We start from the raw sequence: 57,671 nt of genomic DNA, 5'->3' as shown, positions 1-57,671 counted from the left end.
AGGGTTCCAAACGCGACTTTTTCGCCGTGGTAGAGGTGATGACACTCTTCCAGCACGGTAAAGCCATTGTGGATAGCGTGAGCCGCTGCCAATCCCGCACTTTCAAAACCAATGCCACTGAGATAGGTATTGGCTTCCACAATATTTTCAACTGCTGGTGTACTGACGCCTGCTTCTACCGCCAGTTTTGCTTTGTAACCTTCCGCCAGCAAAGTTTCATAACACAGTTTTGCTAACGCCAAACCTGTGGTGGATGTCGCACCGCCGGCCATGGTTGGTTTGTGGGCTGTACTGTTGGCTCGTGCCTCAAAATAGGTGGCGAGTGCATCCCCCATACCTGCGACAAGCAGGCGAACTGGTGCTTTGGCAATGACATTAGTATCCATTAGCACGATATTTGGGTTTTGTGGATAGAACAGATAGCTGTCGAATTCACCGAGTTCAGTATAAAGAACAGAAAGGGCACTGGTCGGTGCATCGGTTGAAGCAAGGGTAGGAGAAATAATTACGGGTATTTGGGATTCGTATGCAACAGCCTTGGCAGTATCAATCGTTTTTCCTCCCCCGATCCCGATGACAGCCTGACATTGCTGTTCCAACAAAATGGCAGACAAGCGATAGATCTCATTACGGCTGCACTCACCATTGAAAAGTTCGAAATGGCTAGTCACTTCGTGTTCTTCTAAACTCTTGCTGACGGTATCTCCAATAAGGTTCATCACGAAATTATCGGCAATCACGAAGACGTGGTCGGCAAGCATTTTAGTGTATCGACCAATGTGAGATAACGCACCTGGCCCTTGGATATATTTGGATGGAGACTGGATCACTTTCAGCATAAGAAATATTCCTTCTTTACTGGAAACTAGGCATAGAGTGTCACAATACAGGTATAGGGCAGGTTACGAACTGCCCATCCACACTATACGGCAAAATAACAGAGAAGTTATGAGCAAAAGCAGGAAATGAGTGATTTGAGAGGAAATACTGGCGGAACAATTGACACCTGGCACCCTGATTAATTCAATCAGGGTGCCATTTTTTAGTTGGCCTTGACCAGAGTTTTAACTTCTGTTTGAGCGAAAAAATATTTCAGGATCAAATTTAACAGAATGCCATAAGCTGGCAGGAAGAACAGCATGCAAATAAACAGTTTGAAAGCATAATCCACTAACGCAATTTCTACCCAGTGGGTTGCCATAAATGCATCCGTGCTGCGGTAAAAGGCGATAAAGAAAAAGGCCAGTGTATCTAACATATTACCAAAAAACATGGCGGTAGCTGGCGCTATCCACCAGCGGCGTTTCTGGCGAAGACGATTGAAGACACCAACATCCAATATCTGACCGAGCACATAGGCCATAAAGCTAGCTGCGGCAATGCGGGCGACAAACACATTAAAGGTTCCCAATATACCGAATCCCTGCCAGGTTCCCTGGAAAAATAGAGCTGAAATCAGGTAAGAGATCAGCAATGCTGGCAGCATAACGGAAATAATGATCCGTCGAGCCAATGGCGCACCATAAATACGTACAGTCAGGTCAGTTGCCAAAAAGATAAAGGGAAATGTAAATGCTCCCCAAGTGGTGTGAAAACCAAAAATGGAGACGGGTAATTGCACCAGATAGTTACTGGAAGTAATGATCAAAATGTGAAAAAGCGAAAGCCAAATCAATGCAGTGGCTCGCTGTTGTGCAGTCAATTGCAGCATATTGTACCTTTTTGGTGAATGGGGTGAGGGAACCCAAAAAAATAATGTACCTGAGCTTAGGTTGCCGGATCATACGTTTATTACGTAATAAAAGTAAAGTACAGCAGTTGACGATATTTTGTAATATAATCCATTGCCATAGATTGTTTGAACCTACAGAGATTGTTATGTCCGATGTTTTTGCTAATCCTGACAAGACACTTGATACGTTGGGATTACGTTGTCCGGAACCAGTAATGATGGTGCGCAAGACAGTCCGTCATATGACTGCTGGTCAGACGTTGTTGATCATTGCGGATGATCCGGCAACAACCCGAGATATTCCAGGGTTCTGTCGCTTTATGGATCATGCGCTGATCGCCCAAGAAACAGCGCAAACTCCTTATCGATACCTGCTCAAAAAAAGCGAATATTCTGTTTAATTGAGAAAAGATTATATTATTAACTGGCAGAAAAAATGGACTGTGCTAGGCTCTAAATGTGGCATTTGGTCAATTATCACCTCGCTAGATGCCATATTTCTTTTTCCTTAATAGCAATCTTTTTAATTAATTATGATTTTGAAAAGGTGCAGAGTATTAACATGCACCTTTTCGATTTGTTATTTTCTTTTTAGGTTAATGTTCCATTTATTGCTACTGTGATTTGCTCCTAAGCAGCCGCACTGCATTTGCTGTTACCAAAGCCGTAGCTCCCGAATCGGCCAGGACTGCCATCCATAGCCCAGTAATACCCAATAGGCTCGTGATAAGAAATATCGCCTTCAATCCTAATGCAATGGTGATATTTTGACGGATGTTATAATGGGTTGTTCGAGACAAAGCGATAATTTCAGGTAAACCAGTCAGTCGATTATGCGTCAGAGCGGCATCGGCTGTTTCCAGCGCAACATCAGTACCACTGCCCATAGCAACACCAATACTGGCGGCTTTCATGGCTGGGGCATCATTGATGCCATCGCCGACCATCATGGTGCGGTGTTTTTGGTTCAATTCTGTGACCGCTTTCACTTTATCTTCAGGCAACAATCCTGCGCGATAATCAATGCCCAGCCGATTCGCAATAGCTGCTGCGGCACGGGGATTATCTCCTGTCAACATTATTGCCTCGACACCTTGTTTTTTCAGGGTACGGATAGCGTCTATGGCATCCTGACGTAAAGTATCTTGCATTGCTATCAGTCCCATAAATTGCCCATTCTGAGTGACAGCAACCGCTGTTTTTCCACTGTTTTCCAGTTCAGTGACTCTCTGTTTCCATTGTGCGGACAAGGTATTTTCCGACAATCTTCCAGGGGCTGCGACGAGAATTCTTTGCCCCGATAATTGCCCTTCCACCCCTATCCCAGCCAGTGCCTTGCGATGTTCAGCCTCAACAATTGTCACATTTTTGTTTTCTGCTGCATTCAGGATAGCTTTTGCCAGTGGGTGATGGGAGCCACTTTCTACGGCACCAGCCAGTGCCAGCAAGGTTTCTGCACTGATATTTTCCACCGGTTCAATTTCAGTAACCTGGGGTTTTCCTTCGGTCAAGGTTCCGGTTTTATCCAGTGCAATTGTGTGCACTGAACCAAGTTGTTCCAAGGCCGCTCCACCTTTGATTAGGGAACCACGACGGGTTGCAGCGGCCAGTGCGGAAGTAATTGCGGCAGGCGTCGAGATGACCAAGGCACAAGGACAACCAATTAACAACAGAGTCAGACCACGATAGATCCAAGTTTCCCATGAGCCGGCAAAAAACAGTGGTGGGATCAATACCATCAATGCTGAGAACAAGATAATCAGCGGAGTGTAGATGCGACTGAATCGGTCGATAAAACGCTCAATCGGCGCACGACGCTCTTCTGCTTCTTCAATCAGTTGCAGGATGCGGTCAATGGCACTATGACCAGGCTCAGAGATCACCTTCATCTGTACAGCGCTATCGACAGAAAGACAACCAGCGGCGACTTTCTCTCCTTGCTGCCGCTCAACTGGAATTGATTCACCGGTAAGGGCACTTTCATCAAAACTGGCAAATGAACTGAATAGTTCGGCATCGGTAGGTAAGCGAGCACCAGGGGCGATTTCAATGATATCCCCCGGACGCAGATCTGCTGCTGGCACGGTTTCCTTTTTTCCATCCTTAATTAGTAGGGCTTGTTCAGGAACTAATGCCATCAAGGCACTGACGCCACGACGTGCGCGTCCGGCGGCATAGGATTCCAGAATCTCCCCTAACTTGAACAGGAGAATAACCATTGCCGCTTCTGCGGTGGCATCAATAAATAAGGCACCAATGGCAGCAACACTCATCAAAGTTTCAATGGCGAAAGGTGTGCCAGAACGGATCAGCTTGATGGCTTTGGTTGCTACCGGATATAACCCAATTAGTGTAGTGATGATGAAAGCGATCTGCCCTGTGGGAGCACTGACTTTTGATATTCCCCAACTGACAAACATTAAGATGGCCAGAACCAAGATTGGGGAAAAAGTCTTCCAGTGATTGACCGCTGGAGGTAATTTAGATGCCGAACTTGCCTCCTTGATTTTAAAGCCAGCCTGTTTTACCGCTTGTTCAACAGCAGCACGAATATCAATATTAGCATCGACAACCAGTTTCTCTGTTGTAAACAACACCTTGACTTGCTTGGCTTCTGGCAGTTTTTTCACGGCATTTTCGATCTTTCCTGCACAGCTTGGGCAATCCATGCCTTGGATAGTCCAATTAAAACGCTGTCTCGCTGTTAATTCGGTGAGAGAGTTGTCCTGTATGGAATGTGCATGATCGTGTGAACAGTGTGTGCTGCTATTTTCATGGGAATGCGCTGTGCCAGTAGAGCAACAGGAATGGCTATGATTTGGCGCAGGAGAGTTATGCGAATGTTCGTGGCTGTGATCGTGATGTGAATGTCCTCCACTTACATTATTGGCGATATTCTGATGTTCATCTTTATGGAAAGATAAAGAATTGTGCTGTGATTGCTTATGTTTTTTGGACGTGGATAACATAGGCGACCCCTTAATTAGAGCTAATTTTAATCATTAACATTAACTCTACACTTTGGAGTAAACTCCAGAGTCAAATCCAATAAGAGGAATTCTTTTGATGATTTGTGCTATTTAAAATAGGTTCTCATTATCAATGTCCTTCCTCTTAATGTTATTTGCTCTTCAATCCCTTGGTTAGTAAGGGCAAGCTATCATAGGAATAGTGAACGAATAATCAAAAAGTGTCCGATAAAACCACAGGTAGCAACAATCGCTTTTGATAGTTTAAAAGGGAAACGATATTGAGCAATGATATTGATACTGTGTGCAAGGAGTAGCAGGATCGCGCCAGCGATGACAGAGAATCGGCTGTCGTTGCTGAGGGAAAAATATTGTTCTCCGGCAACCCAAACCATCAATAGTGCCATCACGAAGCTATCTACCACCCGCCAACGCATATTATCCAGACGAGTCCAGACTGTCAGTATGACCACAATGCCAATGACCAGCAGGATCAAAGGCAGCGGGAAGAAGAAACTGAAACTCATATGTAAGGCAAAACTAATGGTGTATAACAGGTAACTCAGGAACAACGCAATGAATGAGAACAGTAAATACTTACCAGGGAGCATGCGGAGCGCATCAGAGAGCAGGGCAGTAAGAAGGCCCGCAATGATAAGGTAACCTGAAACCTCAAGATTGGGTGCCTGGTAGGCCCATAATAATAGAAGCAGCATAGTGACGGGGCGGAAAACCCATTGCTGCCAGTTGGTGCCACGATAGGCGGCATCAATATATAACCACCCAGAGAAAAACACAGCAAGAAATGGCCAACTCATATTTTTCCTTTCCTTAAAGTTCAACGCCTGTTTTGTCAGGCAATTTTATTTATGAGAGGTTGGTACGAAGAGCATCTTGATTTATCGATATTAATTCGTTATTAACGAACAATTAACGTTTTATTATCAAAAGCAAAGAACGTCAATGAGTAATTACGTTAATTACTCATTGACGAAGGAAGAAAATAAGATGAGTCACTGAGTATGTGAAGTTATTTTCTCTCCCGTTGTTTCTCTTTTTGTTGTTTCTTCTGCCAAGCCAATAATTCAAAGACGCCGAAAAAGAAGATTTTGGTCTGGAGAAAACCAGACAGCTTTTGATCTTTAGGCTGAGAGTTTTTCAGCATCAGTAACTGAAAAGCATGCATGATTACCGTAAATACCATTGCAATATCCATAAAATATCTCAATGGCTTAGGGAATGGGTGAAACAAATTGAAGATCATGATACCCCAAACTAAGATCATGATCCCTCTTCCTAATTGAATAAACATCATCGACTCCAAAATCGTGTTTAAGCCGTTCCGACACCAGATTATTGGTGGCGAATATATAACCGATAAGCAACTTGTCCGGCGGTTTTTTCCCGATGCAGTTGCCAGTTTGGGGGAACTTCTGTCGCAGCAGATTCTGTTTCTGCCTCAACATAAATCCAGCTTTCTTTTGCTAGCCAGCCATTGGATTCCAATAAATTGATTGTTTCAGTCAACATCCCCTTGCGGAATGGAGGATCGAGGAAAACCACATCAAACGGTGTTCCGGTGCCGTTAAGGTATTGTAGTGCATTACTTTGCACCACATTGGCATTTTCAGCTTTTAGTAAGGCTAAGTTAGCCGATAGTTGTTTCGCTACATTGCGATCGTATTCAATTAAGGTAGCGTGACTTGCATAACGTGATAAAGCTTCTAACCCTAGTGCTCCGCTCCCTGAAAAACAATCCAGGCAACGAGCCCCTTGAATCCTTGGCATAAGCCAATTAAAAAGTGTCTCGCGGACACGATCTGTTGTTGGACGCAGGCCATCACTATCAGGAACCGGCAATTTTCTCCCGCGCCATTTTCCGCCAATAATGCGGATTTGTCCCAAAGACGCACGCTGTGGTTTTTTAGTCATAATTTACATAATTTAAATGTTTGTCATCCTACGCTGCTAAATAATATCTGGCGGAGACAAAAAGTGAGTGAAAACGAAGATATCCATTGATTAATTTACCACGAAATTCTCTATAGATATGTGTTGTGGTGTGATGAAAATGTTAGACTGGATTCATTACTGTTAGAACCTATCTCAGTAGATATAACAGCACATATCTAACTTAACCGCGAGGAGTATAGTGGCCGATGGCAAAAGAGAAAAAAAGAGGTTTCTTCTCTTGGTTTGGACTTGGTCGTCAAGATAAGAAACAGCAAGAGGAACAAGCTGAACAAGAAAGAGTAGCTGCGGAAGAAGCCGCTCGTCGTGCGGCAGAAGAAGCAGAACAGCAACGTTTGGCGGAAGAAGCCACCCATCGCGCGGCAGAAGAAGCGGAGCAGCAACGTTTGGCGGAAGAAGCTGCCCATCGTGCGGCAGAAGAAGCAGAACAGCAGCGTTTGGCGGAAGAAGCCGCTCATCGCGCGGCAGAAGAAGCGGAGCAGCAACGTTTGGCGGAAGAAGCCACCCATCGTGCGGCAGAAGAAGCAGAACAGCAGCGTTTGGCGGAAGAAGCCGCTCGTCGTGCGGCAGAAGAAGCAGAACAGCAACGTTTGGCGGAAGAAGCCGCCCATCGTGCGGCAGAAGAGGCGGAACAGCAGCGTTTGGCGGAGGAAACCGCTCGTCGCGCAGCAGAAGAAGCGGAGCAGCAACGTTTAGAGAAAGAAGCCGCTCGTCGTGCGGCAGAAGAAGCAGAACAGCAGCGTTTGGCGGAGGAAACCGCTCGTCGCGCAGCAGAAGAGGCGGAACAGCAGCGTTTGGCGGAAGAAGCCGTTCGTCGTGCGGCAGAAGAAGCAGAACAGCAGCGTTTGGCGGAGGAAGCCGCTCGTCGCGCAGCAGAAGAAGCAGAGCAACAACGTCTAGCAGAAGAATTAGCTCGTCAGGCAGAAGAACAGGTGTTACCTAAGGAACAAGAACGGCCAACCAAAGAAGGATTCTTTGCTCGTCTGAAACGCAGCTTAGTTAAAACTCGTCAAAATCTTGGTTCCGGCTTCTTGGGACTATTCCGCGGCAAGAAAATTGATGATGATCTGTTTGAAGAGCTGGAAGAGCAGTTACTGATTGCAGATGTGGGCGTTGAAACTACCCGTAAGATCATTACTAACCTGACAGACCATGCCAGCCGTAAAGAGTTGAAAGATGCGGAAGCGCTTTATTCTAAACTGAAAGAAGAGATGTCAGCCATTCTGGCGAAAGTTGATAAACCGCTAGAGATCGAAGGCAAATTACCTTATGTCATTCTGATGGTGGGAGTGAATGGTGTTGGTAAAACGACCACGATTGGAAAGTTAGCGCGCCAATATCACTCTCAAGGTAAATCCGTCATGTTGGCGGCTGGGGATACCTTCCGTGCAGCCGCAGTAGAGCAGTTACAGGTTTGGGGAGAACGCAACAAAATCCCTGTGATTTCCCAACATACGGGGGCAGATTCAGCGTCAGTGATTTTTGACGCCATCCAGTCAGCCAAGGCTAAAGGTATTGATGTCCTGATTGCAGATACCGCAGGGCGCTTGCAGAACAAATCTCACTTAATGGAAGAGCTGAAAAAAATCGTTCGAGTAATGAAAAAACTGGACGAAGATGCACCTCATGAAATTATGCTGACTCTGGACGCAAGCACAGGTCAAAATGCAGTAAGTCAGGCTAAACTATTCCATGAAGCTGTGGGTTTGACGGGTATTTCACTGACAAAACTGGATGGTACTGCGAAAGGCGGAGTTATCTTCGCGATTGCTGACCAATTTGAGATCCCAATCCGCTACATCGGTGTGGGTGAAGGCATTGAAGATCTCCGTCCATTTAAGGCAGATGATTTTATTGAGGCTCTTTTTGCCCGAGAGGATTAACTATCAATGATTCGCTTTGAACAGGTCAGTAAAGCCTATCTGGGAGGGCGGCAGGCGCTGCAAGGGGTGGATTTTCATCTACTTCCAGGAGAAATGGCATTTTTAACCGGTCACTCAGGGGCTGGTAAAAGTACACTTTTGAAACTTATCTGTGGTATCGAACGCCCCAGCGCAGGCCATATTTGGTTTTCTGGTCATGACATCAGCCGACTAAAATCCAGGGAAATTCCATTTCTACGCCGTCAGATCGGCATGATTTTTCAGGATCATCATCTGCTTTTGGATCGCACCGTATATGAAAACGTCGCTATGCCGCTGATCATCTCAGGAGCAAGTGCTGAAGACATTCGTCGACGGGTATCTGCGGCGTTGGATAAGGTCGGCTTACTGGACAAAGCGAAAAATTTCCCCATTCAGCTTTCTGGAGGAGAGCAACAGCGTGTAGGTATCGCCCGCGCAGTAGTAAATAAGCCAACAGTATTGTTGGCAGATGAGCCGACGGGAAATTTGGATGGGGCATTATCAGAGGGGATCATGCGTCTGTTTGAAGAATTTAACCGAGTTGGCGTAACGGTTCTGATGGCTACCCATGATACAGCCCTCATTGAACGAAGACATTATCGTATCTTGACCCTGAATCAGGGACGTATGCAAGGAGGACATCATGGCTAAGCATGTCCGTCATTCAGCGAAAAAAACACAGTCCCCAAAATCCAAGTCATTAAAAGGAGGATGGCGTGTACAGTGGCGTTATGCGTGGAAAAGTACTCTCTCCGATATGTTCCGCCAACCACTGGCAACGTTGCTGACTGTGATGGTGATAGCTATTTCGCTGACCTTGCCAAGTGTGTTTTATATCGTTTGGAAAAACGTCAATCAAGCAGTGATGCAATGGTATCCCATTCCACAACTCACGGTCTATTTGGATAAGTCACTAAATGACAATAGCGCCAAACAGGTAATTGATCAGTTGAAAGGCATGGATGGCGTAAAATCGGTAAATTACCTTTCCCGTGAAGAAGCCGTGAACGAATTCCGTGCATGGTCAGGTTTTGCCAGTGCATTGGATCTGCTGGAGGAAAACCCTCTGCCGGCAGTCGCTATAGTCTCTCCTAAATTGAATTTCCAAGACTCTCAGGCGCTAACAACGTTGCGAGATCAAGTTGCGCAGATTAAAGGCATTGAAGAAGTCAGGATGGATGATAGTTGGTTTGCCCGCTTGACCGCATTGGCTGACCTTGTTGGCAGAATTGCTGCCGTGATAGGTATCTTGATGGTAGTTGCGCTGCTTTTGGTCATTGGTAATAGTGTCCGGCTGAGCATCTTTAGCCGTCGTGAGACAATTAACGTCATGAAGCTGATTGGGGCAACGGATGGTTTTATTTTGCGTCCTTTCCTCAATGGTGGAGCCTTATTGGGGATTTTGGGGGCAATATTCTCTCTGATCCTTTCTTCTTTACTGGTGTGGAAACTTTCCAATGTAGTCACAGAAGTGGCAAGTATTTTCGGAACAAGCTTTATACTGCATGGTTTGGAGTTGGATGAATCGCTCTTATTAGTGCTTATTTCGGGTATGATTGGTTGGATTGCTGCGTGGTTTGCAACAATTCAGCATTTACGTCGTTTTAGGCCGGAATAAAGGTGTTTTCAGGGCTTGCAAATGAACTTTTGGGGTTAATTGTTGCCAAAGTCACAGTTATGGTTTTGTATTGACATTCACGCAACTGAGACGATTTGAATATGATCTCTACGGTGGTAAAATAAGCACACCTTCAGCTTGAATAAACCTTATTGTTTAACTCAGGCAAACCTGAAGGCCATCAATTTGGATCTAATTTTGAGAGAATTTGAATGACAAAAGAAATGCAAACTTTGGCATTAGTTCCACAAGGTAGTTTGGAAGGGTACATCCGTGCCTCCAATGCTTATCCTATGCTTTCTGCTGAGGAAGAGAAGGAACTGGCAGAAAGGCTGCATTACCAGGGAGATCTGGATGCAGCGAAAAAGCTGATTCTTTCTCACTTGCGCTTCGTTGTTCATGTTGCCCGCAGTTATGCCGGTTATGGTCTGCCGCAAGCGGATTTAATTCAGGAAGGTAATATCGGCCTGATGAAAGCGGTTCGTCGATTTAATCCAGAAGTAGGCGTACGTTTAGTTTCTTTTGCTGTTCACTGGATTAAGGCAGAAATCCATGAATATGTATTGCGTAATTGGCGTATTGTGAAAGTCGCAACGACAAAAGCTCAGCGTAAACTGTTCTTTAATTTGCGTAAGGCTAAACAACGTCTGGGGTGGTTCAATCAGGATGAAATTGAACTGGTTGCCAAAGAATTGGGCGTGACCAGTAAAGATGTCCGAGAGATGGAATCCCGTATGTCAGCGCAGGATATGGCATTTGATATGTCCTCTGATGATGACAATCATGATAGTCATCCAGTAGCTCCAGTGCTGTATTTGCAAGACAAGGCTTCTGACTTTGCCGATGGCATTGAAGAAGATAACTGGGAAACCCACGCTGCGGATAAACTTTCTGTGGCGATGGAAGGGTTGGACGAACGTAGCCAAGACATCATTCGTTCTCGTTGGTTGGATGATGACAATAAAACCACCTTGCAAGAATTGGCAGATAAATATGGTGTATCTGCTGAACGTGTTCGGCAGCTAGAAAAAAATGCCATGAAGAAATTACGACTGGCGATTGAAGCGTAATTTCTTAGTTGAGCAAAACTTGCTGGATTAAAAAGCGATAATTTATTTATCGCTTTTTTTATGTGCGCAAAATAAGCAGTAAAATAGTAATCAGCGTCAAAGAGCCGAGGAAATTCCATTATGAAAATTGTGATTGCCCCTGATTCATTTAAGGAAAGCTTGAGTGCCTTGCAGGTGGCGCAGGCAATAGAGCAGGGATTTAAGGAAATTTATCCACAAGCAGACTATATCAAGCTGCCCATGGCGGATGGCGGAGAAGGGACAGTAGAATCACTGGTGGCTGCAACTGGAGGAAAACGTATCGTGTGTACTGTCACTGATCCTTTGGGGCAACCTGTTAAGGCATTTTTTGGTCTGCTTGGCGATGGAAAAACCGCAGTGATTGAAATGGCTGCCGCCTCTGGTTTGCACTTGGTGCCAATGGAACAGCGTAATCCTTTGATAACGACGAGTTATGGAACGGGGGAATTGATTCTGGCTGCGCTGGAACAAGGGGTACACAAACTGATTTTAGGCATTGGAGGCAGTGCAACCAACGATGGTGGTGCAGGTATGATGCAGGCACTTGGTGCGAATTTATTAGATGGTGATAGTCGTATTTTGCCATTCGGCGGTGCGGCATTAACCCGACTAGAAGGTATTGACTTAACGAACCTTGATCCACGTCTCAGGCAAGTTGAACTTATCGTGGCTTGTGATGTAAATAATCCATTATGTGGTGAACAGGGAGCATCAGCGGTGTTCGGTCCACAAAAAGGCGCGACACCGGAGATGGTTAAATCGTTAGACTCTGCATTGCGTCATTATGGTATGAAAATAGAATCCCTTACGGGAAAAAGCGTGATTGATGCTGCTGGTGCTGGCGCGGCTGGAGGGATGGGCGCATCCTTATTGGGATGTCTGGGGGCAAGATTACAGTCAGGTATTGAAATTGTTATTGAAACCTTGAAACTAGAAGCAGCTATTCAGGGTGCGGATCTGGTCATTACGGGTGAGGGTCGTCTGGATAGCCAGACCATACACGGTAAAACTCCCATTGGTGTTGCCCGCGTTGCGAAAAAGTCTGGCATTCCCACCATTGCGTTAGTTGGGGGAATGAGCCGAGATTATCATGTTGTGCATCAACATGGGCTGGATGCGGTCTTTTCTATCATACCGGAAGCTTGTTCTCTTGCAGATGCCCTTGCCAATGGCGCCGATAATTTGCAGGTCACAGCACGGAATATTGCAGCAATTTGGGCTATTTCCCATTAACTGCTACATTGTTTTTTTAGCTTTTTTCATTTTGTAGTTTGCTTCCTTGTTTTATGGGCAGTTATCGCTGCTTACTGTGTCGTTGAACCATGATGACAGTGAAACCGATAGATACAGCAAATAACAATGCTCCCATTAAAAATACCCATTCATAGCGGTTATTGAATAACAAGAAACTACCAACCATTGGGCCAATAGCCATTCCCATAAATCGAATAAAATTATACAGTCCAATTACAGTTGCTCGTTCTTCTGCAAATGTTGCTAGCAGTAGAGCGGCATGTGTAGGTGTCGATATCCCCAGAGTAAAACCGTATAAAGCTATGACAATGATTAACGTAGGAATGCCGAATTGATATGTAATGGAAAACAACAGGACTAAAACCAGATTTAGCAAGCTGCTAACAATCAGGCCATTTATCTGGGATAACCGATGATGGAGTAAACGATAGCTATAGCTGCCAACAATCATTGCCAATGATATGGGAATGTACATCCAACCAATATCGGCAGGACTGAAATCATATTCATGATTTAAGATGATGGGTAAAAAAGTCAAAAAACAGAAATAACAATAGAACAGCATAAAACCAATACAGAAAACGGATTGTGCGATGCGATCTGACAAAATTTGACCGAATTGCAAGAACACCTTTTTGGCACTTGTTGGCTGTTTTGGCTTATTTTCTGGCTTGGTTTCGGGCAACCATAGCAAGTTGCTGATAAGTATTAGTCCACCGATAACAGCAATAAATTGGAAAATTGCAACATATCCGTTTAATTCGGCTAAATAGCCACCGAGCAATGGTCCCAAAGCAGGTGTCAGTGTTAACAACATCTGAGAAGTACTGATGGCTTTGGCACGATATTGCTCTTCATACAGATCGCCAATAATTGTTGCTGCAATAACAGGAATAGCGGCAATCCCAATAGCCTGAACTATTCGAAAGGCAATCAGCCAATAAATATCGGAAGCCATCGCACAACCAACAGAGCCAATAACGGCAATAGTCAGAGCAGGAAGTAAAATAGCTTTGCGGCCTTTACTGTCCGCTAATGGACCATACACGATTTGCATAATAGCTAAAACAAATGTAAATGCTGATACAGTCAGGTTTACTAGAGGCAGGGGCGCATTGAATAGTTCCTGTATGGTAGGAATAATAGGAGCATAGATATTTTGTGCGAGAGAGCCTAATAAGGAACTGAAGCATACTAGGTAGAAGATCACTTTTACATTATGAACTGAATTACATCTATTCATCTTTTTTCTCCATATTGTTTCCTGGGAAACAATTTTTGAGATTAATAAATGGGGAGATTTTGTAAAGATCTTTTTCTTCTTTTTTTGTTATGATGCCAAAAATATTTTCCTTGGAAATATTATTTTGGAAAAGTCGTAAATGAGTAGCAGTATAGTTCACCAACGTGAGATTCTTGCCGTAGTTAATCACTTGATACATCTAAGAGATGGTACTAAGGGAAGGAGTAATGAAAAGACACTCAGCGAATATGGGCTCAGTGGCTATTCATTGTCTGAATTACATGTGATCCAGTGTATAGGAAAATCGGTATTATTAAATATCACAAGTATCAGCCAAGCGCTGGGAATGACTAAGGGTGCAATCTCGAAGATCTGTGCAAAACTGCTTCAGCGCTCTATTGTTGAAAAACTGAAAATGGTAGATAACCAGAAAGAGACCTATTTCAGCCTCACTGACGAAGGGAAACAAATCTTTGCTACTCATGAAAAGCTACATCAGCAAGCAGAAGCAAGATGGTTGCAAATATTGGAAAATTATTCACCGGAAGAGTTGATAACCATTAAGCGATTTATTGCTGATATAGTTGACCACATTCGATAATGAAATGCCGCAATATAAATAGAGTCGTATGACAAGAGTCAGAAGCCTGAATGGGATAATTGAAACCAGTACACAACAGGCTCCTGACGGATTTATCTTGCCTCATTTAACAACCATCTTTGCCTATAATTGTCTCGGCAATGGGAATATATTGATCCGTAATTTTATTAACAGTATTGTCCTCTTTCTTGTCTGGTGTGCAATCTTCGAAAAACCATTCAATCGGCGTATTTAATATCCAGGAAATTTTAACAAGATGGGTGATGTTGATCCGATTCTTTCCCGTTTCGTAACGTGAAAGTTGCTGTTGGCTGAGTCCAATTCGCTTTGCTAATGCTGTAGCGGTAATACTCTGCTCTTTTCTTTTGTTCTGAATACGACTTCCGACTAATAGGTTTGCATCTTCCATATCTCATCCTTTTAAAATTAGTAAGTTATGGCGTCATCAAGGAAAGTTGTCGGAGCTTAAAATGAATTTGATTTCTGCTCCGCCAGTTGCTCGTAAAATAGAGCCTGCCTTGACGGATTCGCTGCCGTTCACGGTATGCCTATTGTTACCACCTGATTTGCCGTTTTTGTTTTCTGACATTCGTCTTATTTCTGTAATCCTTGTTTTTATGGCTACCTCTGCCTATTTTTTCGGTTGAGTTACCGATGCGGCTTAAACAGAGCTTCTATTCTCCTTGCATGAAAAATAACCAATATATTTCTAATTTCTATCTTATGGAATTTTGTGTATTTAAATTAATTTATCATGTTGATTTTTAATTGTTTTTAATTGATTAATTAATACAAATATGCAGAAATTAGTAAATTTTTATCTAACCTTGTATTTATTGATATATTCCATTCTTGTTGATGATTTTCCTACGGTTATAAACTGGACAAAATATACCAAACTGTAAACATAATCCTACATAATTTAACCTAAGTCAAATTTCATTACATACTACGAATTATTATAATTAAGTAATTATAATATATGATTTTTTTTTGTTATTCACACATTTTGTTACGTTACCATAATATTAATGGTGGAAAAATGTTACTTGATGTCATTCAAGTATCACCAAGTTGTCCAGAATTAATGTTTCAAAAGCATTACATATCCAAAATTTAATCCTACTTTATCCTATCCATATGGATTATAAATCTAAACTAGACAGTTTGGTATAAATTGTTTTGTTTTTTAATAAAATCTTATTAGTTTAACTTATGTAAAATTATTCTAATGTTTTGGTGGGTTGTTTCGGATGATCTACTATATTTTCATTAAAAATATTATTTACTATTACCTTTTCTACTAAATCGACTTTAAATTCATCTAAAAATGAAGTGCACTAGCATTTTTGACTTTTTTGAAAATGGCAGGAGTACTCTTACGAGATACTGAGTGATATTTATTATTTATATAATAAAAACAATAAGATATATATTTTCTTGGTAGGAGTTGTCTTACCAAGTTGTATTCTGTTTTTCTTTGGTGGTTTATCTATGGAAATAATGGCATTGAAGTGTTTTTTCGAGATATTTCATTAAGACTGGGAAAAACAACAATTATTGTACAAGATTCACAGCAGTGAGAAGTACCATTGTCGTTGGGAATGCGTTTATGAAACTGGGACAGAGGACATATTTATTAATCCAATTAAGCCAGTTGTTTTTCCAAGATGTTCTTGAGGAATTATCTGACTTCTGACGGTGTGAAAATAGACACTGAAAACACCGTCAAAAGCCATCAATAGCATGTAGCCAAAAAGGTACATCACATAATAGATAGAAAACGTCATTAACATGCCAGACAAAGCACTAACTACCAGAGCAGTACCATATATCAGATTAACCACCCACGTTAATCCACACAAATGCAGAAGTACTTTATTTTTCCAAAGGACTTTTGCTCCCTTCTTATTAGAATCCAATCAATGAATTGAAACTGAGTTTATCTTTGACACTGATATTACGTGATTTCAGAAAAAGATAATTAATCGCTGAAATAGTAAAAATTCCTCCTGCAACAACCAAAACAGCATTGATACCCCCATTAAAGAGAAATTGTTGCCGCAAGTGTTGGCCCTAAGACTTGAGTAATTTGGTCAACCCCTTGAACTATAGAAAGTGCTTTAGGTAATTCTTCCGATGGCATATTTCGAGGTAAGAGAGATTCTGTCGATATAAAATTAAGAACATAGGCAATGGAGAGCAAAGCCATCATTACCGCTAAAACAGGAAATGTGAGTTGTGGATAAAAAAATAGGATGCCAAATGCTATTAAAATTAATGATGTGTGTCCAATTTCAACACTGAAGAAAATAAATCCAGATAAAGGGAATAATTAGTAGAAAATCCTTGGTTAAAGCCATGAAACGATTCATTGGCTTCAAATAAGAAATTGAGCATATCTTGAACATCTATTCTCACGAACAAGTGATAACAGCTTCCAGCCCGCCAGTGTCTTCCATGAATATCAGAGATACATTGTACTTCTTCAGTAGCTTTGGAAATATTAGTATTTATTTGAAATTATTTAAATGAAATTATTATTTATTTGAAATGGTTTTATTTTGGAATTAACTATAATTAGCGTTTAGATTTACATTAGTTGTGTAATTTGATTATTATAAAATAAGTTGTTGAAGGCTATTTATAAACATAAAAAAACCACTTCAATCTGAAATAATTTCATACAAATACTAATACCAAATGGAAAAAATACAGCAAGGACTTAGCGCTCATGCCAGTAGATATATTCAATAGATCCATTTTTATTTAGTTATGGAATTCAGCGTAATAAAAAATTGATGTAGATCAAAAACGCGTATCTAAAAAACAGGGAAAAAATGGAATGCCTTCTTATGGTTCATCAAATGAATCATTTATTCCGTTGTCTGGGAAATTATTGTCACATCATTTTTGGCTGTGCGGTTATTAACCGGACTATGACATCCAGCGCCTGAGAAAAATATTGTCTGAGTATCTTTCGATGCTTGGCGTGCCCGTTGTTATTTCTCCTAAAAGTAAAAGAAAAATATTTGTGATGGTTGCTGGGAATAACAGTTTTCAAATATCCGATAGATTCGTTGAGGTAATAAGTAAATGAAAGACAGTATTACCAGCAAGGAAAATACCCTTAAAGTGGGGTTGCTGGAAACTTGGAACGCCACGGAAATCCCATATCCTGGCCATGTATGTATTCACCAGTTGTTTGAACAACAGACAGAGAAAACCCCGACTGCCGTTGCGTTAATCGCTGGGGATCAGACCCTGAGCTATGCGGAACTGAACGCCCGGGCCAACGGTTTGGCTTGTCAATTGATTGAACAGGGGATTTGTCTGGGTGACCATGTAGCGATCTTGTTAGAACGCTCAATTGAACTGGTGGTGGCTCAGTTAGCTATTCTTAAAGCGGGTGCGGTTTATGTCCCTATCGATCCCAACGTACCGGATGAACGGAAAAACTGGCTGATAAACGATTGTGCCGCCAAATTACTGTTGACTGAGATGCAGACGGAAATCCCGGCTGAATTGGTTGTCCCGCGGCTCCGTCTTACCTGCGAGACAGAACCGATCAGGGCAGAAGATCACCGTAATCTTGATTTATTGGGTGCCAGTGCTGGGCCTGCGTATATCATGTACACCTCCGGTTCGACGGGTATACCAAAAGGGGTTATCGTGCCTCATCGGGCTGTCGTCCGGTTGGTTGTCAATAATGGCTATGCTGATATCGAACCCAATGACCGGATTGCTTTCGCCGCTAATCCAGCTTTCGATGCCAGTACCTTCGAAGTTTGGGCGCCGCTGCTTAACGGTGCTGCGCTGGTAGTTATTGATCATACCACGTTGCTGACACCGCGGGATTTTGTCCAGGCATTACAGGCGCATTGCATTACGGTCCTGTGGATGAGTGTCGGGCTGTTTAACCGGCTGGCGGAGGAGCTATCTCCGGTGCTGCCTCAACTTAAAATGCTGCTGGTCGGGGGAGATGTCCTCGATCCGCATGTCATTGCTCAAGTACTGCGTAAGAACCCGCCACAAAAATTATTGAATGCCTATGGTCCGAGTGAGGGAACCACGTTTACCACGACCTACCCTATTCACGAATTAACATCGGGTACGACTTCTATTCCTATTGGGCGACCCATTGCCAACACCCGGATTTATTTACTGGATACTGATGGTCAACCGGTGCCATTGGGGATAACCGGTGAGATTTATATCGGGGGTGACGGAGTAGCTTGCGGTTATCTCAATCGCCCTGAATTGACCGCTGAACGCTTTCTCACAGATCCATTTAGCGATAAACCGAATGCGCGTATGTACCGCACCGGAGATTTAGCCCGCTATTTGCCGGACGGCAATCTAGAATTCCTGGGCCGTAACGATCAGCAGGTGAAAATCCGTGGTTTCAGGATTGAACCGGAGGAAATTGAGGCTCGATTGGTAGAATATCCGGCGATACGTGAAGCTGTGGTGCTGGCGTTAGGGGAGGGGCAGGACAAACAACTGGTTGCCTATGTGCTGACCCAAGAGAATGACGAATTGGCCGCTCGCCTACGTGAACACCTGAGTGCACGGTTGCCGGATTATATGATACCGGTGGCCTTTGTGCGTCTGGATGAATTTCCATTGACACCGAATGGTAAATTGGATCACAGGGCATTGCCGGCACCGGGGGAGAACGCCTTCGCTCGTCAGGTTTATGAAGCGCCGCTAGGAGAGAAAGAGATTGTTCTGGCAACCCTTTGGCGCGAATTACTGGGTATTGAGCGAATTAGCCGACATGACAGTTTCTTTGCGCTGGGCGGTCACTCTTTGCTCGGAGTACGGATGATTGAACGCCTGCACAATCTGGGATTGACACTGGCCGCCCGTAACCTGTTCCAGTGTCCGGTGCTGTCAGAATTGGCTCAGACATTGGAGCAACATCAGGCTGTAGTCGTACCGCCGAATGTCATTACCCCAGCGACCACCGTGCTGACACCCGCAATGTTGCCGCTAATTGATCTGACCCAGTCTGAGATTGACCACATTGTTGAACAGGTGCCGGGCGGGATCGCTAATGTTCAGGATATCTATGCCCTGTCGCCGTTGCAGGACGGTATCTTGTTCCATCATCTGCTGGCGAAGGAAGGTGATCCCTATCTGCTGGCCTATCCGATGATTTTTGCTGATAGGATGCTGCTGGATCGCTATCTGGCAGCAGTACAACAGGTGGTTGATCGCCATGATATCCTGCGGACTGGATTTATCTGGCAGGGATTATCTGCACCGGTGCAGGTGGTCTGGCGTCAAGCACCTTTATCGGTCACTGAACTGACTCTGGATCCGGCTGATGGGCCAGTGGGTGAGCAATTGGCTCACCATTTTGACCCACGTCAGTATCGTTTTGATCTGAGTCAGGCTCCCTTGTTGCGCTTTGTAGTAGCACAAGAAACAGTAGCGCAGGAAACCGATGGCCGCTGGCATGTGCTGCAATTGCAGCATCACCTGATTGGCGACCATACGACAATGGAAGTGATGCACCGTGAAGTACAGGTTTGTCTTGCCGGACAGGATGACAACTTGCCGATACCGGTGCCTTTCCGCAATCTGGTGGCGCAGGCCCGGTTGAATATTAATCAAGCAGAGCATACTCGCTTCTTTACTGACATGTTGGCTGACGTGGATGAGCCGACGCTGCCGTTTGGTCTAACCGAGGTGCATCGTGATGGTTCGCAAGTCACACAATCGCACCGGATGTTATCGCCAGAACTAAATAACCGTCTTCGTCAGCAGGCAAAACGTCTGGGAGTCAGTGTAGCAACATTGTGTCATTTGGCCTGGGCGCAGGTGCTGTCGCAGACCAGCGGTCAGGAAAAAGTGGTGTTTGGTACTGTGTTGTTCGGGCGCATGGCGGCGGGAGAAGGGGCTGACAGCGGCATGGGGTTGTTTATCAATACTTTGCCGCTGCGACTGGATATGGATGACACGCCGGTGCATGACAGTGTACGGCTGGCACAGTCCCGGCTGGCCAGATTGCTGGATTATGAACATGCTTCACTGGCGCTGGCTCAGCGTTGCAGTGGAGTAGCGGGTAGCATGTCACTGTTTAGTGCCCTGTTGAACTACCGGCATAATGAGGAGCCGTTGATCCCACATGAGATTGTACCGGGTATCGAATTCTTGGGTGAACAGGAGCGAACCAACTATCCGTTGGTGCTGTCGGTTGAAGACGGGGGTTCTACTCTGGGATTGACTGCACAGGTAGTACAGCCGTTTGAGCCGGATCGGGTATGTGGTTATATGCAACAGGCGTTGGCAAGTCTGGCAGACGCGTTGGAACGGGCACCGGAAACGCCGGTACGGGCACTGAACATTTTGCCTGAAACGGAACGTACATTATTGCTGGAAACCTGGAACGCAACTAAAAAACCGTATCCTGAGCAGTTATGCATTCATCAGTTGATTGAACAGCAGGTAGAAAAAACGCCTGGTGCCACAGCATTAGTATATGAAGGAAAAACCCTTAGCTATGCCAAATTGAATGCTGATGCTAATCGGTTGGCTCATCAATTGATTGCACTAGGAATCGAGCCGGATCAGCGGGTAGCGATTTGCATGGCAAGCACACCGGCACGGGTGGTGGGTTTGTTGGCGGTGTTGAAAGCCGGTGGTGCCTATGTACCGCTGGACCCAGCTTATCCGGGGGAACGTCTGGGGCATATCCTGAATGATGCTGCTCCCTCAATAATATTGGCTGATGAGACCGGACAGGTAGCGTTGGGCGAGGAGGCGCTTGTCGGACTGTCTTTGATTGATCCAAACACCCTGCTTGATCCGAATACTTTTTCTGATCAAACGGATAGCAACCCGCAGGTAGCGGCGCTGACTTCCCGTCATCTGGCCTATGTGATTTATACCTCTGGTTCTACCGGCGTGCCTAAAGGGGTGATGGTTGAACATCGTGGGTTAGTCAATCTTATTCGGGATAAAATTGTCCAGTTTGGTATTCATTCCGGTAATAGGGTGTTGCAGTTCGCTTCATTTGGTTTCGATGCCAGCGTTTGGGAAACCATGATGGCGCTGACCGGTGGTGCCAGTTTGGTTATTCCGGCCGACACGGTTCGTCAGGATCCGTACCGTCTCTGGCATTATCTGGAAGAGCAAGCGGTGACACACGCTTGTTTAACTCCAGCTCTTCTACGGGATGGGGTTGATTTACCTGCGCTGACAATAAAGCCAACAGTGATATTGGGCGGTGAAGCGCCCAGCCCAGCGCTACTCCAGACATTAAACCGTCAAGCCACGCTATTCAATGCCTATGGCCCGACGGAAATTACCGTGTGTGCCACCCATTGGCGTTGCCCATTAAACTATACTGAGGCATTGGTGCCTATTGGGCGTCCAACGGCGAATACTCCAATTTATCTGCTGAATGACTACTGTCAGCCAGTGCCATTGGGGGCAGTGGGGGAGCTGTATATTGGTGGTGCCGGTGTGACACGCGGATATCTCAATCTCCCTGATCTGACTGACGAACGTTTTCTGGCCGACCCGTTTAGTGATGCAATTGATGCGAGAATGTATCGCACCGGAGATTTGGCTCGTTATTTGCCGGATGGCAATTTGGTGTTTGTTGGCCGTCATGACCAGCAGGTGAAAATCCGTGGATTTCGGATTGAGCCGGGTGAAATCGAAGCGCGGTTGACAGAATATCCTGCGGTGCGCGAAGCGTGTGTGTTGGCGCTGGATGACGGGCAGGACAAACGTTTAATCGCCTATGTCGTGGCGGAAGAAGACAACGGATTGGCTGCCCGTTTGCGTGAACATCTGAGCGCTATTTTGCCTGATTATATGGTGCCGGCGGCTTTTGTGCGTCTGGATGCCTTCCCGCTGACGCCAAACGGCAAACTGGATCGTCGGGCGTTGCCGGAGCCGGAGCAGAATGCCTTTGCCCGTCAGGTTTACGCAGCACCACAAGGGGAGACAGAAACTGCATTGGCGGCTATCTGGAGTGAATTATTAGGCATTGAGCAGATCAGCCGGTATGACAACTTCTTTGCGTTGGGAGGGCATTCACTGTTAGCGGTACGGGTCATGAATCGTATCGCTGCTTTCGGTGTTGAACTGCCGCTGGTTGCCTTATTTACATCACCGTCACTTGCGGCTTTTGCGGAGAGGATCCGCGTCCAACGCAATGAGGGAAGGAATAGATTGTCTGAGATTATTCCCGTACCCCGTGATAGTGTTTTACCGCTGTCATTCGCTCAACAGCGTTTGTGGTTCCTGGCGCAGTTTGATGGCGTCAGTGATACCTATCATATTCCGCTGGTACTGCATTTGCGTGGGCAGCTTAATATTACTGCCTGGCAGCAGGCGTTAAATCGTCTGTTTGCCCGTCACGAAGCGCTGCGTTCAGTCTTTATCATGACTGACGGTCAGCCTCAGGTTGAACTATTGCCAGCGGAATCTGGTCTGCCGGTGAAACAATACGATCTGCGTAACGTGCCTGAAGCAGATGCGCAACTTAAGCTTCTGTGCGCACAAGAAGCAGAAATGCCATTTGATCTTGCCTGTGGTCCCTTAATCCGTTGTGCTCTGATACAACGGGCCGATGAGGATTACACCTTCTTGCTGACTCAGCATCACATTGTGTCTGATGGTTGGTCTTTAGGGATATTGAAATCAGAACTGAGCGCCCTTTATTCGGCTTGCTTGAATGAACAGCCTGATCCATTGCCCTCGCTGGTTATTCAATATCCTGATTATGCCGCTTGGCAGCGTAAGGTCTTCTCTGTTGAAGGGTTACAGGCGCAGAGTGATTACTGGCAGCGCACACTGGCCGATGCTCCTGTATTGTTGGAATTGCCGACAGATCGACCCCGCCCATCCCGCCAATCATTTACCGGCGGCCGGATACCTGTGCAGATTGATGCCGTGTTGGTACAGGCTCTGAAACAGTTGGGACAACAACACGGTGCCACATTATTTATGACATTGCTGACTGCCTGGGCGGCACTGTTGTCGCGTCTGTCTGGACAGGATGATCTGGTGATCGGTATACCCAGCGCCAACCGCAACCGGCGGGAGATCGAGCCGCTGATCGGATTCTTTGTCAATACTCTGGCATTGCGCATTAATTTATCCGGTACACCGGATATGGTCACACTGCTTCGGCGTGTGCGGCAGACGATACTGGGCGCACAGGCGCATCAGGATCTGCCTTTCGAGCAGGTGGTTGAGATCGTACAACCTCCCCGCAGACCGGAACATACCCCGTTATTCCAAGTGATGTTTGCCTGGCAGGAGAGTGACACAGAAGAGTGGCAACTACCGAGATTAGCGGTGACACCAGTTGTACAGGGATACGATATCGCTAAATTCGATCTGCAACTGGAATTGACAGAGAAAGCGGGTGAGGTTGTTGGGGAACTGAATTATTCTTCTGCCCTGTTCGATCCTGAAACGATTGAAAGACAGGTCGGCTATTTGCAGGCTCTACTACGGGCGATGGTGAACCATCCTCAACAATCAGTCACGACCGTGGATATTTTGTCATCCACTGAACGGGCGTTATTGCTGGAAACCTGGAATGCGGTCGTAGCGCCGTATCCTGAACAGTTGTGTGTTCATCAGTTGATTGAACAACAAGTAGAAAGAACCCCGCACGCCATCGCGGTAAAGTATGAAAACCAGACGCTCAACTATGCTGAATTAAATGCCCGCGCCAACCGATTAGCGCATCAACTGATGGCATTAGGGGTAATACCCGACCAACCGGTCGCCATTTGTGTGGCACGATCGCCGGAGAGAATAGTGGGATTGCTGGCGGTGTTGAAAGCGGGCGGGGCTTATGTGCCATTGGATCCGGCTTATCCGGGTGAACGTCTGGCTTATTTGCTTACTGATGCTGCACCCACTGTTTTGCTGGCGGATCATATTGGACGGGCAGCTCTGGGTGAAGAAGCACTGAAGACGCTAACTGTACTCGATCCAAATGCCCTGCCGGACACCGATCAACCCGATAATAACCCACAGGTTCCTGATCTCACCTCACGGCATCTGGCGTATGTGATCTACACTTCTGGGTCCACTGGCAGACCGAAAGGGGTGATGATTGAACATCAGAGTCTGGTTAACCTGACGTTGGAACACATTGCCCAGTTTGATGTTGGCGTCACCAGCCGGATGTTGCAGTTTGCCTCATTTGGCTTTGATGCCAGCGTCTGGGAAATCATGATGGCGCTGGGCAGTGGGGCTATGCTGGTTATTCCGACTGAAACAATCCGGCAAGACCCGCACCATCTCTGGCATTATCTGGAAGAGCAATCAGTGACGCACGCTTGTTTGACCCCCGCTCTGCTACGGGATGGTGTGGATTTACCGGCGCTGACGATAAAGCCGACCGTGATACTGGGCGGTGAAGCACCCAGTCCAACGCTAATCCAGACATTAAACCGTCAGGCCACGCTGTTCAATGCCTATGGTCCGACGGAAATCACTGTTTGTGCCACCACCTGGAATTGCCCGTCAGACTATACAGGGGGATTAATTCCCATCGGTAGACCGGCAGTTAACAAGCGTGTCTATCTGTTGGACAAACACGGTCAGCCGGTGCCGCTGGGCGCAGTCGGTGAGTTATATATTGGCGGTGTGGGTATGGCCCGTGGCTATCTCAATCGCCCTGAACTCACTGCTGAACGTTTCCTGACGGATCCGTTTAGTCATCAACCGGATGCGCGGATGTATCGAACTGGGGATTTGGCTCGTTACCTGCCGGATGGCAATTTGGTATTTGTTGGCCGTAATGACCAACAGGTTAAAATCCGTGGCTTCCGAATTGAACCGGGAGAGATTGAAACTCGGTTGATTGAACACCCAGCGGTGAGTGAGGCATTGGTAGTGGCGTTGGGTGATGGACAGAATAAACGCCTGGTGGCTTATGTGGTAGCGCAAACGGATGATGGATTGGCCGCCAGTTTGCGTGAATACCTGAGTGCGCAGTTGCCGGATTATATGGTGCCGACGGCTTTTGTACGTCTGGATGAGTTTCCGCTGACGCCAAACGGCAAGCTGGATCGCCAAGCGTTGCCGGCGCCTGATCAACATGCTTTTGCACGTCAGGTTTATGAAGCGCCACAAGGAGAAATTGAGCATGCGCTCGCCACTATCTGGAGTGAATTGCTGGAGGTTGAGCAGATTAGCCGGCACGACAGTTTCTTTGCGTTGGGGGGGCACTCACTGCTTGCTGTGCGGATGATTGAACGTTTGCGGCGCATGGGACTGGGCGTATCGATTCAAACGCTATTCGAGCATCCGACACTCAGTGTCTTGGCTCAGTCTCTGGCTCAACATTGTGAAATCAGGATACCTGACAACGGCATTACGCCGGATATGATGACGCTGACGCCAGACATGCTGCCGCTGATTGACCTCACTCAGCTTGAAATTGACTGCATTGTTGATCAGATATCGGGTGGGATGGCTAACATTCAGGATATCTATGCCCTGTCACCGCTACAGGATGGCATTTTATTCCACCATTTGCTGGCAAATGAAGGTGATCCTTATCTTCTGATAACCCAACAGGCTTTTGCGGATCGGACTTTGCTGGATCGTTATCTGGCCGCGGTTCAACAGGTGGTCGACCGCCATGATATTCTGCGTACCGCTTTTATTTGGGAGGGATTATCAGCTCCGGCTCAGGTGGTTTGTCGTCAAGTTCCCTTATTTATCACAGAATTGACACTCGATCCGGCTGACGGCTCGATCAGTGACCAACTGGCCCAACGCTTTGATCCGTGCCAGCATCGTATTGATCTGAGTCAAGCACCGTTGTTGCGCTTTGTTATTGCTCAGGATACTGATGGCCGCTGGATCTTGCTGCAACTGTTACATCACCTGATTGGTGACCATACCACGTTGGAAGTGATGAACAATGAAGTGCGGGCGTATCTTACCGGACGAGGAGACAGCTTGCCGATACCGGTGCCTTTCCGTCATCTGGTGGCACAGGCTCGGTTGGGTACCGGCCAGCCAGAGCATACCCGCTTCTTTACCGATATGCTGGCGGCGGTGGATGAGCCAACGCTACCGTTCGGATTGACGGAAGTTCATCATGACGGCTCGCAGGTGGCGGAATCACACAGAATGCTGCCGCCTGCATTGAATAGTCGTCTGCGTAATCAGGCACGGCGTTTAGGTGTCAGTGTGGCGGCGCTGTGTCATTTGGCCTGGGCGCAGGTGTTGTCGCGTACCAGTGGTCAGAAACACGTGGTGTTTGGCACGGTGCTGTTCGGGCGTATGCAGGCTGGCGAAGGTGCTGACAATGGCATGGGGCTGTTTATTAATACCCTGCCGTTACGGTTGGATATAGATGAAACTCCGGTGCAGGAGAGTGTACAGGCCGCCCATAGCCGATTGGCAGGATTATTAGCGCATGAACATGCATCACTGGCACTGGCGCAACGTTGCAGCGGGGTAGCCAGTGGGACACCGTTATTTAATGCGCTACTGAATTACCGACATAATACCCAGCCGGCCACAGTAGATGAAATCATCGGCGGAATTGAATTCCTGGGGGCACAGGAACGAACCAACTACCCGTTTGTGTTGTCGGTAGAGGATGGAGGTTCCGATTTGGGATTGACTGCTCAGGTCGTCCAACCCTTTGATCCAGAGAGGATATGCGGTTATATGCAGCAGGCTCTGGAGAGCCTGACAGAGGCGCTTGAACAGGCGCCGGAAATGCCAGTACAGAGGTTGGAAATCCTGCCAGAAACTGAGCGCACATTGTTGTTGAAAACCTGGAATGCGACTGAAACAGCGTATCCTGACCAGTTGTGCATTCATCAACTGTTTGAACAACAGGTGGAGAATGCCCCGGATGCCACAGCGTTGGTCTATGAAAACCAATCTGTTAGCTATGCGGAATTGAATATCCGTGCTAACCGATTAGCGCATCAGCTTATCGCGCTGGGTATCGTGCCGGATCAACGGGTGGCGATTTGCATGGCAAGTTCACCGGCGCGGATAGTGGGGCTGTTGGCAATACTGAAAGCGGGGGGAGCCTACGTGCCGCTGGATCCCGCTTATCCGTGTGAGCGTCTGATTCATATTTTGACCGATGCTGCACCGGCTATTTTGTTGGCAGATAATACCGGACGTTCAGCATTAAATGAGCAAATACTTTCGCAGCAAATTGTTCTTGATCCGAATTCATTGCCTGATCAGCCGGATACCGATCAACCAGATAATAATCCACACGTTGCTGAGTTGTCCTCCTGTCATCTGGCTTATGTGATTTACACCTCTGGCTCGACGGGTACACCGAAAGGGGTGATGGTTGAACATTGCGGACTGGTGAACCTTATTCAGGATAAAATCAGCCAGTTCGCCATTCATCCCCATAGCCGGATGTTGCAATTCGCTTCATTTGGTTTCGATGCCAGTGTCTGGGAAATTATGATGACATTAGGCAGTGGCGCCAGTCTGGCTATTCCTGACGATGCTGTTCGTCAGGAACCACGCCGCCTCTGGCATTATCTGGAAGAGCAATCGGTAACTCACGCTTGTTTGACTCCTGCCCTGTTGCGGGATGGTGCTGATTTACCGGCGATGACCATCAAACCAACATTAATACTCGGTGGTGAGGCTCCTGGTGTGGCCTTGCTTCAGGCACTGCGTGGTAAAGCAACGGTATTCAATGCTTATGGCCCGACAGAAATCACCGTTTGCGCTACCGCCTGGCGTTGTCCATCAGACTATCAGGATGGACCTATTCCTATTGGGCGTCCGACGGCCAACACCTGTATTTATCTGCTGGATACCTGCGGCCAACCAGTTCCATTGGGAACGGTGGGGGAATTGTATATAGGGGGTGCCGGTGTTGCACGTGGCTATCTCAACCGTCCTGATCTGACCGCTGAACGTTTCCTTGCTGACCCGTTTAGTGACACAGATAATGCACGGATGTATCGCACCGGAGATTTGGTTCGTTACCTGCCGGACGGCAATCTGGTATTTATCGGTCGTAACGACCAGCAGATTAAAATTCGGGGCTTCCGAATTGAACCGGGGGAAATTGAAGCTCGGCTGACAGAACATGCCGCTGTACGTGAAGCGCAGGTATTGGCATTGGGTGATGGGCAGGACAAACGCCTGGTTGCCTATGTAGTGGTAGAAACGGTGGTGGCAGAAACGGATGACGGGCTGGTTAACCGTCTGCGTGAACATCTGAGTGCGTCATTGCCTGACTACATGATACCGACGGCCTTTGTACGTCTGGACGCATTCCCGCTGACACCTAACGGCAAACTGGATCGTCGGGCACTACCGATGCCAGGGGAAGAAGCCTTTGCCCGCCAGATTTACGCGGCGCCACAAGGGGAAGCGGAAACCGCCCTCGCCGCGATTTGGCATAACTTACTGGGCATTGAGCAGATCAGCCGACATGACAGTTTCTTTGCATTGGGTGGTCATTCATTGCTCGCGGTGCGTATGGTCGAACGTTTGCGTAATCTGGGTTTTACACTGGCAGTACGTGATCTGTTCCAATCCCCTGTATTGTCTGAACTTGCCCAAACCTTGAAACTGAATCAGGGCGAATGCGTGCCTGCCAACGTCATTACGCCAGCAACAACGAAGCTGACACCGGAAATGTTACCGTTGATTGATCTCACTCAGCCTGAGATTGATTACATCATCGAACAGATACCGGACGGGATTACCAATATTCAGGATATCTATGCGTTGTCGCCGTTACAGGACGGTATTTTGTTCCACCATCTATTAGCAAACGAAGGTGACCCGTATTTGCTGGCGGGTCAGATGGCTTTTGCCGATCGGTCTTTGCTGGATCGTTATCTGGCTGCGGTGCAACAGGTTATTGATCGCCATGACATCCTGCGTACTGCTTTTATCTGGGAAGGATTATCGGTTCCTGCTCAGGTGGTGTGCCGTCAAGTGCGATTATCGGTGACTGAATTGACATTGGATACTGCTGACGGGTCAGTCAGCGACCAGTTAGCTCAACATTTTGATCCGCGCCGATATCGTATTGATTTGGGACAGGCGCCGTTGCTGCGTTTTGTCGTGGCACCTGAGAGCGATGGCCGCTGGATTGTACTGCAACTGATGCATCATCTGATTGGTGACCATACCGCGTTGGATGTGATGAGTAACGAAGTTCAGGCCTATCTTGATGGACAGGAAAACGATTTACCTGCGCCGGCACCTTTCCGCAATCTGGTGGCACAGGCTCGGCTGGGGGTAAGTCAGGAACAGCATATTCGCTTCTTTACCGACATGTTGGCTGAGGTGGATGAGCCTACGTTACCGTTCGGATTGACAGAGGTTCATCATGATGGCTCGCAAATTACAGAATCGCACCGGATGTTGACCGCAGAGCTGAATGAACGTTTACGCAGCCAGGCACGGCGTTTGGGTGTTAGCTTGGCTGCTTTGTGTCATCTGGCCTGGGCGCAAGTGTTGTCGCGTACCAGCGGACAGAAACAAGTGGTATTCGGCACAGTATTGTTCGGGCGCATGGCAGCCGGTGAAGGTGCAGACAATGGCATGGGATTGTTTATTAATACCCTGCCGATACGGCTGGATATGGATAATACGCCGGTACGGGACAGTGTACAGGTGACACATCGCTGGCTGGCGGGATTATTGACACATGAACATGCGTCACTGGCGCTGGCTCAACGTTGCAGTGGCGTACAAGGTGGAACCCCACTGTTCAGTACCTTGCTGAACTATCGGCACAATGCATTGCCGACGGCTTCGAATGAAATCATGGACGGTGTTGAATTCCTTGGCGCACAGGAGCGAACCAACTATCCGTTTACGCTGTCAGTGGAAGATTTTGGTGAAGCGCTAGGTTTAACCGCGCAAATTGTCCAGCCATTTGATCCGGAGCGGGTATGTGGTTATATGCAACAGGCGCTGGAAAGTTTGGTGGAGGCACTTGAACAAGCGCCAGAAACGCCGGTGCAGATGCTGGAAATCCTGCCTGAGACAGAGAAGAATTTATTACTGAAAACCTGGAACGCGACTGAAACAGCGTATCCCGACCAACTGTGCATTCATCAACGGTTTGAACAACAAGTGGAGAAAAACCCTGATGCTACGGCGTTGGTCTATGAAGGGCAATCCTTTAGCTATGCGGAGCTGAACGGCTATGCTAACCGGCTGGCTCACCAATTAATTGAACTGGGTGTGCAGCCTGATCAACGGGTAGCAATTTGTGTGAAACGTTCACCAGCAAGGATAGCGGGGCTATTGGCCGTGCTGAAAGCGGGAGGCGCCTACGTACCATTGGATCCCGCCTATCCGGCTGATCGTCTGGCGTATATGCTGAATGATGCCGCTCCGTGGGTAGTACTGGCGGATAATACCGGACTTACCGCATTGGGTGAAAAAACACTGGCGAAATTAACTGTACTTGACCCGAATACTCTGCCTGACCAACCGGATAGTAATCCGCAGGTTCCTGGATTAACTTCACGGCATCTGGCCTATGTGATTTACACTTCCGGCTCGACCGGTATGCCGAAAGGGGTGATGGTTGAACATCGTGGGTTGGTTAATCTTATCCAGGATAAAATCAGCCAGTTTGACATTCATCCCCATAGCCGGATGTTGCAATTCGCCTCATTTGGTTTCGATGCCAGTACCTGGGAAATCATGATGGCACTGTGTGGTGGTGCCACTTTGGATATTCCTGCCGACACGGTTCGTCAGGATCCATGCCGCCTTTGGCATTATCTGGAAGAACAGGCAGTGACTCATGCCTGCCTGACACCGGCTCTGTTGAGGGATGGTGCGGATTTACCGGAGATAAACATAAGGCCAACATTGATTCTGGGTGGGGAAGCGCCCAGTGCGGCGCTGCTCCAGGCACTGCGTGGCCGATTCACGCTGTTCAATGCTTATGGCCCGACAGAAATCACGGTATGTGCCACCACCTGGCGTTGTCCGGCAGATTATATTGAGGCATTAACGCCTATCGGACGTCCGACAGCCAACACCTGTGTTTATCTGTTGGATGCTAGCGGCCAGCCGGTTCCATTGGGAGCGGTAGGGGAATTGTATATTGGTGGTGATGGTGTAGCGCGTGGCTATCTCAACCGTCCTGATCTGACCGCTGAACGTTTCCTGACTGATCCGTTTAGTCAGACACCGAATGCACGGATGTACCGAACCGGAGATTTAGTCCGCTACTTGCCGGATGGCAATCTGGTATTTATTGGCCGTAACGACCAGCAAGTTAAAATCCGGGGATTCCGTATTGAACCGGGTGAGATCGAAGCTCGGCTGACGGAGTATCCGGCGGTGCGTGAAGCTATCGTACTGGCTTTGGGGGATGGACAGGATAAACGTCTGATCGCTTATGTCGTGGCGGATGAAGATAACGGACTGGCCGCCCGTTTGCGTGAACATCTGAGTGCTATTTTGCCTGATTATATGGTGCCGACGGCTTTTGTACGTCTGAACGCATTTCCTCTGACCCCTAACGGTAAGCTGGATCGTCGGGCACTGCCGGAGCCTGATCAAAATGCCTTTGCTCATCAGGCCTATGAAGCGCCGCAGGGGGAGGTTGAGATCGCATTGGCTACCATCTGGTGTGAATTGCTGGAGACTGAGCAAATAGGCCGGTATGACAATTTCTTTGCATTGGGTGGACACTCGCTGCTTGCTATGCGGATGATAAACCTTGCCGCCGGTCGGGGTTTGATGTGTACATTGAATAACCTATTCCAATTCCCTGTGTTGGCTGAACTGGCATCAAAAATCACATTGGATCCCCTGTCTCAGCCGCAAAGCAGTGCGATACCTGTGCAGCCATTCGGAACGGAACCGCCGCTATTCTTTGTACCCAGCGGCATGAATGATTACTCCTATATCTTTGGATTGGCTCAACATATTCAGTCAGACTATCCGATTTACGCATTGCCCTGGCCGTCCATCAATGAAGAACCGGTATCGACTCTTGAAGAGCTGGCCGCCAAAATGATCACCTTTATGAAAGCGGTTCAACCAAAAGGCCGATACCGGATCTACGGTTACTCTGCTGGTGGTGTACTGGCTTATGCCATTGCCCAACAACTTTTGCATGCCGGTGAAACCGTCGATTTCTTGGGTTTGATTGATACGCCTGCCCCTCATTGTTTCAGGCAGCAGATTATTCAACCCAAACTTCAGTTTCTTGCTGAACTGGCAAAACAGTCGGATGGGGAACATGAAGAGGAGATTGCGGCATTGCATCAGAGAATTGATAAACTAAATTTGGTGCAATTTATTGCTGCGGCACAAAAACTGGAACTCTATCCGGCAAACCTGCGTCCTGACTTAATCGCAAAACGTTGGGAACAGATGGTAAATTATATGCAAATGGTCAAAGAATATGAACCACAAGCATTGGCGATAACGCTCCACCAGTTTTATGCAAGAGAACCTTATCCGCAGCTCCCTTTTGTTACGGAAGCTGCATTACCCTCCTTTAGTATGGAACCGTCGTTAGGCTGGAAACAGGTCATGCCTGATTCTTTGCTCCAGTTAACATCTGTACCGGGCGACCATTTTAGCCTGATGGAGGATAGTAAAAATAAAACCATTTTGGCTAAAACCTTAAGTATGGCGTTAGCAATGAATTATGAAGCGGAGGCGGTGTAATGTCAGTGATATTGCAGGAATAGTAAGCGGTTATTGACGGCGATATTGTCTGGTTAAAGATATTTATCTGGTGCGTCATAAAATCTCGCCCCGCTTCTTATTATTAAACCGATAAGAAGCGGGGCGGGTGTCTTGCATAATTTGACACTTAGTCATCACTGAGAAAAATTTCATTTTTATAGTTAGATTCCCTTCTTATTGAGTAAACTGTTTAAACCATTAATGACTATTTCTCTGGTTTCACTCTTACGTATTGCCGCATAAACATCAATATTCAAGGATTGAGCCGCAATTTCATCTAATTCTCTATAACAAAGTCCTTTTTGATTAGCAATACACATAGAGCGGGGCATTAATGCCATACCTTTTCCTCTTGAAATACTGGAAAGCATGACCAGTGAGTCATCAGGCTCCTTACATCTTTTTAATAGGAAAGGTAATTGTTGAAAGTAATTTTCACATTTATCGTAAAAAACGGGATTTGCATTTCTTGAAAACCAAAAAAGGGGGAGATCTGAAACATTGGTAAGAGAAACGTTTTCTTTTAGACTACCAGGATGAGAGGACGGCATTGCCAGCAGAAGGGGTTCACGATAGAGCCAGTAAAATTGAAAATCATATTCATTATGTAGGCTCTGTTCTCCTATAATAACAAGATCCATTTTATCCTTTGAGAGAAAATGCAAGAGCTGGCTAGAAACCAGATGTTGTGTGCCAATTTCATCTCCTACCATAAGGGCTTTAATTTTATTACGGAGCTCCGATATATTATTAAAATTTAGAGTACTAGTAAGCCCAATACGTAAATAAGTTTCCTCATTTTTGACTTTACGCATGAGCAGAGTGAATTCATTGATGAGATGTGTTGCTTTTTCAACCAGAATTAGTCCATTGTCTGTCAGATGAACTTCATGAGTATTCCGAGTAAAAAGATCACAACCGAGGGTTTCTTCAAGACATTTGATATGACGAGTCAGGGGAGGTTGTGTCATATGTAACCTTTCCGCTGCTCTTCTGAAATTAAGCTCTTGAGCAACGGCTAAAAAACATTGCAACTGTTTTATGCTAGGTAGCTTATTATTAATGTTATCCACAAATTCTCCATTCTATTAATTGAGTGGCATATTGAATGACAAACACATTGTCTACTCATTTTTTACATCATAACAATTTAAATTTTATGTGAATTATTTGTAAGGCTTCAATATGAATAATAAAGCCGTTGATATAAAAAATGAATTACAAAATTAGCAATTCTCATGAAAATTCATGGTGGTATTTTGATATTGAAGAATTAAATAGAGGTTCTCATTTTAACTTTTATTCCAAGGTTGTAATTCATGACGTCAGAAATTAAAAGTCCTGAAATGTCGTTTAGGACATGGTTAGCTTTGTTTATTCTTGCAATATCAACGTTCACTATTGTGACGACGGAGCTGGCTCCTGTTGGCCTGCTGACACCTATAGCCGATGGCCTTCATACTTCCGAATCCAGTATTGGAATAACAGTAACACTGTACGCTTGGGGTGGGGCATTAAGTGCACTTTTGGCATCTGTTTTTCTGGGTAATCTACCCAAAAAGATCCTTTTATTAACGCTGACAATCATCTTGGTGATATCAAATACCTTGTCTGCAACAATTGATTCATTTGAAGTACTGCTGGTGGCTCGTGTCATTGGATCTGTGGCTCATGGCGCTTTCTGGGCGATGATCGGTGCGACAACTGTGGCAATGGTTCCGGTAAAGTATCTGGGTACAGCAACATCAATTGTCTTTGGTGGCGTCTCAGCCGCCAGCGTATTTGGAGTCCCTTTGTCTAACTATATAGGTCTGTACTTTGGTTGGCGTCAAGCATTTTGGTTGATGGCACTGCTGAGTATGGTTGCATTCTTTGGCATTATGCTTCTTGTTCCTAAAATCACGACCAAAAGTACGATTGGCATTAACGCCTTAAAAAGTGTGTTGAGTTCAGCCATATTGTGGAAAATTTATGCGGCTACATTACTTGCCATTACCGCACACTTTGCTGCGTTTACTTTCATTGAACCTTGGCTCAATTCGCAACCAACCCTTTCTAAAGGTTTCATCCCTACAATCTTATTCATTTATGGTATTGCAGGTTTGATGGGGAATTTCCTGACAGGCATTATCATTGATAAGTATCTTAAAACTACAGTCACACTATCTGCTTTGCTGATCGGCATTGTTCTTCTGAACTTAGGTATCAGAGCAGAATTATTATCCCGTACAGATATTCTGATAGCGATCGTTTTATGGGGAGTCGCAATTTCTGGGATTTTCGTAGGCTTACAAACATGGGTGCTCCGTCTGGCTGGCGACAAAACGTTTCCTGCATCCGCGGTGTATGTTTCGTTTTTTAACGGCGCAATCGGTATTGGTGCTTTAGTGGGATCCTGGATGGTTTCCGCTTTATCACTTCATGCACTATTTGTTACCGCAGGTGCCGCAATTGTTCTGTCCATACTGATTATTTCTATGATCCCTTCTAACAATTCCATCAGTAAAACATTTACGGAGAAAGCTTTATGAAACAAGGTACTGAACTGACAAATCATGGTCGGGATATTATGAATCAGTTAGAAAAAGGTCTCGCCGATAAGGTAATAAATCGCCTTAAAGAATTAGATGAAAACTTACCTTATCTGGTTACTGATTATGCATTTGGTTCAGTAGTAGGTCGTCCAGGTCTTGACCTTAAGACACGTGAAATGCTCACTGTTGCCTCTTTAGTTAGCCTTGGTAATGCTCCACAACAATTGGAGTTACATATGCGAGGAGCGCTTAATGTTGGCGTAACCCCTGAAGAATTACTTGAGGTTGTTATACAGATGGCAGTTTATGCAGGAGTACCTGCATGTATGAATGGGTTAACAGCATACCGTTCTGCTATTGCTGCTACAGAAAACAGTTTCCCAATTACATCAAGAGATTAATCATTTATTGTTGAAGTTGGGATTTTGAAGTGAGGTGATAATGTCTACACGAAAATCATTCGTCACAATGGCGATCCTGTGCTGGCGTGGGCGATGTCCAATGTGGTGATGGAAACGGACACGAACTCTAATATCAAGCCGAATAAGAAGAAATCAGCGAGTAAAATCGACCCCGCTATTGCGTTTCTGATGAGCTTTGATACATGGCAGAATGAGCATGAAGAGTTTGCTTTTAACTTAAGTGAGGAACAACAGCAGCGATTGAATAGCTTTGATGAAATTTAGTTAATTAAAAAAAGGAGCAAAACTAGTTCAGATCGCTCCTTCAATTCCGTTATCTAATTGAATAATAAAAAGTTAATTTATTCAAATTTTAGAGATAACAATATATCAGTGCTTACATCTTTGTACTGTTCCCACTCATCAACAGTTGTATTAAATGAAACAATTACTGCTTTACCATTAAATGATGTAGTTAACATTTTATTATGAATGTCTGTATCCATTGCTCTTGATATAAAATCTATTATCCGAGCATCTTTTCCATCTACAGTCACTTTTTGGAGTGATGGTTGGTAGTTTGGCATCAGTTTTACTAAAGAATCTGTAAACATATCTAATTGTTCTGGAAACATAGATACAGTTCCAGCGCTAATTATGATGTTAACTTTTCCTCGCTCATCGGTAAAAATAACTTTTTCATTACTATCTCTCATTGATGGGTATTTTAATCTTTTGGATTTTTCGTCCATCAAAATAAATCCCTTTGGGATTTTAATAGAGAGTGCATGTTTTGGAACTTGTTGTCGTTCCAAACTGACTTTAGCGAGTGTTTTAAACGGCAAAAATAAAATAAATATAATGGGTAATAATTTCCACATTTTTCTCATAGTGATTAATTCCGGTTTGAACGTTTTCAATAGATATTTTGTTTGAAAATAACTCATCATAACTTTATCTATTTAAAGAAAGTTAATTTTGATTTCTGGTTGTTATTATATGTATTAATGATTTGAATGTTGAGTCATTACCGCAAAAAAGTTAAGCGTTTATACTGGTTCGCTTATTGAACCAGATAAACCAATCAGTTAAGGTCCCCCCGCCATTGGCAAAATCCAATGGTCAAGGTTTTGCAGCCTTGAGTTCATCTACACTGGCAAATACTCTCAGTCGTCCGTGGCCGAAAGGCGGAATGGATCATCGCTAATTATCTCGAAATACGTCGTAACTTTTCACAAGGTTGGAACGTTTGGTGTACTGACCTCTATGACACATCTAATTCTTATTTTTCTTTGGTACTCATGTTGTTCTGTGAGTTTTTGTGCTGAGGATTTTTCGGTGGGGTAATTCTAAGTAAAAAGGCACTTTCTACATAGTAAAAAGTGCCGATTTAACAACGTGTTACTAGACTAGGATTAGTTCATGCCGTATTTTTTCAGTTTCTTACGCAGAGTACCACGGTTGATTCCCATCATCAGTGCTGCGCGAGTCTGGTTGCCACGGGTGTATTGCATCACCATGTCCAACAGTGGCTGTTCTACTTCAGCCAGTACCAGCTCATACAGGTCATTAACATCTTGACCGTTCAGTTGAGCAAAATAGTTCTTCAGTGCTTGTTTAACTGAATCACGCAGAGGTTTTTGAGTTACCTGATCTTGTGAATTTACAGTAGCAACGGTTAGTACATCAGAATTTACGCGTTGTTCGAACATAGTTCTGTCAGCTCTTTTCTTTATTTACGCAAAAATTTTCGAAGTATGCCTTCAACGCCTCCAGCTGTTCGCTGGCATCCTCTATGGCGTTGAATGTGCGCCGAAACTGGTCATCAGGGGCATGTTCCTTGAGATACCAAGATACATGCTTGCGTGCAATACGAACTCCTTTGCCTTGACCGTAAAAGTCATGCAGTTCTCGTACATGCTCGCTCATGAAGTGCTGCACTTCGCCAAGAAGCATCGGTGGTAGCAATTCTCCTGTTTCCAGATAATGCTGGATTTCCCGAAAGATCCAGGGTCTTCCCTGAGCAGCGCGGCCTATCATCAGGGCATCAGCCCCGGTGTATTCAAGCACTGCTCTGGCTTTTAGCGGGTCAGTAATGTCGCCATTGGCAATAATTGGAATGGCAACAGTCTGCTTAACTGTCCGAATATTGTCGTACTCGGCTTCACCATTAAACAGGCAAGCTCGCGTCCTGCCATGTATCGTAAGAGCCTGAATACCACAACGCTCGGCCAATTGGGCAATTTCTACACAGTTACGTTCTTCCGGTGACCATCCTGTTCGGATCTTCAAAGTGACAGGCACATCAACTGCATTGACTACCGCAGAAAGGATTTTTTCAACCAATTGCGGATAACGCAGTAATGCAGAGCCTGCCAGCTTACGATTCACCTTCTTAGCTGGGCACCCCATATTGATATCGATGATCTGAGCGCCATTGGCGACGTTAATTTTCGCCGCCGCCGCCATTTCATCGGGATCACTACCGGCTATTTGTACAGAACGCACTCCGGGTTCGTCGCTATGAACCATACGCAGGCGCGATTTATCCGTCTTCCAAACCTGGGGATTGGAAGAAAGCATTTCTGAGACTGTCATTCCTGCTCCCATCTGGTAGCAAAGAGATCGAAACGGGCGATCTGTTATGCCTGCCATAGGGGCTGCAATAAGACAGTTTTTCAACTGGTATTGTCCGATACGCATAGACGAAGAAAGAGTGGTCAACTGTGACTAAGGGCGCGTATATTACGCATTTTTCACAAGATATGAAAGGCCAAACTTTGAGCGAATCGACATTTATACCAGATTTTTTCCAGTTGATTTTTTTGAATTCGGTTTATTACTGTTAAATAACAAATGGTTACATTTTATTACTGAAATTTGTTATTACTGATATTTCTAATCATAAACAGAGCGGATTACCACCAATTGACCTCCTGGGTGATCATTTTAGTGGATAATCTCGCTTTTCAATAGGCATCAGGTGATTATTTTTTAATCCCTGTGATGCGACACCATTCTTCTTGCTCAGCTATTGGATCAATAATGAATTCATTGTCATAGGCCTGAGCAACCCCTTCAGCCTGACTAGCCAGAACACCGGATAAGCCCAATAATCCACCAGATTTAGGCAGTGAACCGATGACAGGGGCAAGTTCGCGCAGAGGGCCTGCCAAAATATTGGCAATCACGATATCGCATTCAAGATCTTTAGGTTGATCTTTGGACAGATAGAGGGTTAATTGGTCAGATACCCCATTACGTTCGGCGTTATCCCGGCTGGCTTGAATGGCTTGTGGGTCGATATCAATACCGATGGCGTGTTTCGCGCCCAGTTTCAGGGCTGCGATAGCCAATATGCCTGAGCCGCAACCAAAGTCGATGACAGTTTTACCTGTCAGGTCAAGGCCGTCCAGCCATTGCAGGCAAAGGGAGGTAGTTGGGTGAGTACCCGTTCCGAAAGCCAGACCAGGGTCAAGCATAACATTAACGGCATCTGGTTCGGGCACTTCGCGCCAGCTAGGGCAAATCCACAGACGTTTACCGAAGCGCATAGGGTGGAAGTTATCCATCCATTCACGCTCCCAATCTTTATCTTCCAGTTGTTCAATTTTGTGGATAAAGCCCTTGCCCAGTTGTGGCAGTTGTTCCAATTGGCTGACAACCGCTTTCATATCCATTTCCGCGTCATACAGGCCGATAACATCGGTATCACCCCATAAACGGGTTTCGCCCGGCAGAGGCTCAAAAATAGGCGTATCGTGGCTATCCTGAAAGGTGACTGATACGGCGCCACTTTCCATCAGTTCATCGCCTAACGCTTCCGCTTGTTGTCCCGTGGTGTTTAATCTTAATTGTATCCAAGGCATAAAAAATTCTCGTTTTGTGAATCACGTTATTGTGTGAAATGTAATCGTTTAGCGCAAACCACGCCGAATTTATTTCCTATCCAAAATGCCAGTAAACTCAGCAATAGCGATGGCACGATAGGATGAAAACCAAGGAGCTGGATGTTGAAAGTTGCCAGCATTGTATAACTTACCGCACCTGTCAGCATTGAGCTGATCGCTCCTTGGGCATTGGCTTTTTCCCAATATAATCCCAGAACCAGTGGCCAGAGGAAAACGGCTTGCAGTCCACCAAATGCCAGCAAGTTCAGCCAGATAATCATCTCAGGTGGGCGCCAGGCTGCCAGCAGCAGTAATGCCCCTAGAAATAGAGTGGAGTAACTGGAGATACGTGACAGTTTTTTCTCTTGGCTGATCTGGTGTGGAAACAGGTTTAAATAGAGATCTTTGACGATAGTGGCCGAAGATTGCAGCAGTTGGGCATTGATGGTGGACATAATCGCAGCCATTGGTGCAGCCAGAAAAATGCCGGCAGCCACAGGAGGCAGTACCGTGATCATTAAGGTTGGGATCACTTGATCGGGGATCGTCAGATCAGGAATGATAGCTCGGCCAAGGGCACCAGCAAGGTGCATACCGAACATCAGGAAGGCCATCACGATCGTGCCAAGCACAATACCACGGTGAACTGCCTTACTGTCTTTATAAGAGATACAGCGCACCGCGGTGTGTGGTAGCCCAACGACACCAAAGCAGACCAGTACCCAGAAAGATGCCATAAATGGCCCTGTAAGGATATTATCGGCACCGTAAGGAGAAACCAGGTTTGGGTCAATGGTACGCAGTGTCGTAACTGCCGCTGATAGCCCGCCGGCTTTGTAAATAATGCCTGCCAGTAATATCGCTGTTCCTAGCAGCATTACCAGCCCTTGTAAGGCATCATTGAGAACACTGGCCCTAAAACCGCCAAATGCGGTGTAGAGGGCAATGGAAACGCCAAAAATTAGTAATCCCGTATCGTAAGGGATGCCAGCGGCTGTCGCTAGTAAACGAGCACCGCCAATGAATTGTACTGTCATGGCACCGATAAAGGCGACCAGCAAGCTTATACTGGCAAACCAGACCAGAAAGCGGCTCTGATAGCGTTCATATAGCATGTCATTGAGTGTGACCGCATTGTAACGGCGGGCGAGGATAGCAAATTTTTTCCCTAGTACGCTAAGCGAGAGCCATATCGCCGGCAATTGGATCAGTGATAACAACACCCAACCGATACCATACTTATAAGCGGCGCCAGGGCCACCAATAAATGAGCTGGCACTGATATAGGTTGCTGTAATGGTCATTGCCAGTACAAAACCCCCCATTGAACGGTTGCCGAGAAAATACTCACTGAGGAATTCACCTGTTTGTCGGCGGCGATAAGCATAGATTGAGAGTATGAACACTAATGCCAGATATCCCACGAGAGGCAGAATGACTTCACTTTGCATCACTATCCTCCAGTGGAATGTCTTTAAATATAAACTTCACCATCAAGTAGCAGAGGATGATAAATAAGGCAGGTAGCAGCAGGCAAGCCAGTTCAAACCAGCGAGGCAATCCAGCTAAGCCGATGGCATCACTGGGTAAATAGGCACACAGCAGCCAGCCAACAAGATAAGCCAACGTCAGGAATATCGCCCAGCGTGCTTCTTTATTGGATTGAACAAATCGTCCGTCCATTCGTTCTCCGGGTAACTTATATGAAACAAGAGGGAAGGAATTGTACGGTAATGCGTGAATTTATTCAGGAGAAAATGTGTCGTGGAAATTGGAATAAAATCAAAATACTGTCTCAATTTTCGATAAGACATAAAAAAATCCCACCTATAAAAGATGGGATTTCATTCAAAGCAACAAACGCTAAATAAGAGTCAGAAAAACCTTACTTATCATATAAGCCCAGTTTTTTCTCCAGATAGTGGATATTGGTTCCACCTTTTTGGAAGTTCTCGTCATTCATGATTGCCAGTTGCAGATCGATATTGGTCTTGATGCCATCAATGATCAACTCGGACAGTGCGTTCTTCATACGCGCAATTGCTACTTCACGGGTTTCGCCGTAAGTGATCAGCTTACCGATCATGGAGTCATAGTAAGGCGGTACGGTATATCCCGCATAGATATGGGATTCCCAACGCACACCAAATCCACCTGGTGAATGGAAATGGGTGATCTTGCCCGGACTTGGCAGGAAGGTTTTCGGATCTTCTGCATTGATACGGCATTCGATCGCATGACCTTTGATTTCGACATCTTCCTGTTTGATGGACAGTGGCAAACCAGAGGCGATACGTAGCTGTTCCTTAATCAAGTCAACGCCAGTGATCATTTCAGTCACTGGATGCTCAACCTGAATACGGGTATTCATCTCAATAAAGTAGAATTCGCCGTTTTCGTACAGGAATTCAAATGTACCCGCTCCGCGATAGCCTATTTCGATACAGGCATTGGCACAACGTTCACCAATGCTGCGGCGCAGCTCTGGTGGGATGCCTGGTGCTGGTGCTTCTTCCACCACTTTCTGGTGGCGGCGCTGCATGGAGCAGTCACGTTCAGCCAGATAGAGCGCATTGCCCTGACCGTCAGCCAAAACTTGAATTTCAACGTGACGTGGATTTTCAAGGAATTTCTCCATGTATACCATGTCGTTGTTGAAAGCCGCCTTGGCTTCTGCGCGGGTCATGGCGATGGATTGTTCCAGATCTTTGTCGCTGCGGACAACGCGCATACCACGACCGCCGCCGCCGCCCGATGCCTTGATAATCACCGGATAGCCGATGCGATTTGCAATGGTTTTGTTTTTCTCGGCATCGTCACCCAATGGGCCATCAGATCCAGGAACGCAAGGTACTCCCGCTTTTTTCATTGCGTTGATAGCGGAAACCTTATCTCCCATCAAACGGATGGTGTCCGCTTTCGGGCCAATGAAAATAAAGCCAGAACGCTCGACTTGCTCAGCAAAGTCGGCGTTTTCAGACAGGAAGCCATAACCCGGATGGATTGCCTGTGCGCAAGTGATTTCCGCCGCAGAGATAATGGCAGGAATATTCAGGTAACTTTTTGCTGAAGCGGCTGGGCCGATGCAGACGGTTTCATCCGCCAGCAGGACGTGCTTCAGGTCACGGTCTGCCGCAGAGTGCACAGCCACGGTTTTGATCCCAAGTTCCTTACAGGCTCTCAGGATACGCAGTGCAATTTCACCGCGGTTAGCAATGACAATTTTTTCAAGCATGGGGTGCGCCTCGTTATTCGATGACGACCAGTGGCTCGTCGAATTCAACAGGTTGACCGTCTTGAACCAGAATCGCTTTCACTACGCCAGTTTTGTCAGCTTCGATCTGGTTCATCATTTTCATCGCTTCAACGATGCACAGGGTTTCTCCCTGATTAACATGCTGGCCAACTTCAATGAAAGGTTTCGCATCTGGGCTTGGTGAACGGTAGAACGTACCAACCATCGGAGAGCGAACCGTGTGACCGCTAATTTCAGCAGGTTTATCAGCGGCGACTGGCGCTGCTACTGGTGCAGCGGTCTGCACTGGCTGCTGAGCAGGTGCAGAAATATATTGCTGAGTAACAGGTATTGCCGTGGCTGTCGTTACCCTGCTGATGCGTACTGATTCTTCACCTTCAGAAATTTCCAGTTCAGAAATGCCAGATTCTTCAACCAGCTCGATCAATTTTTTTATCTTACGAATATCCATGAGTGTGGTTCCGTACTTTTAAGTCAATTAGTTGGATGTTGACAAGCGGTTGACCGCTGCCTGTAATGCGAAACTATAACCATCCGCCCCTAATCCGCAGATGACGCCTACTGCAATATCGGAAAGATATGAGTGGTGGCGGAATGGCTCGCGGGCATGCACGTTGGAAAGGTGAATCTCAATAAATGGGATATCTACCGCCAGAAGTGCGTCGCGCAATGCCACGCTGGTATGCGTGTATGCCGCAGGGTTGATTAAAATAAAATCCGTATTGCCCCGCGCAGAATGAATTCTCTCAATCAGTTCAGATTCTGCGTTGGATTGCAGATGGGATAATTCAGCCCCCGATTGCTGAGCTTCTTTTGACAGTCTGTTAACGATATTATCAAGCGTTAACTTGCCGTAGGTTTCTGGCTCTCGTGTTCCCAACAGGTTCAGGTTAGGACCATTCAAGAGTAAAATGCGAAACTTGTCTGCCATTGTGCGGGTATCTCCGGCAATCTGTCAACAATCGACCAAGATAACTCGATGTCAACGATTTGTCATCTCTTTCTGATATCTAGAATTGTAAATTTGACGATAAAGCCCGACATTATAAACATATCGTGGCATTTAGCAGCTAAATACTGGTCTTATCAGCGCAATTTCACGACTGTTCTGCCCGTAATTTGATTGTTTATCAACTTATTGGCGTATTCGGGCACTTGATCTAATGTAATTTCATTAGCTACTTGCTGATAAAAGGAATCTGGCAGTAGCTCTTGCAAACGCTGCCAAATAGCAGGGCGTTTCAAAGCAGGGACAGTGACAGATTCCACACCCTGTAAACGAACATTACGCAGAATAAACGGCATTACGCTCGTGGATAGTTGGCTATCACTTGCCATGCCACAGGCGGCTACTGTACCGTTGTAACGCATTTGTGCCAGCAAGGTAGCCAATATTGTGCCACCAACGGTGTCTATCACACCGGCCCAGCGCTGTTTTTCTAATGGACGTGATGGCTGGTTGAAATCACTGGTGGGCAAAACCACTTTTGCCCCCAGTGAGATCAGGTAATCTTGACTATCGGGTTTACTGCTAATCGCAGTGACGGAATAGCCCAGTTGTGACAGCAAAGTTATTGCCGTACTGCCAACACCACCACTGGCTCCCGTCACAGCAATTTCTCCGCTTTCAGGTGTGACGCCCCCTTGTTCTAACGCCATAACACATAGCATGGCAGTAAAACCAGCCGTGCCGATGATCATCGCTTGTCGGGTACTTAATGCGTACGGCAGGGGGGTCAGCCATTCGCCAGATACTCTCGCTTGTTCTGCCAGTCCACCCCAGTGCGTTTCTCCCACGCCCCAGCCAGTCAGCACAACATGCTGTCCGACGTGAAAACGGGGATCTTCGGAATGATGGACAACACCAGAAAAATCGATCCCCGGCACCATCGGAAATTGGCGGATAATCTTCCCTTTGCCGGTGATAGCAAGGGCATCTTTGTAATTGAGTGTTGACCAATGGATATCAACGACCACATTACCCGATGGCAATTGAGATGCATCAATATGTTGAATAGATGCTGATAATGTTTCGTGTTGTTCCAGTAATAAAGCTTTCATGATCATCCTCTCTTGATAGGTATCTATCTGACATTATTACCTGTTTAGCATTACCACGGTTCTGGTATTACCACAATTTGGCATCACTGCAATTTGTATCATTACAATTTTGCGTTACTACAATATAGATAAAACCTGATGTACTGAAATGGGCAGGCAACAATGTTGTGATATCTCACCAAATTCATCTATTGTTTTTATAATTAATGAACTATTTCGCTTTGGGACTTTCTTTATTTGGTGATTACTTTTGATAACGTATTTATCAGCATCACATAACTACAAAGATTGGGAATATCTCTGGGGTTGTCGTCTCCCAATATGCACTATAATGTTGGTTTTTTGGTGTATTGGGTGGTTTTAGGGGCAGTGATGGGATTATTGGTGAAATTAACTCATTTTTATTCAGTTTTTTTCTGCTCCGTTAGAGAAAAGTAACGTAGAATATCGTGTTTCTGATATGAATAACGTAGCCACTTTTATTGAAGTAGTAAAAGTAGTTAATTATGCGCCTTGTCGCTGCTTCATGTGGTTGGTAGAGTAGACGGACAATCTCCGTCCCCAGCTTGCAGGATTATCCTTTCGTTATGTTAAAGAAATTTCGTGGCATGTTTTCCAACGATTTGTCCATTGACTTGGGTACTGCCAATACCCTTATTTATGTCAAAGGCCAAGGAATAGTATTGGATCAACCCTCTGTCGTTGCTATTCGCCAAGACAGAGCCGGTTCTCCAAAAAGCGTTGCAGCAGTAGGGCTGGAAGCAAAACAGATGCTGGGACGTACCCCGGGTAATATTGCAGCTATCCGTCCCATGAAGGATGGGGTTATTGCTGATTTTTATGTTACCGAAAAGATGCTACAGCATTTTATCAAGCAGGTTCACAATAACAGTTTCATGCGCCCAAGTCCGCGCGTGTTGGTCTGTGTGCCTGTTGGGGCGACGCAAGTTGAGCGTCGCGCCATTCGCGAATCCGCCCAAAGTGCAGGAGCTCGGGAAGTATTTTTAATTGAAGAACCCATGGCGGCGGCTATCGGTGCTGGTTTGCCAGTTTCCGAAGCAACGGGTTCAATGGTCGTTGATATTGGTGGGGGAACCACTGAAGTTGCTGTTATTTCCCTTAATGGGGTTGTTTATTCTTCTTCTGTACGTATTGGTGGTGACCGTTTTGATGAAGCCATCATCAACTACGTTCGTCGCAATTATGGCTCCCTGATTGGGGAAGCAACGGCAGAGCGCATCAAACATGAAATTGGTTCTGCCTATCCAACAGATGAAGTGCGTGAAATTGAAGTACGTGGCCGTAACCTTGCCGAAGGTGTACCGCGCAGCTTTACTCTGAATTCCAATGAAATTCTTGAAGCTCTGCAAGAACCATTAACGGGTATTGTGAGCGCTGTAATGGTCGCCTTGGAACAGTGTCCACCAGAATTGGCTTCTGATATTTCTGAACGAGGTATGGTGCTGACAGGTGGTGGTGCGTTGCTGCGTAATCTTGATCGTTTACTAATGGAAGAAACCGGAATTCCTGTCATTGTTGCTGAAGATCCACTGACCTGTGTTGCCCGTGGTGGTGGCAAGGCATTGGAGATGATCGACATGCATGGTGGCGATCTGTTCAGCGAAGACTGAAAGTAACTCTGCGAGCTGGGAGGTAAACGTGTTTTATTGGGGCCTCCTTGCTGATTGTTCCAGAGTTTTATCATTTACGAAACAACGCAGCCCGACAATACGCCATTTATGAAGCCGATTTTCAGCAGAGGGCCTTCTCTGCAACTACGACTCTTTTTTGCTATCATCGTTGCCATTATTTTGATGGTGGTAGACAGTCGCCTTGGTGTTTTCAATAAAGTCCGTAGCTACATGGATACGGCTGTGAGTCCTTTTTACTTTCTTGCCAACGGACCGCGTCAGTTTTTGGACGGTATCTCAGAATCTCTCATTAGCCGTAATCATCTGGAGCTGGAAAATAGAACCCTGCGTAATGAATTGCGTTTACAGGACAGTAAATTGTTGCTGTTGGGGCAACTGAAACAAGAAAATTCCCGTTTACGTGAATTGCTGGGGTCGCCTTTGCGTCATGATGAGCACATGATGGTATCGCAGGTGATTTCCGGAGGAATGGATCCATATCGAGATCAAATTGTCATTGATAAAGGGATGAGAGATGGTGTGTACGAGGGGCAGCCGGTTATCAGTGATCGAGGTGTAGTGGGGCAAGTGACTGCCGTGAGCCAGTTAAGCAGCAGGATATTGTTGATTTGCGATCCCTCTCATGCCATTCCTGTGCAGGTATTGCGTAATGACATTCGTGTTATCGCGGGTGGAGCAGGGTGTATGGACGATCTCCTACTAGAACCTTTACCAAGTGATACTGACATCCGCGTAGGGGATGTATTGGTGACATCAGGGCTGGGAGGGCGTTTTCCCGAAGGTTATCCTGTGGCTGTAGTTTCTTCTGTCAAAATTGATAACCAGCGGGCTCATGCGGTAATTCGTGCTCGCCCATTAGCTGAATTACGGCGCTTGCGCTATTTACTACTATTGTGGGGGGGGGATAATGATCCATCTGAGCCATTACCACCTTCGGAAGTCTACCGCGCTGCCAATGAACGTTTGATGCAGATGTTACCACAGGTGTTGCCAAATCCATCAAATGAGACACCACAGTTGCTGGCACCAAAATCAGCAGAAGCGTCAGCGGAAAAACCGACATTACCAGCTACAGGAAATCGTCAATGAGCCAATACTATAGCCAAGGACTCTGGGTCATTTGGTTATCTTTCCTGATTGCAATAGTGCTACAAATTATGCCGTGGCCGGAGCAGTTTTTTATGTTTCGGCCTACCTTATTGATGCTATGCTTGGTTTATTGGTTGCTTGCGCTTCCCCATCGCGTTAGCGTTGGTACTGGCTTTGTATTGGGAATTATTACTGACCTGTTGCACGGAAATATTTTGGGAGCACATGCTCTGGCATTTAGCATTATCAGTTTCCTGGTCGTTTTCAAATTCCAGCTTATCCGTAATATGGCGCTTTGGCAGCAAGCCCTAGTTGTGGTCGGGCTTTCGACATTGATGAACCTCTGCGTCTTTCTGATCCATGCTCTGTTACTAAAGACCCTCTTTCATCCAGAAGTGTTCTGGAATGGGGTGGTCAATGGTATTCTCTGGCCTTGGCTATTCTTGCTAATGCGGAAAATCCGTCGTCAATTTTCAGTCCGTTAAAGTGGGTTCCTGTATTTAAAAGGCAAAGATATACAACAAAAAATAGCTGATGGTATAGACTCCTAAGGATTATTCGCGATGAAAACCATTTATTTAGCTTCTGGCTCCCCAAGACGGCGTGAGCTGGTGGAATTATTGGATTTTAACTTTGAAATCCTGGCATCTCAGGTCGAAGAAAAATGGCGTGAAGGAGAATCTCCACAGCAATATGTTACTCGATTAGCCAGAGAGAAAGCACAGGCTGGCGTAGCCATTGCACCACACGATTACCCCGTTCTGGGGGCTGATACCCTTGTTGTATTGAATAACCAAATATTGGAAAAACCCAGAAATCAGCAACACGCTGCGGAAATGCTTAGTGCTTTGTCTGGTCAGTGCCACCAAGTCATGACGGCTGTTGCTTTATCGAACAATCAGCATACCTTGAGTGAGATAGTCACTACAGATGTGATATTCCGCCAGTTGTCCCAATGGGAAATACAGGAATATATTGCAACTGGGGAACCAATGGATAAAGCCGGCGCTTATGGCATTCAAGGTAAAGGTGGTTGTTTTGTCAGAAAAATTAACGGCAGTTACCACGCTGTTGTCGGCTTGCCACTGGTGGAAACGTATGAATTAATCACACGATTTTTAGCGTTAGCTGATGGGAAGGAGTATTCATGACAGCAGAGTTATTAGTCAATGTAACACCATCCGAAACGCGGGTTGCTTATATTGATGGCGGTATTTTACAAGAAATTCATATTGAGCGGGAAGCTAAAAGGGGCATTGTCGGAAACATTTATAAAGGGCGTGTGAGTCGGGTTTTACCGGGTATGCAGGCAGCCTTTGTGGATATTGGGTTGGAGAAAGCGGCTTTTTTGCATGCTTCGGATATTGTGCCCCATACTGAGTGTATTGCCGGCGAAGAACGGAAGAATTTCCATGTTCGGGATATTGCTGAATTGGTGAGTCAGGGGCAGGATTTACTTGTTCAGGTAGTGAAAGATCCTCTGGGGACAAAAGGTGCCCGTTTGACAACGGATATTACCTTACCGTCACGTTATTTGGTGTTTATGCCAGGTGCATCGCATGTTGGTGTTTCACAGCGCATAGAGAGCGAAGAAGAGCGTGAGCGCCTAAAAAGCATCGTCATGGGGTATTGTGATGAGCATGGGGGTTTTATTATCCGCACGGCCGCTGAAGGGGTAGGAAAAGAAGAACTGGCACAGGATGCCGCGTTTTTAAAGCATCTGTGGAGTAAAGTGATTGAACGTAAGAAACGCAACATCACCAAAAATAAGGTATATGGTGAATTAGCACTGGCACAGCGTGTTTTACGTGATTTTGTTGGTGCTTCCCTTGATCGCATTCGAGTCGATTCCCGCCAAACATTTCTCCAATTGCAGGAATTTATTGATGAATATATTCCTGAAATGAACGCTAAACTGGAACATTATCAGGGAAATCAACCAATATTTGATCTGTACGACGTGGAAAATGAAATTCAACGGGCGCTGGAACGTAAGGTGGAATTAAAGTCAGGCGGCTATTTGATCATTGATCAGACAGAAGCTATGACAACAATTGATATTAATACTGGTGCTTTTGTTGGGCATCGCAATTTAGAAGAGACTATCTTTAATACTAATATCGAAGCAACACAGGCAATCGCCCGACAATTAAGGCTCCGTAATTTGGGCGGTATCATTATCATTGATTTTATTGATATGAGTAATGAAGAGCACCGACGCCGTGTATTAGCTTCTCTGGAACAGGCATTAAGCAAAGATAGGGTGAAAACAACCATTAATGGTTTTTCACAATTGGGTTTGGTTGAAATGACGCGCAAGCGCACACGGGAAAGTATCGAACATATCTTGTGTGATAATTGCCCAACGTGTCAGGGACGTGGCACGGTAAAATCCGTCGAAACCGTCTGTTATGAAATCTTGCGTGAAATTGTACGTGTCAATCGCGCAATTAATGCTGATCGTTTTCTGGTTTATGCCTCGTCAGCCGTAAGTGAAGTCCTGAAAGGGGATGAATCCCACGCATTGGCCGAGGTGGAGATTTTTGTAGGTAAACAGGTCAAAGTGCAGACAGAACAGCGTTACAGCCAGGAACAATTTGACGTCATTATGATGTAACACAAGTAGTTAATTTGTAAGAGCTAGTTTGTAAAAGCTAGCCTGTAGAAGAAGGTTCATAGAAAACTAGCTGGCAGAGAAATAGCGCTGGCAATCAAGGAGAAATGCGTGAAGCGACTGCCGGAGATACTATTAGCGACAGCCGCAATAGTCATTATCATTGTGGCTTTGCTTGTCAGTGGATTGCGTTTCTTCCTGCCACACATCAATGAATATCGTCAGCAATTAGTAGAAAGAATTGCTGACGTAACAGACATTCCTGTCAATATTGGCTACATAAAAGGTCATTGGGAATCTTTTGGTCCTAGTCTGGAAATCCGTGATATCAGTGCGAAAACGGCAGATGCCGATATTCATGCCAAAAAGGTCATACTTTCTTTGGATGTTTGGCGCTCACTTTTACAACGGCGTTGGCATTTTCGTGATCTGTCCTTTTACCAGCTTCAGATAAATTACGATAAGGCTCTGTTTGGAGACGATGGCGAAAATAGGTTTTCTCAGCCAGATAGTCTTTCTACCTTGTTTCTTGAACAATTCAACCAGTTTGATTTGCATGACAGCCGATTGACCTTTTTGACGCCATCTGGTGAAAAAGCTGATTTGCTATTACCTCAGCTAACATGGCTGAATAAAGATAACCGACATCGGGCACAAGGCAGCGTGAGCCTCTCTTCGATTAATGGGCAAGAAGGTGTTGTTCAGGTGAAGCTTGACCTGAAAGATAGCGATGGGATTCTGGATAATGGCACAGTTTATTGGCAGGCCGATGACATCGACATGCGACTGTGGTTAAGCCGTTGGTTAAGGGATCATACAGGGTTGGATAATGCCCATTTCAGTTTAGCTAGTTGGATTACCTTGAAGAATGGACAGATTGATAGTGGACGTTTGCAGCTTAGGCGCGGTGGAGCCAATTGGCATGTCGGAAATGAAAAACATCAGCTTGAAGTGCGTGACTTCCTTGTGCAGATGCGTCGTCAGGATGATGGCTGGTTGTTTGAAGTGCCAAATCTGGCAAGCCTGAAAACTGATGAGCAACGGTGGCCTGAAGGGAAGCTCGCGACGCTGTATGTTAAGCAGTCACAGCAATATCAGGGTAATGATCACTGGCGTATTCGTGCCGAGAATATTCAGCTTGAATATTTAAACGGGGTATTACCGATACTCTCTTTTGTGACGCCGGATACTGTTAAGGATTGGCAGCATCGGCAGCCGAAGGGGGTGATTGACAATTTTGCCCTCGATATCACACCAGCGCTTCCCGATGATATGGGAATTCGCCTGAAATGGCGGAATGTAAGCTGGTTACGCTGGAAGGAACTGCCTTCAATCAACCATTTCAGTGGCAGGTTAGAAGGTAATAAGCAGTGGGGAAAGCTCAATTTTGCATTAAAAAACAGCACCATTGATTATGGCAATATGTTTCAGGCTCCGCTTGAGATTGCCAGCAGCGAAGGGCTGGTATCTTGGCAAAATGATCAAAATGGTCTGGAAGTATGGAGCCAAGGGCTAGATTTGCAGGCCAAGTCGCTGTGGCTCAATGGGAATTTCCATTACCTAAAACCCCACAACAAACCCCCTGTTTTGGCCATATTAGCTGGAATTCGCGTCAATGACTTGGGTGAAGCTTGGCGCTATTTTCCCAAGCCACTGATGGGGGAATCTCTGACCGACTATTTGACCGCTTCTTTGATTAAGGGAAAGGTCGATAATGCGACCTTGGTTTTTCATGGTGATCCTCATGATTTCCCGTTTAAACAGAACAATGGTCAATTTCAGGTATTTGTACCGCTGCGCCATGCCACCTTTCAATATCAACCCGATTGGCCGGCTTTGTTTGATTTGAATATCGATCTGAATTTCCAGAATAACGGATTGTGGATGCTGGCACCGAAAACGCATTTGGGAAAAGTCGAGGCGACTCACGTTTCAGCAGTGATCCCAGATTACGGCAAGCATAAGCTGTTTATTGACGCTGCACTCTCTGGAGATGGGAAGAGTATTCATGATTATTTTAACCATAGCCCGATGGCAGGCACGATTGGTAGCGCACTAGAGAACTTACAGCTTAGTGGCAGGGTGGATGGAAAACTCCATATGGATATTCCCTTGCAGAATGGGAAAGTTGTGGCAAGCGGAGAAGTGGAGCTGAAAGATACCCATCTGTTCATTAAACCATTAAATAGCGAAATGGCGCATCTCAATGGCAAATTTCGCTTTGACAATGGCAATTTAAAAAGTGAGACATTATTTGCTAATTGGCTAGGAAATCCCTTGTCCCTGAAGTTTTCTACCCAAGACTTGCCAAAACATTATCAGGTCGATGTGAAACTGGATTCACATTGGGCGGCGAAGGCATTACCGGAACTTCCTGCGGAGATTCGCAAACAACTAACTGGAACGCTGAATTGGCAGGGGGACGTTAATGTAACGCTACCTTCTGGTGACACAAAGAGTGATGTGAAATATCGTATTGCAGTTAATGCAGATTTGTCACATTTGAACAGTAAATTACCAATACTGGACACAGAATCTCTGAGGGAATGGAATAAGGTTAATCTCCATGCAGAAGGTGATATGAACCAGCTCCAGATCAAAGGATTAATAGGCAAGCGATATGCATTCAATACCCAGTGGAGGCTGGAAGAAGCTCATGCCAAATTGCAGCGGGGTATTTTTAATATAGATCGTGATGGGATACCTGAACTGCCGAAAAAATCGTTGTTGGCATTAAAATTGCCTGTCATTGATGGTGAAAAATTATTGGCGTTGTTTGCACTTTCGCATTGGAAGCCATCGGAAAAAAAGGGTTTTCTGTGGCCAAATGTATTTGAAATTTCATTGCCTGCACTGGATATTGCTGGGCAGCGTTGGAATCAACTCACATTCAATGTCATGCAACAAAACGGCGAAGTAACTGTGAGTGCAAAGGGGAAAGAGATTAATGGCAACCTTCTGATTACAAAGCATAAGCCGATGCAGGCATTAATCAATTATCTTTATTACGATCCCCTGCTTGCGACAGATTCATCTAACGATAACAAAGGGTTAATGTCAGATAAGGCTCCAGTGCCCCATTATGCTTTGAACAGCTGGCCTGCATTGGATGTCAAATGTGCAGAATGCTGGGTTGCTGGCTTAAAACTCGGTAAAGTATCTGGATCGATTAGGCCAGAAGGTGATTCTTTGACTTTGACCAATGGGCAAATGGAAAACAGTACTGGAAACTTGACATTATCTGGGCGTTGGTATGAAAACCATATCGGAAGTTATAGCCATATCAAGGGGCAGTTATCAGGAGAAAAATTCGATGATCTGGCCGCTTATTTGGGCTTTATCGTCCCAATTGTGGATGCGCCTTTCAAATTTGGTTTCAATTTGAAATGGCAAAATGCTCCATGGCAGCCAGATCTCAAGACACTGAATGGCACGCTGACTGGAAATATGAAAAAAGGTGCTATCGCCAAATTGGGAGGTGGCAGGGCCGGGCAATTATTCAGGCTGATCAGTTTTGATGCGCTGTTGCGTAAATTACAATTGGATTTTAGCGACACATTCAGTAATGATTTCAACTTTGATTCCATTCGTGGTGACGCAACGGTAAAAAATGGTGTTGTGTATACCGATAACTTTCTCATCGATGGATTGGCAGCGGATATTAATGCTACAGGACGGACAGATTTAGTTCATCGCCAGATCGATATGACACTGGTCATTACACCAGAAATTTCGACAACGGTGGGAGTTGCAACGGCCTTTGCCGTCAATCCTGTGGCTGGTGCGGCAATTTTTGCCGCGACAAAAGTTCTGCGGCCTCTATGGAGCAAGATATCGGTGATTCGCTATCGGTTAACGGGCAGCCTCGAACAGCCTAAAATTGATGAAGTTTTACGTCAGCTTAAGGAGAATAAAGGGCCATGAAAAACGTCAATGTTGCTCTTTTACAATTATGCAGTGGAACGAATGTCAAACACAATTTAGCGCAAATTGAACAGCAGATTAAGCAATTACCAGAGACAGTAAAACTGGTTCTGACACCAGAAAATGCCCTGTTATTCGCTGATGCCGATGCCTATCGCGCACATGCAGAAACGCAGGGAAGTGGGCCATTGCAACAGGTCGTGAGCGAAATAGCACAACGTTACGGTGTTTGGCTGTTGATTGGCTCTATGCCGCTTATCAGTCGGGAAGATCCCACTCGTATCACCAGCAGTAGTTTGCTGTTTGATGATCAAGGCGAAATCCGTGCACGTTACGACAAAATTCACATGTTTGATGTCAATATTAACGATGAACACGGTGCCTATAATGAATCCACGATTTACCAGCGTGGGGAACATATTACCGTTGTTGATACACCCGTTGGTCGCCTGGGGATGACTATCTGTTATGATCTGCGTTTTCCAGGACTTTTTCAGGCATTGCGTGAACAGGGGGCAGAGCTTATTTCCGTTCCGGCTGCTTTCACCCGTTTGACAGGTAAGGCGCATTGGGAGCCACTGCTGAGAGCCCGTGCTATCGAGAATCAATGTATTATTTTGGCACCTGCACAAGTTGGTGTACATGGCACTCGCAGGACATGGGGACACACAATGGCGGTAAGTGGCTGGGGAGAAATTATCAAGAAAAATTCTCTGTCTGTCAGCGCATTGCAGCTTAATATCCGTCGGGATAGTTTGGTTCACATGCGTGAGCAGATAAAAGTGGTGAAACACAATCGCTTCCGTCCACAACTGACTTCTTTGATAAAAAAGAATACAGATTAAGATAAAAGAGTAATCAATATGAGTTTAACTTATGTCAGTGAACATTTACTGGCTGCTAATAATTTGAATCATCAAGACTTATTTTCGGTATTGAGCCAATTGGCGGAACGGCGTCTGGACTATGCCGATCTCTATTTCCAATCCAGTTATCATGAAACATGGGTATTGGAAGACCGCATCATCAAAGATGGCTCCTATAATATCGATCAAGGTGTGGGCGTTCGCGCAGTCAGTGGAGAAAAAACAGGTTTTGCTTACGCAGATCAAATCACATTGAATGCGTTACAGCAAAGCGCTCAGGCTGCGCGCAGCATTGTGCGGGAAGCGGGTAATGGCATTTCGCATACGTTAGGTGCCGTGACGCATAAGGCACGTTATCCGGCAGCTGATCCTTTGCAGAGCATGAGTCGGGAAGAAAAAATTGCATTGTTGCATCGTGTTGATCAAATTGCACGTGCGGAAGATCCCCGTGTACAAGAAGTGAGTGCCAGCCTGACTGGTGTTTATGAGCAGGTGTTGGTGGCGGCGACAGACGGTACATTGGCAGCAGACATACGCCCATTGGTACGTCTTTCTGTCAGTGTATTGGTGGAAGAAGATGGTAAGCGTGAGCGTGGCGGCAGTGGTGGTGGTGCTCGTTATGGTTACGAATATTTCCTGCGCACCGAAGATGGTCAGGTTCTGGCAGAGCAGTTTGCTCGTGAAGCGGTTCGCATGGCACTGGTCAATTTATCGGCGGTTGCAGCACCTGCGGGCACTATGCCCGTCGTATTAGGAGCTGGATGGCCGGGAGTTTTGCTGCATGAAGCGGTGGGGCACGGTCTGGAAGGGGATTTTAACCGTCGTGGTACTTCTGTTTTCTCTGGTCAGGTTGGGCAAAAAGTGGCCTCAGAGCTTTGTACCGTAGTAGATGACGGTACACTTGAAGGGCGCCGTGGTTCACTGGCTATTGATGATGAAGGCGTTCCGGGGCAATACAATGTACTGATCGAAAATGGCATTTTGAAAGGCTACATGCAGGATAAACTCAACGCTCGCCTGATGGGTGTGGCTCCGACGGGTAACGGTCGCCGTGAATCCTATGCACATTTGCCGATGCCACGTATGACCAATACTTACATGCTGGCGGGGAATTCTACACCAGAGGAAATTATCGCCAGTGTGGATCGTGGGCTATATGCACCCAATTTCGGTGGCGGTCAGGTAGATATCACATCGGGTAAATTTGTTTTTTCAACCTCGGAAGCCTATTTGATTGAAAACGGTAAAATCACCAAGCCAGTAAAAGGTGCGACCTTGATTGGTTCTGGTATTGAAGCCATGCAGCAAATTTCAATGGTTGGAAATGATTTAGCTCTCGACAAAGGTGTGGGTGTCTGCGGTAAGGAAGGCCAAAGTGTACCTGTGGGTGTTGGACAACCGACTTTGAAACTGGATAACCTGACCGTAGGTGGAACAGCCTGATAATTTCTTGGGTAATAGAACGCATAACTTGAGGTCATCATGAAAAAGAGTATTCTGGCGGCGGTATTATTGGTTCTGGCCGTCATATATACCGCCTTTTCCCACTCAGAGAAAGAACAGATTGATGTTCTGACTGAGCAGACCCGTGTTGCGAACTACCTGCGCCAGCATCACACATTACCAGACTATTACATTACGAAGAAACAGGCTCGTCGCTTTGGCTGGAACGCTCGTGCAGGTAATTTATGTGAAGTGTTGCCGGACAGGGCAATCGGTGGTGATAAATTTTCCAACCGTGAGAATAAATTACCGACAAAATCCGGTCGCCACTGGTTTGAAGCAGATGTAAATTATCGGTGTGGACACAGAGGAAGTGACAGATTGCTCTATTCTAATGATGGCCTTATTTATCTGACGGTTAATCACTACAACAGTTTTACCCGACTGGAGTAATGATATGAAAAAGGTGGAATTCGATTTTAGCCAGCTCCCTGATTTGAGCGCTTTCTATGGTGAATTCAAAGAGCGCTTCGATCTTAGGGATGATTTTGGTGCCAACTTGGATGCACTGTGGGATGCAGTGACTGGCTATATTCAGTTACCCGTTGAGATTAATTTTATCCACTTAACCCCGCAAAAAAGAACACGCTTTTCGGCATTAGTATTGCTGTTCGAAGAAGCCGAAGAGGAGCTGGAAGGGGAATTGCGGTTTAATGTGTTAGATTGAGTTTTCTCTTCTGTTGGTATTCCTTAAGCCGCTTGCGATGATGCAGGCGGCTTTTTATTATGGCTTTAGCCAGTTTAAGATGCGTTAGCTTCTTAAACATAAAACCATATATGGACACCGACTCAATGCAAGTGGGCAACCTATTTTTCT

The 57,671-nt window shown here is 45.8% G+C and carries 40 protein-coding genes and 3 pseudogenes (1 of these 43 running past the window's edge); 23 read left to right on the top strand and 20 right to left on the bottom strand.

What is annotated here, in order from left to right:
• Window positions 1–839: the 5' portion of a glycerol dehydrogenase gene (locus Xentx_RS12320; protein ID WP_074020528.1), read on the bottom strand. 262 nt of this gene lie to the left of the window's left edge; 839 of the gene's 1,101 nt are visible here — the first part of the coding sequence; it begins with the start codon at window positions 837–839; the stop codon falls past the left edge of the window.
• Window positions 840–1,042: 203 nt separating this feature from the next.
• The gene (locus Xentx_RS12315) at window positions 1,043–1,711 is read right to left on the bottom strand and encodes a 7-cyano-7-deazaguanine/7-aminomethyl-7-deazaguanine transporter (protein WP_074020527.1); all 669 of its coding nucleotides are present in this window, start codon (window positions 1,709–1,711) and stop codon (window positions 1,043–1,045) included.
• A gap of 167 nt (window positions 1,712–1,878) precedes the next feature.
• Between Xentx_RS12315 and tusA the strand changes: the two genes are divergently transcribed.
• Entirely contained in the window at window positions 1,879–2,133 is a 255-nt protein-coding gene (gene tusA / locus Xentx_RS12310; RefSeq protein ID WP_074020545.1) for a sulfurtransferase TusA, read from the top strand.
• A gap of 213 nt (window positions 2,134–2,346) precedes the next feature.
• Here the strand turns inward: tusA and Xentx_RS12305 are convergent, their stop codons facing one another.
• From Xentx_RS12305 to rsmD, 4 genes are all read right to left on the bottom strand, one after another.
• Entirely contained in the window at window positions 2,347–4,701 is a 2,355-nt protein-coding gene (locus Xentx_RS12305; RefSeq protein ID WP_074020526.1) for a zinc/cadmium/mercury/lead-transporting ATPase, read from the bottom strand.
• 191 nt (window positions 4,702–4,892) lie between these two features.
• Complete coding sequence (locus Xentx_RS12300) at window positions 4,893–5,519, bottom strand: lysoplasmalogenase (protein ID WP_074020525.1); 627 nt, start codon at window positions 5,517–5,519, stop codon at window positions 4,893–4,895.
• A 212-nt stretch (window positions 5,520–5,731) separates the two neighbouring features.
• Window positions 5,732–6,013, bottom strand: a complete 282-nt coding sequence (locus tag Xentx_RS12295) for a DUF1145 family protein (protein ID WP_074020524.1) — start codon at window positions 6,011–6,013, stop codon at window positions 5,732–5,734.
• A gap of 41 nt (window positions 6,014–6,054) precedes the next feature.
• Window positions 6,055–6,633: a 16S rRNA (guanine(966)-N(2))-methyltransferase gene (gene rsmD / locus Xentx_RS12290; protein WP_074020523.1), complete on the bottom strand. Its 579-nt coding sequence runs from the start codon at window positions 6,631–6,633 to the stop codon at window positions 6,055–6,057.
• Window positions 6,634–6,860: 227 nt separating this feature from the next.
• Between rsmD and ftsY the strand changes: the two genes are divergently transcribed.
• From ftsY to Xentx_RS12265, 5 genes are all read left to right on the top strand, one after another.
• Entirely contained in the window at window positions 6,861–8,555 is a 1,695-nt protein-coding gene (gene ftsY / locus Xentx_RS12285; RefSeq protein WP_074020522.1) for a signal recognition particle-docking protein FtsY, read from the top strand.
• Window positions 8,556–8,561: 6 nt separating this feature from the next.
• Window positions 8,562–9,227, top strand: coding sequence for a cell division ATP-binding protein FtsE (gene ftsE / locus Xentx_RS12280; protein WP_074020521.1), 666 nt, complete (start codon window positions 8,562–8,564; stop codon window positions 9,225–9,227).
• A complete protein-coding gene (ftsX, locus tag Xentx_RS12275) occupies window positions 9,220–10,194 on the top strand; it encodes a permease-like cell division protein FtsX (RefSeq protein WP_074020520.1) in 975 nt (324 codons plus the stop codon). The genes ftsE and ftsX overlap by 8 nt, the downstream gene beginning before the upstream one ends.
• Before the next feature lie 212 nt (window positions 10,195–10,406).
• Window positions 10,407–11,264 (top strand): RNA polymerase sigma factor RpoH, encoded by an 858-nt coding sequence (gene rpoH / locus Xentx_RS12270; protein WP_074020519.1) that lies wholly within the window; start codon window positions 10,407–10,409, stop codon window positions 11,262–11,264.
• Window positions 11,265–11,384: 120 nt separating this feature from the next.
• Entirely contained in the window at window positions 11,385–12,518 is a 1,134-nt protein-coding gene (locus tag Xentx_RS12265; RefSeq protein ID WP_074020518.1) for a glycerate kinase, read from the top strand.
• Between the two features lie 61 nt (window positions 12,519–12,579).
• On the opposite strand, the gene Xentx_RS12260 is transcribed toward Xentx_RS12265, so the two are convergent.
• A complete protein-coding gene (locus Xentx_RS12260) occupies window positions 12,580–13,782 on the bottom strand; it encodes an MFS transporter (RefSeq protein ID WP_074020517.1) in 1,203 nt (400 codons plus the stop codon).
• Between the two features lie 139 nt (window positions 13,783–13,921).
• On the opposite strand from Xentx_RS12260, the gene Xentx_RS12255 reads away from it, so the two are divergent.
• Complete coding sequence (locus Xentx_RS12255; RefSeq protein ID WP_074020516.1) at window positions 13,922–14,383, top strand: MarR family transcriptional regulator; 462 nt, start codon at window positions 13,922–13,924, stop codon at window positions 14,381–14,383.
• Window positions 14,384–14,489: 106 nt separating this feature from the next.
• On the opposite strand, the gene Xentx_RS12250 is transcribed toward Xentx_RS12255, so the two are convergent.
• Entirely contained in the window at window positions 14,490–14,792 is a 303-nt protein-coding gene (locus tag Xentx_RS12250) for a helix-turn-helix domain-containing protein (RefSeq protein WP_074020515.1), read from the bottom strand.
• A 61-nt stretch (window positions 14,793–14,853) separates the two neighbouring features.
• On the opposite strand from Xentx_RS12250, the gene Xentx_RS19185 reads away from it, so the two are divergent.
• Window positions 14,854–15,030: a hypothetical protein gene (locus Xentx_RS19185; RefSeq protein WP_167366755.1), complete on the top strand. Its 177-nt coding sequence runs from the start codon at window positions 14,854–14,856 to the stop codon at window positions 15,028–15,030.
• 963 nt (window positions 15,031–15,993) lie between these two features.
• Here the strand turns inward: Xentx_RS19185 and Xentx_RS19415 are convergent.
• On the bottom strand, window positions 15,994–16,230 hold the full coding sequence (locus tag Xentx_RS19415) for a hypothetical protein (RefSeq protein ID WP_208607579.1): 237 nt from the start codon (window positions 16,228–16,230) through the stop codon (window positions 15,994–15,996).
• 1,255 nt (window positions 16,231–17,485) lie between these two features.
• Here Xentx_RS19415 and Xentx_RS12245 point away from each other — a divergent pair.
• Window positions 17,486–33,043, top strand: a pseudogene (locus Xentx_RS12245) (non-ribosomal peptide synthetase); the annotation flags it as partial.
• 182 nt (window positions 33,044–33,225) lie between these two features.
• On the opposite strand, the gene Xentx_RS12240 reads toward Xentx_RS12245, so the two are convergent.
• Window positions 33,226–34,137, bottom strand: coding sequence for a LysR family transcriptional regulator (locus tag Xentx_RS12240; RefSeq protein ID WP_074020513.1), 912 nt, complete (start codon window positions 34,135–34,137; stop codon window positions 33,226–33,228).
• Between the two features lie 246 nt (window positions 34,138–34,383).
• Between Xentx_RS12240 and Xentx_RS12235 the strand changes: the two genes are divergently transcribed.
• The 3 genes and pseudogenes from Xentx_RS12235 to Xentx_RS12225 all read left to right on the top strand — a co-directional run.
• Window positions 34,384–35,595, top strand: coding sequence for an MFS transporter (locus tag Xentx_RS12235; RefSeq protein WP_074020512.1), 1,212 nt, complete (start codon window positions 34,384–34,386; stop codon window positions 35,593–35,595).
• Window positions 35,592–35,999, top strand: a complete 408-nt coding sequence (locus Xentx_RS12230; RefSeq protein WP_074020511.1) for a carboxymuconolactone decarboxylase family protein — start codon at window positions 35,592–35,594, stop codon at window positions 35,997–35,999. The genes Xentx_RS12235 and Xentx_RS12230 overlap by 4 nt, the downstream gene beginning before the upstream one ends.
• A 42-nt stretch (window positions 36,000–36,041) precedes the next feature.
• Window positions 36,042–36,284 (top strand): annotated as a pseudogene (locus Xentx_RS12225) (terminase TerL endonuclease subunit); the annotation flags it as partial.
• Between the two features lie 77 nt (window positions 36,285–36,361).
• Here the strand turns inward: Xentx_RS12225 and Xentx_RS12220 are convergent.
• The gene (locus Xentx_RS12220; RefSeq protein WP_074020544.1) at window positions 36,362–36,889 is read right to left on the bottom strand and encodes a hypothetical protein; all 528 of its coding nucleotides are present in this window, start codon (window positions 36,887–36,889) and stop codon (window positions 36,362–36,364) included.
• Window positions 36,890–37,131: 242 nt separating this feature from the next.
• Between Xentx_RS12220 and Xentx_RS20155 the strand changes: the two are divergent.
• Window positions 37,132–37,327, top strand: a pseudogene (locus Xentx_RS20155) (helix-turn-helix domain-containing protein); the annotation flags it as partial.
• An 87-nt stretch (window positions 37,328–37,414) separates the two neighbouring features.
• Here Xentx_RS20155 and fis read toward each other — a convergent pair.
• The 9 genes from fis to acuI all read right to left on the bottom strand — a co-directional run bounded on the left by fis (window position 37,415) and on the right by acuI (window position 45,206).
• Complete coding sequence (gene fis / locus Xentx_RS12215; RefSeq protein ID WP_010847912.1) at window positions 37,415–37,711, bottom strand: DNA-binding transcriptional regulator Fis; 297 nt, start codon at window positions 37,709–37,711, stop codon at window positions 37,415–37,417.
• Window positions 37,712–37,718: 7 nt separating this feature from the next.
• The gene (gene dusB, locus Xentx_RS12210; protein ID WP_074020509.1) at window positions 37,719–38,702 is read right to left on the bottom strand and encodes a tRNA dihydrouridine synthase DusB; all 984 of its coding nucleotides are present in this window, start codon (window positions 38,700–38,702) and stop codon (window positions 37,719–37,721) included.
• A gap of 284 nt (window positions 38,703–38,986) precedes the next feature.
• A complete protein-coding gene (gene prmA / locus Xentx_RS12205) occupies window positions 38,987–39,868 on the bottom strand; it encodes a 50S ribosomal protein L11 methyltransferase (protein WP_074020508.1) in 882 nt (293 codons plus the stop codon).
• A 26-nt stretch (window positions 39,869–39,894) separates the two neighbouring features.
• The gene (panF, locus tag Xentx_RS12200) at window positions 39,895–41,340 is read right to left on the bottom strand and encodes a sodium/pantothenate symporter (protein WP_074020507.1); all 1,446 of its coding nucleotides are present in this window, start codon (window positions 41,338–41,340) and stop codon (window positions 39,895–39,897) included.
• Window positions 41,330–41,572, bottom strand: a complete 243-nt coding sequence (locus Xentx_RS12195; RefSeq protein WP_074020506.1) for a YhdT family protein — start codon at window positions 41,570–41,572, stop codon at window positions 41,330–41,332. Before Xentx_RS12195 ends, panF begins: the two co-directional genes overlap by 11 nt.
• A gap of 202 nt (window positions 41,573–41,774) precedes the next feature.
• Window positions 41,775–43,124, bottom strand: a complete 1,350-nt coding sequence (gene accC / locus Xentx_RS12190; RefSeq protein ID WP_074020505.1) for an acetyl-CoA carboxylase biotin carboxylase subunit — start codon at window positions 43,122–43,124, stop codon at window positions 41,775–41,777.
• Between the two features lie 13 nt (window positions 43,125–43,137).
• Complete coding sequence (gene accB / locus Xentx_RS12185; RefSeq protein ID WP_074020504.1) at window positions 43,138–43,596, bottom strand: acetyl-CoA carboxylase biotin carboxyl carrier protein; 459 nt, start codon at window positions 43,594–43,596, stop codon at window positions 43,138–43,140.
• Window positions 43,597–43,623: 27 nt separating this feature from the next.
• A complete protein-coding gene (gene aroQ / locus Xentx_RS12180) occupies window positions 43,624–44,076 on the bottom strand; it encodes a type II 3-dehydroquinate dehydratase (protein WP_074020503.1) in 453 nt (150 codons plus the stop codon).
• A gap of 155 nt (window positions 44,077–44,231) precedes the next feature.
• Window positions 44,232–45,206 (bottom strand): acrylyl-CoA reductase (NADPH), encoded by a 975-nt coding sequence (acuI, locus tag Xentx_RS12175; protein ID WP_074020502.1) that lies wholly within the window; start codon window positions 45,204–45,206, stop codon window positions 44,232–44,234.
• Between the two features lie 587 nt (window positions 45,207–45,793).
• On the opposite strand from acuI, the gene mreB reads away from it, so the two are divergent.
• The 10 genes from mreB (at window position 45,794) to Xentx_RS12125 (ending at window position 57,521) form a co-directional block, all read left to right on the top strand.
• The gene (gene mreB / locus Xentx_RS12170; protein WP_010847922.1) at window positions 45,794–46,837 is read left to right on the top strand and encodes a rod shape-determining protein MreB; all 1,044 of its coding nucleotides are present in this window, start codon (window positions 45,794–45,796) and stop codon (window positions 46,835–46,837) included.
• 108 nt (window positions 46,838–46,945) lie between these two features.
• Entirely contained in the window at window positions 46,946–47,947 is a 1,002-nt protein-coding gene (mreC, locus tag Xentx_RS12165; RefSeq protein WP_074020543.1) for a rod shape-determining protein MreC, read from the top strand.
• Window positions 47,944–48,432, top strand: a complete 489-nt coding sequence (gene mreD / locus Xentx_RS12160; protein WP_074020501.1) for a rod shape-determining protein MreD — start codon at window positions 47,944–47,946, stop codon at window positions 48,430–48,432. Before mreC ends, mreD begins: the two co-directional genes overlap by 4 nt.
• Window positions 48,433–48,510: 78 nt before the next feature.
• Window positions 48,511–49,098 carry a Maf family protein gene (locus Xentx_RS12155; RefSeq protein ID WP_074020500.1) on the top strand — a complete coding sequence of 196 codons (588 nt, stop codon included), beginning with the start codon at window positions 48,511–48,513 and terminating at the stop codon, window positions 49,096–49,098.
• Entirely contained in the window at window positions 49,095–50,564 is a 1,470-nt protein-coding gene (rng, locus tag Xentx_RS12150) for a ribonuclease G (RefSeq protein WP_074020499.1), read from the top strand. The genes Xentx_RS12155 and rng overlap by 4 nt, the downstream gene beginning before the upstream one ends.
• 108 nt (window positions 50,565–50,672) lie before the next feature.
• Window positions 50,673–54,485 carry an AsmA2 domain-containing protein YhdP gene (gene yhdP / locus Xentx_RS12145; protein WP_074020498.1) on the top strand — a complete coding sequence of 1,271 codons (3,813 nt, stop codon included), beginning with the start codon at window positions 50,673–50,675 and terminating at the stop codon, window positions 54,483–54,485.
• Entirely contained in the window at window positions 54,482–55,330 is an 849-nt protein-coding gene (gene nit1, locus Xentx_RS12140) for a deaminated glutathione amidase (RefSeq protein WP_074020497.1), read from the top strand. The genes yhdP and nit1 overlap by 4 nt, the downstream gene beginning before the upstream one ends.
• A gap of 18 nt (window positions 55,331–55,348) precedes the next feature.
• Complete coding sequence (tldD, locus tag Xentx_RS12135) at window positions 55,349–56,794, top strand: metalloprotease TldD (RefSeq protein ID WP_074020496.1); 1,446 nt, start codon at window positions 55,349–55,351, stop codon at window positions 56,792–56,794.
• Window positions 56,795–56,833: 39 nt separating this feature from the next.
• Window positions 56,834–57,247: a ribonuclease domain-containing protein gene (locus Xentx_RS12130; RefSeq protein ID WP_074020495.1), complete on the top strand. Its 414-nt coding sequence runs from the start codon at window positions 56,834–56,836 to the stop codon at window positions 57,245–57,247.
• Window positions 57,248–57,251: 4 nt separating this feature from the next.
• Window positions 57,252–57,521 (top strand): barstar family protein, encoded by a 270-nt coding sequence (locus Xentx_RS12125; protein WP_074020494.1) that lies wholly within the window; start codon window positions 57,252–57,254, stop codon window positions 57,519–57,521.
• Window positions 57,522–57,671 lie beyond the last annotated feature (150 nt).

This window comes from Xenorhabdus thuongxuanensis (genome assembly GCF_001908095.1).
GTDB lineage: Bacteria > Pseudomonadota > Gammaproteobacteria > Enterobacterales > Enterobacteriaceae > Xenorhabdus > Xenorhabdus thuongxuanensis.
This window is presented reverse-complemented; position numbering and strand designations above follow the sequence as displayed.

What these genes read in the sequence shown, in the direction of transcription:
- rsmD (WP_074020523.1), bottom strand. Translation starts at nt 6,633, where the DNA reads ATGACTAAAAAACCACAGCGTGCGTCTTTGGGACAAATCCGCATTATT.
- accB (WP_074020504.1), bottom strand. Translation starts at nt 43,596, where the DNA reads ATGGATATTCGTAAGATAAAAAAATTGATCGAGCTGGTTGAAGAATCT.
- Xentx_RS19185 (WP_167366755.1), top strand. Translation starts at nt 14,854, where the DNA reads ATGAATTTGATTTCTGCTCCGCCAGTTGCTCGTAAAATAGAGCCTGCC.
- dusB (WP_074020509.1), bottom strand. Translation starts at nt 38,702, where the DNA reads ATGCGTATCGGACAATACCAGTTGAAAAACTGTCTTATTGCAGCCCCT.
- Xentx_RS12315 (WP_074020527.1), bottom strand. Translation starts at nt 1,711, where the DNA reads ATGCTGCAATTGACTGCACAACAGCGAGCCACTGCATTGATTTGGCTT.
- Xentx_RS12295 (WP_074020524.1), bottom strand. Translation starts at nt 6,013, where the DNA reads ATGTTTATTCAATTAGGAAGAGGGATCATGATCTTAGTTTGGGGTATC.
- Xentx_RS12250 (WP_074020515.1), bottom strand. Translation starts at nt 14,792, where the DNA reads ATGGAAGATGCAAACCTATTAGTCGGAAGTCGTATTCAGAACAAAAGA.
- fis (WP_010847912.1), bottom strand. Translation starts at nt 37,711, where the DNA reads ATGTTCGAACAACGCGTAAATTCTGATGTACTAACCGTTGCTACTGTA.
- tusA (WP_074020545.1), top strand. Translation starts at nt 1,879, where the DNA reads ATGTCCGATGTTTTTGCTAATCCTGACAAGACACTTGATACGTTGGGA.
- rpoH (WP_074020519.1), top strand. Translation starts at nt 10,407, where the DNA reads ATGACAAAAGAAATGCAAACTTTGGCATTAGTTCCACAAGGTAGTTTG.
- ftsE (WP_074020521.1), top strand. Translation starts at nt 8,562, where the DNA reads ATGATTCGCTTTGAACAGGTCAGTAAAGCCTATCTGGGAGGGCGGCAG.
- Xentx_RS12125 (WP_074020494.1), top strand. Translation starts at nt 57,252, where the DNA reads ATGAAAAAGGTGGAATTCGATTTTAGCCAGCTCCCTGATTTGAGCGCT.
- mreB (WP_010847922.1), top strand. Translation starts at nt 45,794, where the DNA reads ATGTTAAAGAAATTTCGTGGCATGTTTTCCAACGATTTGTCCATTGAC.
- aroQ (WP_074020503.1), bottom strand. Translation starts at nt 44,076, where the DNA reads ATGGCAGACAAGTTTCGCATTTTACTCTTGAATGGTCCTAACCTGAAC.
- ftsX (WP_074020520.1), top strand. Translation starts at nt 9,220, where the DNA reads ATGGCTAAGCATGTCCGTCATTCAGCGAAAAAAACACAGTCCCCAAAA.
- nit1 (WP_074020497.1), top strand. Translation starts at nt 54,482, where the DNA reads ATGAAAAACGTCAATGTTGCTCTTTTACAATTATGCAGTGGAACGAAT.
- ftsY (WP_074020522.1), top strand. Translation starts at nt 6,861, where the DNA reads ATGGCAAAAGAGAAAAAAAGAGGTTTCTTCTCTTGGTTTGGACTTGGT.
- Xentx_RS12230 (WP_074020511.1), top strand. Translation starts at nt 35,592, where the DNA reads ATGAAACAAGGTACTGAACTGACAAATCATGGTCGGGATATTATGAAT.
- Xentx_RS12130 (WP_074020495.1), top strand. Translation starts at nt 56,834, where the DNA reads ATGAAAAAGAGTATTCTGGCGGCGGTATTATTGGTTCTGGCCGTCATA.
- Xentx_RS12260 (WP_074020517.1), bottom strand. Translation starts at nt 13,782, where the DNA reads ATGAATAGATGTAATTCAGTTCATAATGTAAAAGTGATCTTCTACCTA.
- panF (WP_074020507.1), bottom strand. Translation starts at nt 41,340, where the DNA reads ATGCAAAGTGAAGTCATTCTGCCTCTCGTGGGATATCTGGCATTAGTG.
- Xentx_RS12220 (WP_074020544.1), bottom strand. Translation starts at nt 36,889, where the DNA reads ATGAGAAAAATGTGGAAATTATTACCCATTATATTTATTTTATTTTTG.
- Xentx_RS12155 (WP_074020500.1), top strand. Translation starts at nt 48,511, where the DNA reads ATGAAAACCATTTATTTAGCTTCTGGCTCCCCAAGACGGCGTGAGCTG.
- rng (WP_074020499.1), top strand. Translation starts at nt 49,095, where the DNA reads ATGACAGCAGAGTTATTAGTCAATGTAACACCATCCGAAACGCGGGTT.
- Xentx_RS12235 (WP_074020512.1), top strand. Translation starts at nt 34,384, where the DNA reads ATGACGTCAGAAATTAAAAGTCCTGAAATGTCGTTTAGGACATGGTTA.
- acuI (WP_074020502.1), bottom strand. Translation starts at nt 45,206, where the DNA reads ATGAAAGCTTTATTACTGGAACAACACGAAACATTATCAGCATCTATT.
- Xentx_RS12305 (WP_074020526.1), bottom strand. Translation starts at nt 4,701, where the DNA reads ATGTTATCCACGTCCAAAAAACATAAGCAATCACAGCACAATTCTTTA.
- Xentx_RS12255 (WP_074020516.1), top strand. Translation starts at nt 13,922, where the DNA reads ATGAGTAGCAGTATAGTTCACCAACGTGAGATTCTTGCCGTAGTTAAT.
- tldD (WP_074020496.1), top strand. Translation starts at nt 55,349, where the DNA reads ATGAGTTTAACTTATGTCAGTGAACATTTACTGGCTGCTAATAATTTG.
- Xentx_RS12265 (WP_074020518.1), top strand. Translation starts at nt 11,385, where the DNA reads ATGAAAATTGTGATTGCCCCTGATTCATTTAAGGAAAGCTTGAGTGCC.
- accC (WP_074020505.1), bottom strand. Translation starts at nt 43,124, where the DNA reads ATGCTTGAAAAAATTGTCATTGCTAACCGCGGTGAAATTGCACTGCGT.
- prmA (WP_074020508.1), bottom strand. Translation starts at nt 39,868, where the DNA reads ATGCCTTGGATACAATTAAGATTAAACACCACGGGACAACAAGCGGAA.
- Xentx_RS12195 (WP_074020506.1), bottom strand. Translation starts at nt 41,572, where the DNA reads ATGGACGGACGATTTGTTCAATCCAATAAAGAAGCACGCTGGGCGATA.
- Xentx_RS12300 (WP_074020525.1), bottom strand. Translation starts at nt 5,519, where the DNA reads ATGAGTTGGCCATTTCTTGCTGTGTTTTTCTCTGGGTGGTTATATATT.
- mreC (WP_074020543.1), top strand. Translation starts at nt 46,946, where the DNA reads ATGAAGCCGATTTTCAGCAGAGGGCCTTCTCTGCAACTACGACTCTTT.
- mreD (WP_074020501.1), top strand. Translation starts at nt 47,944, where the DNA reads ATGAGCCAATACTATAGCCAAGGACTCTGGGTCATTTGGTTATCTTTC.